The sequence below is a fragment of the Streptomyces sp. NPDC031554 genome (assembly GCF_055580685.1).
Genome location: NZ_JBVIKX010000006.1, coordinates 315922 through 371665, shown reverse-complemented (window position 1 = coordinate 371665; position 55744 = coordinate 315922). Strand labels below are relative to the sequence as shown.

The following is a 55744-nucleotide window of genomic DNA, read 5'->3' as shown; positions in this document are numbered from 1 at the left end:
CCCGCGTCAGCTCCGACCCCGCTCCGCGGCCCCGGCGGCCGGGGTGCACGTACACGTTGAGGGAGCCCTGGCCGGGTTCCGGGCTGTCGTGGGCCAGGCCCACCTGGGCGGTGCCGACGATCTCGCCGCCCGACTCGGCGACGAGCCGGCGGACACGGGCCTCGGGAGGGGTGCGGGTGAGGTCGTGGATCACGGAGTCCGGGGTGGACACCATGAACGGCAGGGCGGCCCGCCGCACCCGGACGAAGCCCTCCACGTCCGCCGGCACCCCGGGACGCAGATCGCGCACGATGACGGTCATGCGCCGCACGCTATGCGTCCGGCCTGCCGGGATGCCTCCCATTTTCCGGCGGGTGCGGGACAATCGAGCCGTGACCTTGAAGATCGACATCGTGGAAGGCGTCGCGCCCTACGAACAGGTGAGGGCGCAGATCGCCGAGCAGGCCCGGTCGGGGGCGCTGCCCGTGGGCCATCGGCTGCCCACCGTGCGGGGCCTGGCCGAGTCGCTGGGCCTGGCGGCGAACACGGTCGCCAAGGCCTACCGGGCGCTGGAGACGGACGGCGTGATCGAGACCCGCGGGCGCAACGGCACGTTCGTCGCCGCCGTGGGCCCGGCGGCGGAGCGGGAACTCGCCGCGGCCGCGCGGATCTACGCGGAGCGGGCGCGCCGGCTGGGCCTGGGTGAGGAGGAGGCCCTGGCGGCGGTCCGGGACGCGCTGCGAGCCGTCGACGGCTGAGAGGCGCGGGGGCGGACCTCACGGGTCGCCGCCCCGGACGCCGTCCGTTCGCGCTCCCTCGCGCTCCCTCGCTCTTCCTCCCTCGCTCTCCCGCTCTTCCCCGCTCTCCGGCTCTTCCCCGCTCTCCCTCCGCCCGTCCTCCCGACCCGGTCGGCAGGGCGGGCGGCCGCGTGTGTCCCGGCCGGCCGGGCAGGGAACGTCCTCCCCGTCCTCCCCGTCCTTGTGCCGTCGGCCCGGCGCGCCGGCGAACGGGGGCACGCGGCCGTCGGAGCACTACAGGTACAGCCCGGCGTCGGCCCCGCCGCGGGGCTCCGGCAGCGACGTCGGGGAGATGCCCCGGCGCAGCGCGTACAACTCGGCGAGGGTGGCGCCCTCGCGGCCGACGCCCTCCTCGGTGCCGAGCCAGTCCACCGCCTCCCGGCGGGTCAGCGGCCCGACCTCGATCCGGGCCAGGCAGCGGCCCGGCCGCACGACCGCCGGGTGCAGCCGCTCCAGGTCCTCGTTGGTGGTCACCCCGACCAGGACGTTGCGTCCCTGGCCGAGCAGGCCGTCGGTGAGGTTGAGCAGCCGGGAGAGGGCCTGGCCCGCGGTGTGCTTGGCCTCGCCGCGGATCAGCTCGTCGCAGTCCTCCAGCAGGAGCAGCCGCCAGCGGCCCTTGCCGGGGCCGTCCTCCTCGCCGATCGCGATGTCCATCAGGTAGCCGACGTCGGAGAACAGGCGCTCGGGGTCCAGGACGCAGTCGACCTGGCACCAGTCCCGCCAGGAACGGGCGAGGGTGCGCAGCGCGGAGGTCTTGCCGGTGCCGGGCGGGCCGTGCAGCAGGAGCAGCCGGCCGGCGATGTCGTCGGGGGTCGTCCCCATCAGGCGGTCCATCGCCCCGGCGACGGGGGCCGTGTAGTTGGGGCGGATCTCGTCCCAGGTGCCCGCGGCGATCTGGCGGGTGGTGCGGTGCGGGCCGCGCCGCGGGGAGACGTACCAGAAGCCCATGGTGACGTTCTCCGGCTGGGGTTCGGGCTCGTCCGCCGCGCCGTCGGTCGCCTCGTCGAGCACCTTCGCGGCGAGTTCGGCGCTGGTGGCGGTGACGGTGACGTCCGCGCCGCGGTTCCAGCGGGACACCAGCAGCGTCCAGCCGTCGCCCTCGGCGAGCGTGGCGCTGCGGTCGTCGTCGCGGGCGACGCGCAGCACGCGCGCGTGGGGCGGGACCAGGGTGGCGCCGGAGCGGACGCGGTCGATGTTCACCGCGTGGGAGTACGGCTGCTCGCCCGTCGCGAAGCGGCCGAGGAACAGCGCGTCGACGACGTCGGACGGGGAGTCGGAGTCGTCGACGTTGAGCCGCATCGGCAGGGCGTCGTGTGGGTGCGCGGACATGCTCGCCATGATCCGGCACCGGCGGTCCGTGTGCACCCGGTTTCCCTACTGCGCGCCGATGTGTCGGATCTGTCCGGTGCGCGGCACGACTTCGTCCGTCGCGCCGTCGCGCGACGGGCCGGCCGTGCCGGGACGGACCTTGGTGATCAGGTACCTGACACAAATGTTCCCCGGAGGCGGGGTGCGCCTCCGGGGAACGGAGAGGGGGCCGGTCGCCGTCTCAGCGGCGCCGGATCACGGGACGATCTTCAGCAGGCGGTTCGGCGAGCCGGTGCCCGCGCTGGTGACCTTGCCGGTGGTCGCGCCGTTGATCAGCGCCGTGGCGACCTGGGCCGGGGTGGCCGAGGTGTGGCCCGCCAGGTAGACCGCCGCCGCGCCCGCGACGTGCGGGGTCGCCATCGACGTGCCGGAGATGGTGTTCGTGGCGGTGTCGCTGGTGTACCAGCCCGCCGTGATGGAGGAGCCGGGGGCGAAGATGTCCAGGGCCGAGCCGTAGTTGGAGTAGCTGGCCTTGGCGTCGGTGCTGGTGGTGGCGCCGACCGTGATGGCCTCGCTCACCCGGGCCGGGGACGACGAGGAGGCGGTGGTGCTGCTGTTGCCCGCCGCGACGGCGTAGGTGACGCCGCTGGCTATGGAGCGGCGCACGGCCGCGTCCAGGGTGGTGGAGACGCCGCCGCCCAGGGACATGTTGGCGACCGAGGGACCGGAGTGGTTCGCGGTCACCCAGTCGATGCCCGCGATCACACCGGCCGTGGTGCCGGAGCCGGAGTTGTTCAGCACCCGGACGGCCACGATCTTCGCCTTCTTGGCGACGCCGTAGGTGGTGCCCGCGATCGTGGTGGCGACGTGGGTGCCGTGGCCGTTGCCGTCCTGGGCGACGTTGTCGCCGTCGACGGCGTCGTAGCCGTTCACGGCCCGGCCGCTGATCTGCGAGTGCGTGATGCGTACGCCGGTGTCGATGACGTAGGCCGTCACGCCGCCGCCGGCGGAGTCCGGGTAGGTGTAGGTGCCGGACAGCGGGAGCGAGGTCTGGTCGATGCGGTCCAGGCCCCAGGGGGCGCTGGACTGCGTGGCGTCCACGTGGACGGTCTGGTCCTGCTCCACGGCGGCGACCGCGGGGTCGGCGGCCAGTCTTCTCGCCTCGGCGGCGGAGAGGGTCGCGGTGTAGCCGTTCAGCGCGGCGCCGAATGTCCTCTTCACCGAGCCGCCGTAGCTCTTGACGAGGTCCTTGCCGGTCGCCGAGGACGCCTTGAAGCCGGCGTCCTGCTTGAGGGTGACGATGTAGCTGTCCTTGACGGCGGTGGGGGATCCCGCCGCGAGGACCCTGCCCTCGGCCGGGGCGGCCTGTGCGGGGAGCGCGGTCAGTCCGCCGACGAGGGCGGCGGCTGCCACGGTGGCGGCGGCGGAGACGCGGACCTTGTTGCTGCGAAGGTGTGCCATTACGAGGGAGTCCTCCTCTAGGCGGCGCGCGCCGGGGTGGGGAGCGCGTCTGTGGGGGGTGCGCGCGGAGTTCGCGCACACGACCTCGAGCGTCGCGGCGTGCCGCTCTCGGCCGGGGTAAAGACTCCGTCATCTACCGCCGTAGAACAAGGGTGTTGAAAGACAGTCAACAAATTTGACGTGCACGCGTAACAAATGAAGGGCGCTCGACCGCTTCCCGGCCGAGAAGTTTTGGCATGAACACTTCCTGTCAACGCGCGTAGCTGGTACCAAGGTTGCGGCAGAGATCCTGCTAAGGGAGGTTCCATGAGACGTTCCCGGATTGCCGTACTCGTCAGCTCGCTCCTCCTCGCCGCCGGCGCCGCCCTCACCGGGGCCGCGTCGGCACAGGGAGCCCAACTCGCCGCGACCGGGGGCTATGTGGCCCTCGGTGACTCCTACTCCTCAGGTGTCGGAGCCGGCAGCTACATCAGCTCCAGCGGCGACTGCAAGCGCAGCACGAAGGCGTTCCCGTACCTGTGGAACGCCGCGCACGCCCCCGCCTCGTTCTCGTTCACCGCCTGCTCGGGTGCTCGAACGGGTGATGTCCTCTCCGGACAGCTCGGCCCGCTCAACTCCTCGACCGGTCTCGTCTCCATCAGCATCGGAGGCAACGACGCCGGCTTCGCCGACGTCATGACCACCTGTGTCACCAGCTCCGACAGCACCTGCATCAACCGCATCAACACCGCGCGCGTCTACGTCGGTTCCACGCTCCCCGGCCAGCTCGACAACGTCTACTCGGCGATCCGCTCCAAGGCGCCCGCCGCCCGCGTCGTCGTCATCGGCTACCCCCGCTTCTACCAGCTCGGCACGACCTGCCTGGGCCTGTCCGAGACCAAGCGCAGCGCCATCAACAACGCCTCCGACCTCCTCAACAGCGTCACCGCCCAGCGCGCCGCCGCCCACGGCTTCGTCTTCGGAGACGTCCGCACCACCTTCACCGGCCACGAGATCTGCTCCGGCAGCTCCTGGCTGCACAGCGTCAACTGGCTCAACATCGGTGAGTCCTACCACCCGACCGCGTCCGGTCAGTCGGGTGGCTATCTGCCGGTCCTCGACAACGCCGCCTGAGCCGTCGGCGCCGCCCGAGCCGTCATCCCGAGGGTGACGCGGAGGGGGAGGCCCCGCCCGACGGGGTCTCCGCCTCGCACGTGACCGAGAACGGCACCGGGTCCGAGGTGACGCGATCCGGCTCGCGCACCTCGACACCGATCGCGTTGCGGTACGTCCCGCTCTCGGCGTGCGTGGTCACGACCACCTTGTCCTGCCCCGACCTCCCGCCGCCCGCCGGAAGGTCCAGGGTCCGCCAGCCCGCGTCCACGAGTTCGCCCTCCCGCGACACCCACCGGTAGGACACCTGCGCGGGCAGCCGGCCCACCGTGATGGTCACCGTGAACGTGGGCGCCTGCGCGTCCGGCGGCGGGCAGGGCCCCGAGTAGTCCGTGTGCGAGCCGGTGACCGTGACCGCCACGGACTGCGGCGGAGCCTCGCTCGTGGCGCTCCCGCTCCCGCTCGCGCTCGTGCTCGCCTCCGGCGAGGACCCCCCGCCGTCCGAGGTGTCGCTCTCCCGCGGCGCCGCGGACGGACTCACGCCCTGCGAACGGCTGTTGGCGACGTCCCCGCCGCCCCCGTTCCCGCCGCCCCCGTCCTCCCGGCTCAGCAGCGCGTACGTCAGTCCGCCGACCGCGAGGGCCAGCGCCGCCACCCCGGCGATCAGTACCCCCGCGGTACGCCGGTCACGGCCGGGCCCGGTCCGGGTGGGGTCCCCCTCCGCGTCGGTCCACGGCGACGACGGTGCCGGCGGCGTCGGCGGCGGCTCGGTGCGCGACGTCGCCGAGGGCCCGGCGGACGTCGGCGGGTACGGCGTCGTCGCCCCGAACGTGCCGGGCCGGGCGGTGCCGCCCGCGGCGACGACCCGCAGATCGGCCTCGGCCACGTCGGCCGGCACCCGCTCGGCCGGGTCCTTGCGCAACAGCCCCTCGATGACGGGGGCCAGCGCGCCCGCCCGGCGCGGCCGCGGCAGCTCCTCGTCGACGATCGCGCGCAGGGTGCTCAACGGCGTGTCGTGCCGGAAGGGGGAGTGGCCCTCGACCGCCGCGTACAGCAGCACGCCCAGCGACCACAGGTCCGACCCGGGGCCGGGTGTGCGGCCCAGCGCCCGCTCCGGCGCGAGGAACTCGGGCGAGCCGATGACCTCGCCCGTCATGGTGAGCGCCGAGGTCCCCTCGACGGAGGCGATGCCGAAGTCGGTGAGCACCACCCGGCCGTCGTTGGACATCAGCACGTTGGCGGGTTTCACGTCCCGGTGCAGTACGCCCGCCTCGTGCGCCGCCCGCAGCGCGGCCAGCACCTCGGCCCCGATGCGCGCGGCCCGCACGGGCTCCAACGGGCCCTCCGCGTCCAGCAGTTCGGCGAGGGAGATGCCGCGCACCAGCTCCATGACGATCCACGGCCGGCCGTCCTGCAGGGCCACGTCGTACACGGTCACCACGTTGCGGTTCGCCACCCGGGCGGCGGCCCAGGCCTCACGCTCCAGCCGGGCGTACAGCCGTTCGACGTCCGAGGCCGGCAGTCCGGCCGGGGCACGGACCTCCTTGACGGCGACCTCACGGTGCAGCACCTCGTCCCGGGCCCGCCACACCGTGCCCATGCCGCCCTCGCCGAGCGGGGACAACAGACGGTAGCGGCCCGCGATCAGACGCTCACTGCCGGGCTCCTCGGTCACCGCGCACCCCATTCCCCCTTCGCATCCTGGTGAATACCTCCCCAACGTAGCTCAGACCAGTACGGATGCGACCCCTTTGAGCACCAGCCCGGCCCCGAGGGCCACGACCACCAGCGCCGACCACAGGGGGAGGTTCCGGCGCACCAGCGCCACGGCCGGGTGACCGGTCCGGCGCGGGCCGCGGTCCAGCAGCCGGGCCGCCCCCGCGCCCAGCCGGACGACGGCGAACCCGGCGGCCGTCAGGGTCAGGGCCAGCCCGGCCCCGTACGCGACGACGAGCAGCAGCCCGAACCAGGCGTGGCCCAGCGCCGCGGCGCCGACCAGCACGACGACGGCGGAGGGACTGGGGACCAGCCCTCCGGCGAAGCCGAGCAGGATCGTGCCGCGCAGGGTCGGGGCGGTGGGGTGGCTGTGGGTCACACCGCCGTGGGTGTGGGTGTGGGTGTGCCCGTCATGGTGCTCGTGCTCGCCGTCGTGACGGTGCTCGCCGTCGTGCTCGTGCCCGCCGTCGTGGTGGTGATGACGGTCGTGGTCGTGGTGGTGATGACGGTCGTGATCGTGGTCGTGGGTGTGGCCGTGATGCGTGGGGCCGTGGTGGGGGTGAGGTTGGCCGTGGTCGTGTCCGAGGTCGCGCGGGTGCTCGTGGGCGGTCATCCGGCCGGGGTGTCCCGCGGACGCGCCGACGAGTGCCGGCCGGCGGGCGGGCGGCTTCGCCGGCCGGTGCGGACGCGGGTGCGGCCGGGGATGCCGGTGTCCGGCGCCGTGCCCCCGGTGGCGCCAGGCCCGGCGGACGAGGGTCGCGCCCGCCGCCAGGACGAGGCCGCCGCTGGCCAGGCCCAGCCAGGCGACCACCGAGGGCGCGGCGGCCGAGCCGGCGGTGACCAGGAGCCCGAGGGCGACCACGCCGAGGGTGTGGGTGACGGTGACGGACGCGGCCAGGGGCAGGACGTCCTTGAAGCGGGCCCGGTCGCCGCGGGCGGCCGCCGTCGCGGCCATGAGCGTCTTGCCGTGCCCCGGCGCGAGGGCGTGCATCGCACCGAGGACGACCGCGAGGACCAACGCCAGCGCGGCGAAGCCGAGGGTGAGGTGCTGTCGGGCGACCAGGCCGTCCAGGGCCCGCGTCCAGCGGTCCGCGCCCCGGGGCAGCACGGACGCGGCGGGCGCGTCGTCCGCCTCCTCGGCGAGAGCCGCGCCGCCGGGCCGCACCCGCAGGGAAGCGGTCGCGGTGTCGGCCGGCGAGGACAGCAACTCGTCCGGATAGCGCGTCAGTTCCTCCGACACCGACTCCCAGGGTACGTCCGTTCCGGTGAGCGTCATCCGGTCGCCGCGCGCGGTGATCTCGCGCCAGCCGGGCCCGGAGGAGGCGCCCGCGCTCCGGAAGACCAGGGACACCGACGCGGCCTCGGGCAGCGGAGCGGTCAGTCGGCACCGCACGCGCAGGGTGCCGAGCCCGGCCTGTCCCGGCCGCGGCTCCGCCTTCGCGGCGCCGGCCGTGAGGGCGACCGTACGGCCGTCGACGGTGAGGCGGCTGTCCGCGGCCGCGGTGGCGCACCGCTGCCGGGCCCACGCGGCCGTACCGAGCCGTTCGACGTCCGGCTTGGCCTGGGTCGCCGGGATCTCCGCGAGGTCCTCCACGTGGTCGACGCGCAGCTGACCGGGGGCGGCCACGAGGCCGTCGTAACGGTTGACGGTGAAGTTGCCCAGGGGGTGCGCGCTCGCACCGGCGGAAGGGAGCAGGGCGAGCGCGCACCCGGCCGTCAGGACGGCCGCGCAGGAGGCGAACGTGCGACGGGGCGTCACTCGGCCGCCTCCAGCGCCTTCAGGGCGGCACGGGCCTCGCGGGCCCCGAGGGCCGAGAAGCCCGGGTTCAGCTCCAGGGCCGCGGCGAGGTGGGCGCGGGCGTCGGCCGGGTGGCCCGTGGCCCGTTCGATCACGCCCCGGTGGTAGAGGAAGGCGGCGTCGCGGTAACCGGTGGCCGTGGCCCGCCGGGCGTAGGGGAGCGCCTCGGCGTCCTCGCCGTTGACGTGCAGGGCCCAGGCGAGGGCGTCCGCGGTGTGCACGGTCCGGCGGCGGTCCCATTCGGCGCGGGCCGCGCGCAGCGCCGCCGCCCGATCGCCGTGGTCGGCGGCGGCGAGCGCGGTGTCCAGGTCGGCGTTGACGCCGCCCGCGCGGGCGAGCGCCGTCCAGGCGTCGACGAGCCGGTACCGGTCCCGCGCCTTGGCCGCGTCGCCCTCGCCGCCGCGCACCTCGTACAGCTCGCCCAACTCGATCAGCGGGCCGGGGAGCGGGAAGCGCGCGACCACGTCCTCCAGCCCCTCGATCGCCTCCGCCGGCCGGCCGCTCGCCGCCTGGGCGCGGGCACGGCCCTCCAGCGCCGGGAGGTATTCCTCGTCGGCGGCGAGGGCGCGGGCGTAGTGGGTGAGGGCGGTGGCGTCGTCGCCCTGGCTCCAGGCGAGCCGGCCGAGCTGGGTGGCCACGTAGGCGATGTCGCCCGGCGTGGTCGAGGCGGCGAGCGCCCGGTCCAGGACCCGGCGGGCGGTGGCGGTGTCGCCGCGCAGCTCCTGGACGTACGCGTAGCGGGTGAACACCGGTACGCCGGGCCGCCGTTCGTCGGCAGTGCGGGCCGCCCGCGCCGCCTCGTCGTACCGGCCCAGCTCGACGAGCGCGTCGATGCGGGAGCACAGGGCGCGTTCGTTGTAGGGGTTCAGCTCCAGGGCCCGGTCGGCGTGGGTGAGCGCGTCGGCGAACTCGTGGCGGGCCGCGGCCAGCGCGGCCCGGCCGGCCAGGGCCTGGTCGTTGTCCGGCCGCAGGGCGAGGGAGCGCTTCAGCGCCTGCTCGGCCTGCGGGTAGCGGGAGGGGTCGCCCTGGGTGCGGGCCTGTTCGACGTAGGCGAGGCCGAGGGTGGCCCAGCCGCCGAAGTCCCGCGGCTGGTCGCGGAGATGGGCCTGGAGCGAGGCGATGTCGGTGCCGAGGTCGGCGGCCGCGAGGAGACCGGGGGAGACCGCGGCGGCCGTCGTCACCGGCACGTCCCCGCCGTCCCGTGCCGCACCGAACGCGATCGCCCCCGTGGTGAGGCCGACGGCCAGCATGGCGGCGCAGGCCCCGAGCTGCACGGACCGCCAACGGCGCCCCGCGGCGGCGACCCGCCGGACGGCGGCGACCCGTTCGTCGGCGGGCCGGGCCGCTTCGGGCCCCTCGGCGGGAGGGGCGGCCTCGGCGACTCCCGTGGTCCCGGTCGCTTCGGGCGTCCCGCGAGCCGGGGCGGCCTCGGCGGGAGGGGCGGTCCCGAGGGTCTCGGCGGGTCCGGCGGGGCCGGCGGGTCGGGCGGGTCCGGCGGGGCCGACGGGGTCGGAAGCCGGGGCGGTCCGGGTGCCGCGGGTCTCCACGGTCTCGCGGGGCGCGCCGGTGCTCTCAGCCGCCCGGAGTCCACCGGTCGGCCCGGCCGCACCGGGGCTCTCCGTGGTCTCCGGCCGTGCCGTCGGCGTGCCCGCCGCTCGCCCGGACACCGTCTCCCCGGACACTGCCTTCTCGGACACCGCCTTCTCGGACGCCGTCTCCTCCACCGGGGCGGTGGCACCGGGCCCGGGGGCCGGCCGCTCGCGCTCCGGTCCGCCGTCGTTCGTACGCGGGGGCATGCCCTCTCCTCGGTCGCCTGGGGTGAATCGTCCTGCGCAAGTGCGTGGGGGTGGCGCGGCCCGCGCCGTGGGGGATGAGTACGCGGGCCGCGCCCGTCGGTGGGGCGGGCCGGGGGAGTGCAGGATTCTCCCCCGGCCCGCCCGGACGAGGGGTCCGCTCACGGACCCGTGGGGTGGGGCGTTCAGCCCCGGTACGCCCGTCGGCCGTGGCCGCCGCTCGTGCGGCGCCACCACATCAGCCCGCCGCCGATGAGCAGGATCCCGGCCGCGCCGGCGCCGGCCGAGGCGGCGATGACGGCGGTGTCCGTCCCGGACGTGGTGCCCGCGGGCCGCAGCGCGTCGCCGAGCTGGTTGCGGACGTCGTTGCCCGTGCTGACACCCTTGGCGACCGGGCCGCGTGAGCCCTCGGTCGGCAGCGCGACGTAGGGGAAGGCCTTCTCGAAGTGCTTGTCGTTCTTGTCGACCGCGTCACCGAGGTCGTTCTTGGCGCCCAGCAGTTCGCCCTCGACGACCTGGAGCGCGGCGTCGATCACGTCGTCGGTGAGCCGGCGCCCGTTCGGGAAGCCCGCGTTGTCGCCGTCCAGCACACCGAGCCGCTTGGGGGAGGCGGTCGGCTTGATGGAGGTGTTCAGACGCAGCTGCTCCGAAGGCGTCACGTGCGGCGGCTGGTTGAGCCCCTTCACGCCCTTGAGGAACACGTCCACCAGGTCGTTGCGCGGCTCGGCGGGGGCCTTGATCTTGTAGATCGCCTCGATGAGCTTCGGCAGCTCGGGGTTGGTGACGTTCTTCAGGAACCTGCCGTCGTCCTTCGGCTCGGACGCGTTGAACACGTCCTTGTCCTTGATGGGGTTGACGACCTCGTTGACCAGCGGGTTGCCCAGCCGGGACACCTGGGACCAGTAACCCTGCGCGTTACGGCGCTGGGTGGTCGACCAGATGCCCACGACCGGCTGGTGCTCGGACTCGGCGATCAGGTCCGTCGGCACCTGGAGGGCGATCGAGTTGACGTTGTAGCCCTTGAGCGTGTCGTTGCCGACCTCGGAGAGGTTCCCGCCGTACAGCAGGTCGAAGACGCGCAGGTCGAGGAAGAACGGGTCGTCGGCCTGGCCGGCGAAGGTCTGCGCGCCGTTGGAGAGTTTGTAGACCGCCTGACCGCGCAGCTTGGCGTAGTCCGGCATCGAGGCCTTGCCGACGTTCGAGGGTGCCACCGGCACGTCGTCCGCGAGCTTCGTCGTGTGGACGGCCTTCCCCTTCCTCAGCTTGACCAGTTCGAGGTCGTACGTCTGCGTCACGTTCAGGTCGGGGTCGTCCAGGCTCTCGACCGCCCCGGTGTTGTACAGGAACGTCTTCTTGTTCTTGACGTGCGTCCTGAAGGTGTAGCGGAAGAGCAGATCGCCCTGCGCGTCACCGTTGTTGTCGACGTGGAGGTCGTACTGGGCGTCCTCCGCGAACGGGAAGAAGTTCGGGCCGCCGGCCGGCTCCTCGAACGGGATCCAGTTCGCGACGATCGTCGTGGTGTCCGGCTTGTCCGGGCTGACGAAGGCGTACACGTCGGTGTTGTCGTACTGCGGGGTGCCCGAGATGAGCGGGGCCTCCCGGTGGCTGGAGGCGGCCGCCTCCCCGGGTTCGAGCGTGGCGACGCCGGCGGCCGCGAGCCCCCCGGCGGCCAGTGCCCCGCATATGAGGGTCACGACGCCCCTGCGTCCGGATCCGCTCCTGGAGATAGCTGTCATGCCGTCCGTCCTCAGTCCCAACTTGCCTGACGGACAGTGATACGGACCGGGGGCGGCGGCCGGATTGGTCGGAACCCGAAAACTTTTTCTTTCCTGCTCACCCGCGTTTTCGCCCTTTCGATCCGTACCACTGCCGGAGGTGTGTGCGTTGCGAACGCCTGGTATGACGGGACGGCCGGGGTGCGGCCGCGGGGAGGGGGACCGGATGGAGGCGGACGAGCTGCTGGTGCTCGTCGCGGGAGGCGACCAGAACGCATTCGAACGGCTCTACGCGATCGTGTCCGGGCCGGTGTTCGGGCTCGTGCGGCGCGTGGTGCGGGACCCGGCGCAGTCGGAGGAGGTCTCCCAGGAGGTGCTGCTCGAACTCTGGCGCTCCGCCGCCAGGTTCGACCCCCGGCGCGGCAGCGCGCTGTCGTGGATCCTCACCCTCGCCCACCGCCGCGCCGTCGACCGGGTGCGCAGCGCCCGCGCGGCCGGGGAGCGCGAGCAGCGCGAGGCCCAGCGCGCCCACCACCCCGCCTTCGACCAGGTGACGGAGGAGGTGGAGGCCGGCCTGGAGCGCGAGTGGGTGCGCCGCTGCCTGGACCGGCTGACGGTCCTGCAGCGCCAGTCCGTCACCCTCGCCTACTACGACGGCTACACCTACCGCGAAGTCGCCGAGCGGCTCTCGCTGCCGCTGGGCACGGTCAAGACCCGGATGCGCGACGGACTCACCCGGCTGCGCCACTGCCTGGGAGGTGCCGCGTGAACGTCCTCGGACTCCTCCGCCGCGAGGACCCGCACTCGCTGGCGGCGCCCTACGCCCTCGACGCCCTCGAACCCGGCGAGCGGCGCCGCTTCGAGAAACACCTGGACGGCTGCGACCGCTGCACCGCCGAGGTGCGCGCCCTGTCCGAGGACGCCGTCCGGCTGGCCTGGTCGACGGCCGCGCCGCCCCCGGCCGCGATGCGGGACCGGGTCCTGGCCGCCGTACGGACGACGCCGCAGGAGCCCGCGCGTGAACCGGTGGGGGAGCGCGCACCCCAACTGCCGCCGCACGTCCGGGGCGTGCGGCCGCCGCCCGGACGCTCCCGTACGCCCCGGGCGCGCCGCCCGCTGTTCGTGCCGTTCGCCACGGCGACGGCCGCCGCCGCGCTCGTCGTGGCCTCGCTCTTCGCGGTCCAGGCCGGCCGCACCCAGGACCGGCTCGACGCCGAGCAGGCCCGGGCACGTGAGATCGCCCACGTTCTCGCGGCTCCGGACGCCCGCGCGAGCACCGCGAAGGACGCGGGGGGCGGCACGATCGGAGTGATCGCCTCCGCTTCGGTGGGGGAGGCGGTCGTCACGTGGGGCGGGCGGGAGGAGCCGCCCGGCGGGCGGGTGCACCAGCTCTGGGTCATGCGCCCCGGCGCGCAACCGCGCTCCCTCGGCCTCTTCGAGGGTGACGCGCCCTTGGTCGCCACCGGACTCGAGCCCTCGTCGACGTCACTCGCCGTGACCGTCGAGCCCGACGGGGGATCACCGCAGCCCACTGCCGAGCCGGTTGTCCAACTCACCCTGAAATCGGTCGGATTCGGAGAGTGATGGCGCAGGGGTCGTCAACCCCCTTACGGGGAAGGTGATTCCTGTGACCGCGATACACGTGTGCCTCGCCGGGGCGATAGGGTTACCCTGCCCGGGCCGGGTGGACTCGTACGGGTGGGGAGTGACATGGAACAGATAACGATGCGCAGCAGGGCGAGGGTCCCTGCCATCACGTGCGGGAGCAGCGCGACCAGTTCGCGTCTCGACCGCCACCTCTCGGTACTGGGGGGCCCCGCCATACCGCAGCGGGAGACGGTCGAGGCGACCTCGCTGATGCGCGAACTGACGTCGCGCGCGCCCGCTCACCGCAGTCCGCGGGGCGCCCGGGTCAGCCGGGTCTCGCTGTTCGCGCCACTGCGCCGACTGCGCCGTTCGCTGTTCGGCAACAGCAAGCACTGAGGCCCGCGCTCAGGAGGCCACACCGTCCCGGCGCAGCGCTGCGATCTCCTCGTCCGTCATCCTCACGGCACGCAGCAAGGCTTCGGTGTGCTCCCCGAGCGCGGGCACGGCTCCCCTCCGCGCCTCCGCCCCGCCCGGCAGTGTGATCGGAGGCAGCGGCGCCCGCAACGGCCCGACCGGCGAGTCCACCTCCCGCCACCGTCACCCCCGGCCGCCGGTCGCCGACGCCCGGCCACCTCGTGCAGGTCCCACGGCCCCGCACACGCGACGCCCGCGGCCTCCTCGGGAGCCAGGTCGCCACCGGGGCCTGTCCGCGGATGGTCGCGGCCTTCTCCGAGGACCCCGGGCCGATCGACCTGGAGGCCGTCTTCGGGTTCGCGATGGAGCGGGTGCTGGACGCCTTCGCGCCCGGGCGGTGAAGCCCCGGCCCGGGCCGTGGAGTCCCCGGTCCGGGGCGTGGAGCGTCCGGTCCGGGCCGTGAGGCGTCCTAGAGGAGTGCCAGCTGGCCCTCCGGGCCCTCCTCGTCCAGGGTCAGGACCGAGGCGGGGCGCCGGGCCCGGTGCGGTACCGGCAGTACGCCCGCCGCGCGCAGGTCCGACGTCGTGACGCCGTCCGTCACCTGCAACTCCGCACGCTGGGGCAGGAGTTCCGTCAGCAGGGTCAACACCGTGATGAGTTCCAGCAGTTCCGAGGTCCAGGACGGGAGCCAGGTGCGCGGACGGAGGGCGGAGAGGGTGCCGGCCTCGCCGGGTGCCGTGCGCACCGCGAACCACCGCTCCAGGACCCGGACGCCACCCGCCTCGAACTCCCAGGCCCGCGGAGCGACCGGGGAGACGCGTCCCCCGTCGAGGTGGAGGGCCTCCTCGGCGGGGTCGTGGCGGACGGTCACCGGCAGGGCGGGCAGCGGGGCGCGGACGTAGGGCCGGCGGCCTCCGGGCAGCCTGGGGCGCTCGCCGTCGCGGCGCAGCAGCCGCAGCAGGCGGTGGCCCAGCGCGACGCCGCGGGACCACAGCCCGGGGTCCCGGGGGAGCGGGACCGTGAGGTCGGGACGGACGGCGGCGAGGGTCCAGGCGAGGAAGTCCAGCGGGTCGAGGGAGTGGCCGAGGTGCTCCAGCAGGCCGGGCGCGAGGTTGGGTTCCCCACCGCCGGGGCGGCGGTACAGCGGGCGGATCCTCCCGGCGCGGAGCGTCGGGAGGAGGGAGGTCGCCAGCAGGTGCGGGGCCTCGGCCGACTCCACCACGAAGACCTGGTGCGCGTCCGCCACCCGCCACAGCTCGGGGCGGGCCGCGTCGATCAGCCGGTGGTCGGGGATGAGCCACCGCTCGTCGAAGGGGGCGGCCAGTACCCGGACCGGCTCGGGGCAGGGGCCGGTGGCGCGGGCCAGTCTCCCGGTGCCGGCGGGGCTGCCGGGCAGCCGCGCGACCGCGGTGTGCGCGGTGCGCGAGCGGGTCGGCTGGAGGAGTGCCTCGCGGTCGGCTCCCTCCGCCTTCAGGAGACGGTCCCAACGGGCCCGCAGGGAAGCTGGATCGGGGGCCGTCGGCCACTCCCGGCCGAGCCGCGGCGGTGCGACCGACCACGGCATGAGGTCCGCCAGCGCCGGAGCTTCGTCGCGCGTCACGCGGGGCATCCTACGACGTGCTCAGTGCGCGTCGAGGGTGACCGTGAAGGAGAAGCGGTCGCCGCGGTAGTGGATGACGGCCACGTCCAGCGGGCGGCCGCCGGTGTCGTAGGTGACGCCCGTGTAGTGCAGGATCGGGCTGAGCAGCGGCACCCGGAGCAGCCGGGCGGTCTCCGGGTCGGCCAGGCGGGCCTCGACCGTGTCGGTGATCCGGCCGATGTCCGCGCCCACCACGTCCCGCAGCACCTTCGTCATCGGCCAGCGCACCAGGTCCTGCGGGTCGATCACCGCGGCCAGTTCCGGACGGACGTAGTTGCGTGCGTGGTTGGTCGGCTCGCCCGTCTTCTCGTCGCCGCGCAACCGGTGGTACGCCGCCGCCTCCGCCAGGTCCGGGAAGTACTCGGCGACGTCCGCCGGGACCGGCGCCGGGCCGTGCGAGAGCAGTTCCGTCACCATGCCCGACTGCTGGGCCACGATCGCGTCGACCGAGCCCAGCAGCCGCACCGGGGCGCTCCGCCGGGCCGTCGGCTCGATGAACGTGCCGCGGCGGCGGTGCCGGGTGATCAGCCCCTCCTCCTCCAGCTCCTTGAGCGCCTGCCGCATGGTCAGCACGCTCACCCCGTAGTGCCCGGCCAACTGCTCCTCGGTGGGCAGCCGCAGGGGGTCCGCGGCCGAGCGGCCGAGTATCGAGGCGCGCAGCGACTGCGACACCTGGTACCAGAGCGGCAGCTTGCGGTTCAGGACGATCGAGTCCGGCGCGAAGGAGGTCACGGGGCCATCCGTACCTGGCGGGAATCCTCAGTGCAAGGGGCGGAAGTGGCGCTCGAGACCCGACCACACGTCGTCGTAGCCCCGCTGCAGGTGGTCCGCGCCGGCCGCCTGCGGGGTGAGGGCGAGCGGCCACCGCGTCTCGAACATGAACGCCAGACCGTCGTCGACCCGGTGCGGCACCAGGTCGGCCGTACTGGCCCGGTCGAACGTCTCCCGGTCCGGGCCGTGCGCCGACATCATGTTGTGCAGCGAGCCGCCGCCCGGCACGAAGCCCCCCGGACCCGCGGTCTTGGCGTCGTAGGCCCCCTCGATCAGCCCCATGTACTCGCTCATCACGTTCCGGTGGAAGTACGGCGGCCTGAAGGTGTCCTCGCCCACCAGCCAGCGCGGCGCGAAGACCACGAAGTCCACGCCCGCCAGACCGGGGGTGTCGGACGGGGACGTCAGCACCGTGAAGACCGACGGGTCCGGATGGTCGTACGAGATCGTGCCGATGACGTTGAAGCGGCGCAGGTCGTAGACGTACGGAACGTGGGTGCCGTGCCAGGCGACGACGTCGAGGGGCGAGTGGTCGTAGGTGGCCGTCCAGAGGTTGCCGCAGTACTTGTTGACGACCTCCACCGGACCCTCGACGTCCTCGTACGCGGCGACGGGCGCGCGGAAGTCGCGCGGGTTCGCCAGGCCGTTGGCGCCGATGGGGCCGAGGTCGGGCAGGCGGAAGGGGGCGCCATAGTTCTCGCACACGTAACCGCGGGCCGTCCCGTCGAGCGGTTCCACCCGGAAGCGGACCCCGCGCGGGATCAGCGCCACGTGCCCCGGCTCGGCGTGCAGCAGGCCGAACTCGGTGCGCAGCAGCAGGCCGCCGCGCTCCGGCACGATCAGCAGCTCGCCGTCGGCGTCGCTGAACACCCGCTCCATCGCGGTGTCGGCGTGGTAGAGGTGCACGGCCATGCCGGCGCGCTGCGCGGCGTCGCCGTTGCCGCCCAGGGTCCACAGGCCCGCGAGGAAGTCCGTTCCCGGCGCGGGGTCGGGCAGGGGGTTCCAGCGCAGCCGGTTCGGGTCCGGGACGGTGTCCGTGAAGGGGGCGGTGCGCAGAGCGCCGTTGTCCGCGCGGGTGAACGCCGGGTGCGCGGCCGAGGGGCGGATCCGGTACAGCCACGAGCGGCGGTTGTCGGCGCGCGGTTCGGTGAAGGCGGAGCCGCTGAGCTGTTCCGCGTACAGGCCCAGGGGCGCGCGCTGCGGCGAGTTGCGGCCCTCGGGCAGGGCGCCGGGCACGGCCTCGGAGGCGTGCTCGTTGCCGAATCCCGTCAGGTACGTCAGTCCCTCTGCCGTTTTGCGTGCGTCCCTGCTGTTCATGCGTGCTCCCTCGACCGCCGATTCCTCTGCATCACCGTAGGATTGCGGTTTCCCGGACGCAAGAGGTGCGCGGGTCCTCCTCCCGCAGGACGATCACGGATGGCGAGAACCAGACCCCTGGGGGATCCCCGTGTCGCACCCGTGTTCTACGCTCCCGGGCATGTCGTGGACGCGTGGAACCCTGCCCGCGCTCGCGGTCTGTGTCCTGATGGTGACCGGATCGGCGGGCTGCGGCACCAGTGGCGCGCCCGCGCCGTCCGGCCGGGAGAGCACGCTCTCGCCCTCGCCCGTCGGCAAGGTGCTCGACGACACCGACGACGACGGGCGGCACTACCGCGAGATCGGCGGAAAGGGCGCCCCCCGGGTCGGTCTCGAGGTGGAGCCCGACGCCGGGGGCGGCTGGGACGTACGCCTGAACCTGCGCGGCTTCCGCCTCTCGCCGTCCGGCGCGCAGGAGGCGGTCTCCGGCCGCGGCATCGCCCGGCTCTTCGTGGACGGCCAGCCCTTCGCCGACCTGCGCGACCCCTCCTACCGCATCCCCGAGGGCTACCTCGCGCACGGCACCCACCAGGTCACCGCACGGCTGTACGCCGACGACGGCACGGTGTGGGCGGTCGACGGGAAGCCGGTGGAGAGCACGGCGGACATCACGGCCTCGGAGCCGGAGCCGGAGCCGGAGCGGGAGTCGGAGTCGGAGCCGGAGCGGGCGCCGGAGACACGGCCGGACGCGGAGCCGGGGACGAAGGCCCCGACGGGCTCCCCGGGCGGCGGGGGCACGTCGTCCCCCGCCGCGTTGAGTGCACCGGGCACCTTTCTCCGTACCCAGGGGCGAGGTTCACCCGACCACGGCGGAAAGGCATCATGAAGCCCGTGCCCCACGCGACATCGCTCCGTCGCGCGCCCGTGCAGCGGCGCAGCGCCGAACGGCTGACCAGAATCCTCGACGCCTGCGCCGACCTCCTGGACGAGGTCGGCTACGACGCGCTGAGCACCCGGGCCGTCGCCCAGCGGGCCGGCGTCCCCATCGGGTCGGTCTACCGCTTCTTCGGCAACAAGAAGCAGATGGCCGACGCGCTCGCCCAGCGCAACCTGGAGCGGTACGCCGAGCGCGTCACCGAGCGGCTGCGGGGCGCCCGGCGGGGGGACTGGCGGGCCGCGACGGACGCCGTCCTCGACGAGTACCTGGCCATGAAGCGCACCGCCCCGGGCTTCTCGCTCGTGGACTTCGGCAACCAGATCCCCGTCGGCTCGCGCGCCGAGCCCAACCACCGCGTCGCCGACCGCCTCATCGACCTGCTCGCCGAGTACCTCGGCCGCACCCCCGACGAGGACCTGCGCCGCACCTTCCTGATCGCCGTGGAGACCGCCGACACCCTCGTGCACCTGGCCTTCCGGGTGGCGCCCGAGGGCGACCCGAAGGTCATCGAGGAGACGCGGGAACTGCTGCGGGCGTACCTGGGGCGCGTGCTGGACTGACGCGTCCGCCGGATCCCGTGGACCGGCCCCTCCCCAGCATGCATACCGGTCGATATGCTCGGCGGACGAGAGCGCCACAGCCGCCGCCTTCCCGGGAGGACCCGTGTCCCGCACCGCCCTGCGAATCTGTCCCCTGTGCGAGGCCACCTGCGGGCTGACCCTGACCGTCGAGGGGACCCGGGTGACCGGCGCCCGCGGCGACCGCGACGACGTCTTCAGCCACGGGTTCGTCTGTCCCAAGGGCGCCTCCTTCGGCGCCGTCGACGGCGACCCCGACCGGCTGCGCACGCCCCTCGTCCGCCGGGACGGCGAACTGCGCGAGGCCACCTGGGCGGAGGCCTTCGACGCCGTCGCCGCCGGCATCCGCCCGGTCGTCGAGCGCCACGGCCCGCACGCGGTCGGCGTCGTCCTCGGCAACCCCAACGTGCACACCGTGGCCGGCGCGCTCTACCCCTCCGTGCTGCTCTCCGGACTGGGCACCCGCAGCCTCTTCACCGCCTCCACGGTCGACCAGATGCCCAAGCACGTCTCCAGCGGGCTCCTCTTCGGCGACGCGGGCGCCATCCCGGTGCCCGACCTGGACCACACCGACCACCTGCTCCTGATCGGGGCCAACCCCCTGGAGTCCAACGGGAGTCTGTGCACCGCCCCCGACTTCCCCGGCAAGCTCAAGGCGCTCAGGGCCCGCGGCGGCACCCTCACCGTCGTCGACCCCCGCCGCACCCGCACCGCGCGGCTCGCCGACCGGCACGTCGCGATCCGGCCCGGCGCCGACGCCCTGCTGCTCGCGGCGATGGCGCACGTGCTGTTCGAGGAAGGCCTCGTGCGACTGGGCGGGTTGAGCGCGTACGTGCAGGGCGTCGACGAACTCCGTGAAGCCGTGGGCGACTTCACCCCGGAGGCGGTGGCGGCCGCCTGCGACGTGGACGCCGCGCTCGTGCGTACCCTCGCCCGCGAACTCGCCGCCGCCCCCACCGCCGCCGTCTACGGCCGCATCGGCAGCTGCACCGTCCCGTACGGCACCCTCGCGAGCTGGCTCGTCGACATCCTCAACATCCTCACCGGCAACCTCGACCGGCCCGGCGGCGCCCTCTTCCCGCAGGCCGCCACGGACCGCACCCCCCGGCCCGCCGGCCCCGGCCGGGGCTTCGCGCTCGGACGCTGGCACTCCCGCGTGAGCCGGCACCCCGAGGCCAAGGGCGAACTGCCGCTCTCCGCGCTCGCCGAGGAGATCGACACCGCGACGGACGAGGGCACCCCGGTGCGGGCGCTGATCGCGGTGGCCGCCAACCCGGTGCTCTCCGCGCCCGACGGCGACCGGCTCGACAAGGCGCTGGACTCGCTCGACTTCATGGTCAGCGTGGACCCGTACCTCAACGAGACCTCGCGCCACGCCGACGTGGTCCTGCCGCCGCCCCCGCCGTCCCAGAGCCCCCACCACGACTTCGCCTTCAACGCCCTCGCCGTCCGCAACCAGGTCCGCTACACCCGCCCCGCCGTCCCGCTGGAGCCGGGCAGGATGGCCGAGGCCGAGATCCTCGCCCGGCTGACCCTGGCCGTCACCGGGATGCACGGCGCCGACCCCCGCGCCGTCGACGACCTGGTCATCGGCCGGACCCTGGGCAAGGCGGTCGAGGACCCCCACTCGCCCGTGCACGGCCGCGACCCCGAGGACCTCGCGGCACTCCTCGCCGGCGACGACGGCCCCGAACGCCGGCTCGACATGATGCTGCGCCTCGGCCCCTACGGCGACGGCTTCGGTGCCCGTCCCGACGGGCTGGGCCTGGAACGGCTGCTCGCGCATCCGCACGGCATCGACCTCGGGCCGCTGCGGCCGCGGCTGCCGCAGCCGTTGAAGACCCGCAGCGGGAGGATCGAGCTGCTGCCCGGGCCGATCGCCGGCGATCTCCCGCGGCTGCGGCGGGCGGCGGACGAGCGGCCCGCCGGCCTCGTCCTCGTCGGACGCCGCCACCTGAGGTCCAACAACAGCTGGATGCACAACGTCCCCGCCCTCACCGGCGGCAGCAACCGCTGCACCGTCCAGGTCCATCCCGAGGACGCCGAGCGGCTCGGGCTGCGCGACGGGGAGCCGGTGCGGGTCAAGGGCGCCGGGGGAGAGGTGACCGTGCCGGCCGAGGTGACCGACGGGGTGCGCCGGGGCGTCGTCAGCATCCCGCACGGCTGGGGCCACGACCGTCCGGGCACCCGGCTCGGCCACGCCTCCGCCGACCCCGGGGTCAACGTCAACCAGCTCCTCGACGGCAGCCTGCTCGACCCGCTGTCCGGCAACGCCGTCCTCAACGGCGTGCCCGTCGACCTCGCCCCCATCGGCTGACCTGGAGTTCTGCGCTTATTGCTCGCACGTCAACGTCTTGTTAACACCGTTTGAACGGTCCTAACGTCGACGCACCGCCGACCCCCAGGTGGGATGTTCAAGGGCGAACGTTAGGTATCCATTCATGCTGACCATCCTCGGCTTCGCCATGATCGCGACCTTCCTGGTCCTGATCATGCTGAAGAAGATGTCGCCGATCGCGGCGCTCGTCTTGATCCCGGCACTGTTCTGCGTCTTCGTCGGGAAGGGCGCCGAACTCGGTGACTACGTCATCGAGGGCGTCTCCAGCCTCGCCCCCACCGCGGCGATGCTCATGTTCGCGATCGTCTACTTCGGTGTGATGATCGACGTCGGTCTCTTCGACCCGATCGTGCGGGCCATCCTGAAGTTCTGCAAGGCCGACCCGCTGCGCATCGTCGTCGGCACGGCGGTCCTCGCCGCCATCGTCTCGCTCGACGGCGACGGCTCCACCACCTTCATGATCACCGTCTCGGCGATGTACCCGCTGTACAAGCGGCTGAAGATGAGCCTGGTCGTGATGACCGGTGTCGCCGCGATGGCCAACGGCGTGATGAACACGCTGCCCTGGGGCGGCCCGACCGCCCGCGCCGCCACCGCCCTCAAGCTCGACGCCAGCGACATCTTCGTCCCGATGATCCCGGCCCTGGCCGTCGGCCTGCTGGGCGTCGTCGTCCTCGCGTACGTCCTCGGCCACCGCGAGCGCAAGCGGCTCGGCGTGCTGACGCTGGACGACGTCCTGGTGGAGGAGACCGAGACCGAGACGGTGCTCGTGGGCGCCGGGACCGGCGCCGGCGCCGAAAGCGCCAGGAAGGCCGTCCCCGCGGGCGGTTCGGGGGCGGGCGCCGATGCCGGCTCCGGCACGGCTGCCGGAGCCGACGCGGGTGCCGGAACCGACGCGGGTGCCGGAACCGACGCGGGTGCCGACGAGCCCGAGGAGGACGGGCGTCTCGCCGGCCTCGACCCGGACCGCGCCACCCTGCGACCCAAGCTGTACTGGTTCAACGCGCTCCTGACGGTCACGCTGCTCACCGCCATGATCATGGAGTGGCTGCCGATCCCGGTGCTGTTCCTGCTCGGCGCCGCGCTCGCGCTCACCGTCAACTTCCCGCACATGCCCGACCAGAAGGCCCGCCTCGGCGCACACGCCGAGAACGTCCTCAACGTCGCCGGCATGGTCTTCGCCGCCGCCGTCTTCACCGGTGTCCTCACCGGCACCGGCATGGTCGACCACATGGCCACCTGGCTGGTGGACAACATCCCCGACGGCATGGGCCCGCACATGGCCTTCGTCACCGGCGTCCTGAGCATCCCGCTCACCTACTTCATGTCGAACGACGGCTTCTACTTCGGTGTCCTGCCCGTCCTCGCCGAGGCCGGCCAGGCCCACGGGGTCTCCTCGCTGGAGATCGCCCGCGCCTCCCTGGTGGGCCAGCCCCTGCACATGTCGAGCCCGCTCGTCCCGGCCGTCTACGTCCTCGTCGGCATGGCCAAGGTCGAGTTCGGCGACCACACGCGGTTCGTCGTGAAGTGGGCGGCCCTGACCAGCCTGGTGATCCTCGCGGCGGCAATGCTGTTCGGGATCGTCTGACCCGCTGACCCGCTGACCCGCTGACCCGCTGACCCGCTGACCCGCTGACCCGGGGCGTCCGGGGCGCCCGGGGCGCCCGGTCCGATCCCCCCGGGTCCCGCCGTTCCGATCCGCTCTGTTCCGGTCCGTCGCGTTCCGCGCCCGTTCCGACTCCGCTTCGACCTCGACTCCGACCGTCAGTGAGGAAACGACCATGGGGCCCGGTGGGAACCGCGGCTGGCTGCTCCGCCTCGTCATCGCCTTCGGCTTCGCGCAGGGGGCGGTGTCGATGGCCCGGCCCGCCGTCTCCTACCGGGCCCTCGCGCTGGGCGCGGACGAACGGGCGGTCGGCGTCATCGCCGGGGTGTACGCCCTGCTTCCGCTCTTCGCCGCCGTCCCGCTGGGGCGCCGTACCGACCACGGCCGGTGCGCGCCCCTGCTGCCCCTCGGCGTGGTGCTGATAGCCGGCGGCTGCGCCTTGAGCGGTGCCGCCGGCTCCCTGGGGGCGATGGCCCTGTGGAGCGGCGTCATGGGACTCGGCCACCTCTGCTTCGTCATCGGCGCCCAGTCGCTCGTCGCCCGTCAGTCCGCGCCGCACGAACAGGACCGCAACTTCGGCCACTTCACGATCGGCGCCTCGCTCGGCCAGCTGGTCGGCCCGATCGCCGCGGGCGCCCTGATCGGCGGCTCCGACATGGCCGGCACCAGTGCGCTGGCCCTCCTCGTCGCCGGGGCCGGTGCCGCGGTCGCGTTCACCTCGCTGTGGCGCATCGAACACCCGGACACCTCCGCCGCGTCGCGCGCGCCGAAGGGCGACCGTGCCCCCGTCGTACCCGTGGTCCGCATCCTGCGCACCCGGGGCGTGCCCGCGGGCATCCTCGTCAGCCTCTCGGTGCTGTCCGCGACCGACATCCTCACCGCCTACCTGCCGGTGGTCGGCGAACACCGGGGCATCGCACCGTCGGTGATCGGCCTGCTGCTCAGCCTGCGGGCCGCCGCCACCATCGCCTGCCGCCTGGTGCTCACGCCCCTGCTGCGGCTGCTGGGGCGGACCGCGCTGCTCACCGTCACCTGCCTGCTGGCGGCCCTGTTGTGCGCCGGGACCGCGCTGCCGGTGCCGGTGTGGGCGCTGGCCGTGATGCTCGCGGCCCTCGGCTTCTGCCTCGGGGTCGGGCAGCCCCTGTCCATGACGACCGTCGTCCAGGCCGCGCCCGACGGAGCCCGCTCCACTGCCCTCGCGCTCCGGCTGACCGGCAACCGCCTCGGCCAGGTCGCCGCGCCCGCCACCGCGGGTCTGATCGCCGGAGTCGCGGGCGCGGCCGCGCCGTTCGTGATGCTCGGCGGGCTGTTGCTGCTGTCGTCGGGGGTGGCGGCACGGTCCCCGGGGGGTCCGCGCGGGGACGCGGGAACGGGGACCGCCGCGCCCCGGCGCCGGACCGGGGCGGGGTTGCGCCGGTCGAGCGATGCCTGACGGTGCGTCGGGCGGAGCTCCCACAGTTGCGGGCGCCGATGTGAAAGAGAGTCAGGTGCGAGAACGATTTGTATGAAAATCGTCCCGACTCGGAGGAACGTTCATGTCCAGTTCGACGCTCCCGCCCGCCCTCGGCTCCCGCCTCGGCGCCACGGCCCTCGCGGTGCTCGCCGCGGCCGGGTTCACCTGCCTCTCGGCGCCGTCCGCCACGGCCGTGGGGGAGGCCGGCGACATCAGGATCCACCGCGAGCAGGTGCCCCCGGGCGTCTCCAAGGACGACCCGGTGGCCTGCCGGTTCTACCTCGACGCCGTCAACTTCGGTGAACTGCCCACCGTCGCCTACACCATCAGGGCGCGGCCCCCGGCCCCCGACACCGCCACCGTCACCGGCAACATCACCCTGACCGGTGGTGCCGGGCACACCGACACCCTGGGGCTGGCCGAGGGTTCGTACACGCTGGAGTGGACCATCGCCGCCACGGGCGTCCCCGCGGTCCCCTCGCCCAGGGTGAAGGTCTTCAAGATCAACTGCCGTGAGGGCCGGCTGGACGGGAACGAGGGACCGAACCGGCCGATCACGGACGACGGCCGTGAGTCCGCGGCGTCGAACGGCCAGGGCGGCAACGGCCAGGGCGGCAGCGGTCAGGGCGGTTCCACCTGGAGCGGCGAGAAGGGCAGCCCGGAGGGCGGCGTGCACGCGGGCGGCGGCGGCCTCGTCGACACCTCGCAGGCCTTCACCCCGCTGGCCGGAGCCGCGGCCGTCGGACTGGCGGCGGTCGGTGGACTCGCCTACTTCCGACTGGTCCGCCGGCGCGCCCATGGTGCCGCGTAGGCGCGTACGCAGGCCCTGGCACCGGACCCGCGCCTACCGCCTCACCAGGACGACCGTGCTCGCGGTCGTCCTGGTGGCGGCCGGAGCCCGGTGCGGAGGGCACGACGGGCCGGCCGCGGCGGCCCGGACCGGGGCGGCGCACGGCGGGGCGGAAGGGGAGAAGGCGTCCGCGAGCCCTCAGCCCCCTCCCCGCCCGCTGCCCCGGTCCCCGGCGACCGTCCTGCGCGTGCCCTCGCTGGGCATCGACGCGAGGATCGTTCCGCTCCGGCTCGGCCCGGACCGGCGCCTCGGGACACCCCCGCTCGACCGGCCCGGGCTGGTCGGCTGGTACGCGGGCGGCCCCACCCCGGGAGAGCGCGGCACGGCCGTCGCGGTCGGCCACCGCGACACCAGGACCGGCCCGGCGGTCTTCGCCGGTCTCGCGCAGGTGGCCGAGGGCGCCCGGATCGAGGCCCGGCGGGCCGACGGCCGCACCGCCGTCTACACCGTGGACCGGGTGCGCGTCTTCGACAAGGACACCTTCCCCGACAAGGAGGTGTACGGCCCGTCCCGCCGCCCCGAACTGCGCGTCCTCACCTGCGGAGGCCTCTTCCGGCACGCGACGGGATACACCAGCAACGTCGTCGTCTTCGCCCATCTGACGGCGACCCGCTGACCCGCCGCCGGTTCCCCGTCCGCCGGGGCAGCGTCCGCCGGGGCCGCGTCCGCAGGTCGTGCGTCCGCCGGGGCCGCGCCTTTCGGTTCCCCGTCCGCCGGTTCCCGTCCGCCCTCCACGGCCCCGCGGCGACACCCGCTGAACCGGGCGGTCCGGTTTCTCGCCCGTCGGACGGGGGCGTCCGATCCTGTCCCGTCCCTTCCCCGCGCGGGCACGTTCCGTCGGCTTCCGTGACCCACGGCCTCGTCCGGCCTTCCGGAGGCCGCCGAGCACACGTGCCCGGGGCCCGCCCGGCCTCCGCCCCGGCGACCTGGTCGTGCGCACCACGCCCGGCCTCGGCCTGCGGTACGGCATGCGGGTCCCGCTCCTCGTCGACCTCGCCCACCTGTTCGTCTTCGACCGGCACGGCGAGCGGATCTGCCCGGCCCCGGACCGGCTGCCGGACCTCGACGAGCGACGCCCCCGGCGGCCCTCCTCCCCGTGCGGGGCACCGTACGGCGGACGCCCCTGGTGCCGGAAAACTATCGGCGCTAGTTTAGGGCGCGGACGACGAAGACCGCCCGGAGGGAACGCGATGAAGGCACACGACGGCATCTACCTCGACGGCGCCTGGCGCCCCGCCGTCGGGCAGGACGTGATCGAGGTCGTCAACCCGGTGGACGAGCAGGTCATCGGCCGGGTCCCGGCCGCCGGGCCCGAGGACGTCGACGCGGCCGTACGGGCGGCCCGTGCCGCCCTCCCCGCCTGGGCGGCGACGGCGCCCGCCGAGCGGGCCGCGCGCCTGGGCGCCCTCCGGGACGCGCTGGCGGCCCGCAAGGACGAGATCGCCGAGACCGTCACCGCCGAACTCGGCTCCCCGCCGGCCTTCTCCCAGGCGGTCCACGCCGCCGTCCCGATCGCGGTCGCCGGCTCCTACGCCGAACTGGCCGCCACCCACTCCTTCGAGGAGAGGGTCGGCAACTCGACCGTGTACCAGGAGCCGGTCGGCGTGGTCGGCGCCGTCACACCCTGGAACTACCCGCTCCACCAGATCGTCGCCAAGGTCGCCCCGGCCCTCGCCGCCGGCTGCACGGTCGTCCTGAAGCCCGCCGAGGACACCCCGCTCGTCGCGCAGCTCTTCGCCGAGGCGGTCCACGAGGCCGGAGTGCCGGCCGGTGTCTTCAACCTCGTCACGGGCCTCGGCCCGGTCGCCGGGCAGGCCCTCGTCGGACACCCCGGTGTCGACCTCGTCTCCTTCACCGGTTCCACCGCCGTGGGCAGGCTGATCGCCGCGACGGCCGGTGCCGCGATCAAGAAGGTGGCCCTCGAACTCGGCGGCAAGTCCGCCAACGTCATCCTCCCTGGCGCCGACCTCGCCCGCGCCGTCAACGTCGGCGTCGCCAACGTGATGTCCAACTCAGGTCAGACGTGCAGCGCCTGGACCCGGATGCTGGTCCACCGCGACCACTACGACGAGGCCGTCGAACTGGCCGCGACCGCCGCCGCGAAGTACGGCGACCGCATCGGCCCCCTCGTCAGCGCCGAACAGCGGGCCAGGGTGCGCGGTTACATCGACAAGGGCGTCGCCGAGGGCGCGCGCCTGGTCGCGGGAGGCGCCGAAACCCCCCGCGAGCGCGGCTGGTTCGTCAGCCCCACCGTGTTCGCCGACGTCACCCCCGAGATGACGATCGCCCAGGAGGAGATCTTCGGCCCCGTCCTGTCGATCCTGCGCTACGAGGACGAGGAGGACGCCCTGCGGATCGCCAACGGCACGGTTTACGGCCTGGCCGGCGCCGTCTGGGCCGGCGAGGAGGCGGAGGCGGTCGCCTTCGCCCGCCGGATGGACACCGGGCAGGTCGACATCAACGGCGGCCGCTTCAACCCGCTCGCCCCCTTCGGCGGCTACAAGCAGTCGGGCGTCGGCCGGGAACTCGGCGCGCACGGCCTCACCGAGTACCTCCAGACCAAGTCCCTCCAGTTCTGAGGAGTCCCCCGTGGTTCGTGCCGCCGTCCTTCCCGCCGTGGGCGCCCCGCTGGAGATCACCGGGATCGAGCTGCCCGAGCCCGGACCGGGCCAGGTCCGCGTCCGGCTCGCCGCCGCCGGCGTCTGCCACTCCGACCTGTCCCTGTCCGACGGGACCATGCGGGTGCCGGTCCCGGCCGTCCTCGGACACGAGGGCGCGGGCACGGTCGTCTCCGTCGGCGAGGGCGTCACCGGCCTCGTCCCCGGCGACGGCGTGGTCCTCAACTGGGCCCCGTCCTGCGGAAACTGCCACGCCTGCTCGCTCGGCGAGGTCTGGCTGTGCGCCGACGCGCTCAGCGGCTCCGCCACCGTGTACGCCAGAACCGCCGACGGCACCGACCTCCACCCCGGTCTGAACGTCGCCGCGTTCGCCGAGGAGACCGTCGTCCCCGTCTCCTGCGTCCTGCCCCTGCCCGACGGCATCCCGCTCACCGACGCGGCCCTCCTCGGCTGCGCGGTCCTCACCGGCTACGGCGCCGTCCACCACTGCGCCCAGGTCCGTCCCGGCGAGACGGTGGCCGTGTTCGGCGTCGGCGGGGTCGGCCTCGCGGCCCTGCAGGCGGCCCGGATCGCGGGCGCCCCGACGATCGTCGCCGTCGACGTCTCCCCGGAGAAGGAGGAGCTGGCCCGCGCGGCGGGTGCCACCGAGTACGTCGTCGCCTCCGACGCCACCGCCCGGGAGATCCGCGCCCTCACCGGGAAGCAGGGCGTCGACGTCGCCGTGGAGTGCGTCGGCCGCGCGGTCACCATCCGCACGGCCTGGGAGTCCACCCGCCGCGGCGGCCGCACCGTGGTCGTCGGCATCGGCGGCAAGGACCAGCAGGTCACCTTCAACGCCCTGGAACTCTTCCACTGGGGCCGCACCCTCACCGGCTGCGTCTACGGCAACTCCGACCCGGCCCGCGACCTGCCGGTCCTGGCCGGACACGTCCGCGCAGGCCGTCTGGACCTCGGCTCCCTCGTCACCGAACGCATCGCCCTGGAGGGCATCCCGGGAGCCTTCGAGAACATGCTCGCGGGCAAGGGCGGCAGGGCCCTGATCGTCTTCTGACACCCGCCGAGGCACCCCGCGACCCGGACGGCACCCCGACGCGACCGTGACCACGACCGCCACCGTGACCGCCACCGCGACGACACGGCCGTCCCGGGCCACGACGCCGTCATTCCGGCCGGCCCGGGGCCGCGTGCCGGTCCCCGCGGAGGCCGCGGCGCGGTGTTCCGGCCTCCTGGGCTGCGCCCCCTGCCGCCCGGTAGCGCGCGGCACCCGCGACCCGGACGGCACCCCGACGCGACCGCGACGGCACGGCCCTCCCGGCCACGACGCCGTCACCGCGGCCCCGGCCCGGCCCGGGGCCGCGGTCGCGTGCCGGTACCCCAGGAGGCCGCGGTCCGGCGTCCTGGCCTCCTGGGAGTTGCGGCCCTGTCGGCCCGGTCGCGCTCCAGCCCGGTCGGGCCGTCACTCCGGCGTGCCGCCCCGGCGGCCGGGTGGCGCCGGGGCGGCCGGTGGAGCGGGCGGTGGCCCCCACAGTGCCGGGGCCGCACGTCCGCCTCGTCGCGGCCGTGGATCCGGTCCCGTCCCTTCGGCCTCGCCGGACGCGGGCGGCGTCGTCCCGGGGCGGCCTGCCGGATCCCGGCGCCCTCGTCCCGGGCCGGCACACCCGGTCCCGGAGCCGTCGGCCCGCAGCCGTCAGCTCGGCGCCTCGACCTCGGCCTCGCCGGGCCGCGCCTGCGGCCGCGGCTGCGGTCGGACCCGGGGCGCCGCGGCCGGTCCGGTCGGCCCTCCCGACCGGGACACCGCCACCCCCGCCAGGCACAGCGCCCCGCCCGCCAGGGTGAGGAGCCCCGGCACCTCGCCCAGGAACAGCCACGACATCAGCACCACCAGCGAGGGCACGGCGTACGTCGTCGCGCCCATCCGCCCGGCCGTGGTGCGGGCCAGCGCGTACGCCCAGGTGGTGAAGGCGAGCGCGGTCGGGAACACGCCCAGGTAGACCATGTTGAGCGTGGCCGACAGCGGCGCGTCGGCGACCTCACCGGCCAGCTGCCCGGCGAAGGGCAGGCAGGTCACCGCACCCGTCAGGCACCCGAACGTCGTCACCTGCAGGGCGCCGGCCCGCCCCAGCGCCGGCTTCTGCGCCACGACCCCGCCGGCGTACGCGACGGCGGCCAGCAGGCACAGCACCACCCCGAACAGCGAGGAACCGCCCCCGCCCGACATCGACAGCCCGACCGTCACCGCGCCCGCGAACGACACCGCCATCCCGGCCAGCAGCCGCGGCGGCAGCCGGTCGCCGAGGAACCGCGCGCCGAGCAGGGCGATGAGCAGCGGGCCGATGTTCACGACCAGGGCCGCCGTCCCCGCGTCCACCTCCTGCTCGCCCCAGTTCAGCGCCACCATGTAGAAGCCGAACCACAGCACCCCCGACACCGCGATCCCGCGCCAGGCGGACCGCGGCGGCAGCCCCACCCGTCGTACGAGACAGATCGCGCCCAGGGTCAGGGCGCCGGCCAGCAGGCGGCCGAGGGCCAGCGCGCCGGGGGAGTAGGCGGTTCCGGCGCTGCGGATCGACACGAAGGCGGAGGCCCACAGCACGACGGTGACCGAGGCCGCGCCCGCGGCGAGCAGCCGGGTGCGGCGTTGCGGGTGGTGGACGGTGTTCATCGTGCTCCTGAAGGTGGAGGGCCCGGGAACGCCCGGGCTCGCGGACATCGGAGGGGGAACGGACGGCGGGGCCCCGGTCACCGCAGTGCCGCCCCGTCGACGCCGAGCAGCTCGCCCAGCGCCCGCCGGCCGGCGGCGGTGACGCGCACCGCCCGCCCGGAGCCGACGCGCTCGCACCAGCCCGTGTCGAGGACGTGCCGGCACAGGGCCGCGCCCGCGACCCCGGCGAGGTGCGGCCGGCGCTCGGTCCAGTCGAGGCAGGCGCGCGCCAGCGGGCGGCGGCCCCCGCGCTCCAGGGCGATGCCGGTGTCCGCGAACCACCCGAGCCCGGCGTCCGTCAGCGCGAAGCCGGTGTCCTGGACGAGGAGCCCGCGCGCGGTCAGGGCGTCGGTGACGGCGATGCCGAGCCGCCCGGCGAGATGGTCGTAGCAGGTCCGGCCGCGTGCCATGGCCGCCCCCGCGCTCGACTCGCGCAGCGTCCGGGGCCCCGCGGTGTCGGCGGGGGCGATCCGGGCGGCCAGGTCCTCCACGAGCTGGGCGACGCGCGCGTCGGCGAGCCGGACGTACCGGTGGCGGCCCTGCCGTTCCTCGCCGAGCATCCCCCCGGCGACGAGCTTGCCGAGGTGCTCGCTCAGGGTCGAGGGGGCGACGCCCGCGTGCCGGGCCAGCTCGCCCGCGGTCCACGCCCGGCCGTCGAGCAGCGCCAGCAGGCACGCGGCACGCGTCTCGTCGGCGATCAGGCCGGCCAGTCGGGCCAGCGACGGTGCACGGGGATCCCTGGTGGTCATGGCTCCCAGCATGGGACACGGACGGTTCGGCGGACGCCGAAGTACCGGCGCCCCGGGATCACGCGGGGCGCCGCTGCCGCTCGTACTGCTGCGCCAGTCCCTCCAGCAACGCCGCGAGGCCCGTCTCGAAGGCGCGCTCGTCGACCTTCTCCTGCTGCTCGGCCAGCAGGTGGGCCTGACCGAGGTGCGGGTAGTCGGCCGGGTCGTAGGCGCTGGCGTCGTCCACGAAGCCGCCGGCGAAGGAGCCGAGCGCGGACCCCATGATGAAGTACCGCATCAGCGCGCCGATCGAGGTGGCCTGCGCGGGCGGCCAGCCCGCCTCGACCATCGCGCCGTAGACCGCGTCCGCGAGCCGCAGTCCGGCCGGCCGGCGGCCGGGGCCGCGGGCGAGGACCGGGACGATGTTCGGATGGTCGCGCAGGGCGGCCCGGTAGGAGACCGCCCAGTCGTGCAGCGCGGTCCGCCACGGCCGGCCGTCCTCGAACATCGACAGGTCGACCTGGGCGCTGACCGAGTCGGCGACCGCCTCGAGGATCTCGTCCTTCGTCCGGAAGTGGTTGTAGAGCGAGGGACCGCTCACCCCGAGTTCGGCGGCGAGCCGACGGGTGGAGAGCGCCGCGAGGCCCTCCGCGTCCACGAGCGCGCGGGCCGTCTCGACGATGCGGTCGGTGCTCAGCAAGGGCTTGCGCGGTCGGGCCATGGCGCACATAGTAGGGCTGCGGCCAAGAAACTAGCACTGCTAATTTAATGGTCCCGCGGACCGGGGCCCGGCCCTCGGCCCGCCCGTTTTGCCGTCCGTCGGTTCTCTGTGGGGTGACGCGTCATGCATCTGGGGCTCAGCGAGGAGCAGGAGGCCGTACGGCGGCTCGCCCGGGACTTCGTGGAGCGCGAGGTCACTCCGCACGCCGTGGCCTGGGACCGCGCCGAGGAGATCGACCGTTCCCTCGTGAAGAAGCTCGGCGAGGTCGGCTTCCTGGGCCTGACGATCGACGAGGAGTACGGCGGCTCCGGCGGCGACCACCTCGCGTACTGCCTGGTCACCGAGGAGCTGGGGCGCGGCGACTCCTCCGTGCGCGGCATCGTCTCCGTCTCCCTCGGCCTGGTCGCCAAGACCGTCGCGGCCTGGGGGGACGAGGAGCAGAAGCGACGCTGGCTGCCGGGGCTGACCTCCGGCGCGTACGTCGGCTGCTTCGGCCTCACCGAACCCGGCACCGGCTCCGACGCCGGGAACCTCACCACCCGCGCGGTCCGCGACGGCGGGGACTACGTCATCAACGGCACCAAGATGTTCATCACCAACGGCACCTGGGCCGACGTCGTGCTCCTCTTCGCCCGCTCCACGGACGCCCCCGGCCACCGGGGTGTCTCCGCCTTCCTGGTCCCCGCGGACACCCCGGGACTGACCCGCCGCGCCCTGCACGGCAAACTCGGCCTGCGCGGCCAGGCCACCGCGGAACTGGTCCTCGAGGACGTGCGGGTGCCCGCGTCCGCGCTGCTCGGCGCGGAGGGCAAGGGGTTCTCCGTCGCGATGTCGGCCCTGGCCAAGGGCCGGATGTCGGTCGCGGCGGGCTGCGTCGGCATAGCCCAGGCCGCGCTGGACGCGGCCGTGCGGTACGCGGGGGAGCGCGAGCAGTTCGGCAGGACCATCGCCCACCACCAGCTCGTCCAGGAACTGATCAGCGACATCGCGGTCGACGTGGACGCCGCCCGCCTGCTGACCTGGCGGGTCGCGGACCTCGTCGACCGCGGGCTGCCCTTCGCCGTCGAGTCCTCCAAGGCCAAGCTCTTCGCCTCGGAGGCGGCCGTCCGCGCCGCCAACAACGCCCTCCAGGTCTACGGCGGCTACGGCTACATCGACGAGTACCCGGCGGGCAAGCTGCTGCGCGACGCCCGCGTCATGACCCTCTACGAGGGCACGAGCCAGATCCAGAAACTGGTCATCGGGCGGGCGCTGACGGGGGTCTCGGCGTTCTGAGTACCTTGTCTGAGTAGTCCGGCCGATGTGCTGCGGGCCTCGCCCGCCGATGCTCGTCCCATGAGTGACACACCCGTCAAGCAGCAGAGCACGGCCGCCTTCTACGGCCAGGCCGTCGCCTCGTTCGCGGTCGCCATGGCGGCCACGGCCACCGGCATCCTCCGGCTGGACGCCGACGCCTGGGTCCGCGGTTTCCTCGGCATCGCCGTCCTCTACCTGGTCACGTCCGCCTTCACGCTCGCCAAGGTGATCCGGGACCGTCAGGAGGCCGGGCAGATCGTCAGCCGGGTCGACCAGGCCCGCCTGGAGAAGCTGCTCGCCGAGCACGACCCCTTCGAGAAGATCTGAGCCCGCCACCCGCACCGGCAGCCGCGCTAAGCGGGCGCTCACCTTCGGCGGTATGGTGGAGCTCCGGTACCGAGAGGGGCGAACGAGCGATGAGTACGGCGGAGGAGACGACCGGCGGCGAGGTCGAGCCGTGGGAAGAGGTCACCCCTGACGCGGCCCGGCGACTGCTCGTCGCCGCCGTGGAGGCCTTCGCCGAGCGCGGCTACCACGCGACGACGACCCGTGACATCGCGAGCCGCGCCGGAATGAGCCCGGCCGCGCTCTACATCCACTACAAGACCAAGGAGGAGCTGCTCCACCGCATCAGCCGGATCGGCCACGACCGCGCGCTCGACATCCTGCGCACGGCCTCGCGCGGCGAGGGCAGTGCGACGGACCGGCTCGCGGAGGCCGTCAGCTCCTTCGTCCGCTGGCACGCGGGCCGGCGCACCACCGCCCGGGTCGTGCAGTACGAACTGGACGCCCTCGGCCCGGACGCCCGCGCCGAGATCCTCGCGCTGCGCCGGCAGGTCGACGGCGAGGTGCGCCGGATCATCGAGGAGGGCGTGGCGAGCGGCGAGTTCGACGTCATCGACCTGCACGGGACCACCCTCGCGGTGCTGTCCCTGTGCATCGACGTGGCCCGCTGGTTCAAGGTGGGCGGCCCGCGCACCCCCGACGAGGTCGGCGCGCTGTACGCGGACCTCGTGCTGCGGATGGTGGGGGCGGCGAAGTAGCGGCGGGGGCGGGCCGCCGCGCGGCGGCCCGCCGCCCGGGGAGGACGGCCCGCCGCCCGCGTGGACGGGATCAGAGGTAGTAGCGCGACACCGACTCGGCCACGCACACCGGCTTGTCGCCGCCCTCGCGCTCCACCGTGAAGGCGACGGTGACCTGGACGCCGCCGGTGACGTCGTCGACGGCGGAGATCGTCGCGGTGGCGCGCAGGCGCGAGCCCACCGGGACGGGCGCGGGGAAACGGACCTTGTTCGTCCCGTAGTTGACCCCCATCTTCACGCCCTCGACCGCGATCAGCTGGGGGCCGAACAGCGGCAGCAGGGACAGGGTCAGGTACCCGTGCGCGATGGTGGTCCCGAACGGGCCCGAGGCCGCGCGCTCGGGGTCGACGTGGATCCACTGGTGGTCACCGGTGGCCTCCGCGAACAGGTCGATCCGCTTCTGGTCGACCTCCAGCCAGTCGGTGTACCCCAGCTGCTCGCCCACCGCCGCCCTCAGCTCGTCGGGGGACGTGAAGATCCTCGGCTCTGCCATGTCTGCGGCCTCTCTCGCACTCACGGAATGTCTAAGCAACTGCTTAGCATGGTGGCCGTGGGGGGTCATGTCAACGGACCGGGCGTCCGGCGGGATGAGTAGGCTCCGAGGGGTGCCGAAGATTCCAGAGACGATCCACGAACTCACGGTCGGCCAGGTCGCCGCCCGCAGCGGCGCCGCCGTCTCCGCCCTGCACTTCTACGAGTCCAAGGGGCTGATCAGCAGTCGGCGCACCCCCGGCAACCAGCGCCGCTACACCCGTGACACGCTCCGCCGGGTCGCCTTCGTCCGCGCCGCCCAGCGCGTCGGCATCCCGCTCGCCACGATCCGGGACGCCCTCGCCGAACTCCCCGAGGAACGCACCCCCACCCGCGAGGACTGGGCCCGCCTCTCGCGGAACTGGCGGGCCGAACTCGACGAACGCATCAGGCAGCTCAACCGCCTGCGCGACCACCTCACCGACTGCATCGGCTGCGGCTGTCTCTCGCTCGACTCCTGCGTCCTGTCCAACCCCGACGACGCCTTCGGCGACCGCGGCGCGGGCTCCCGCCTCCTCCCCGAACGCGAGGCCCCGGCTCCCGGAGCTCCCCGGGCCACCCCGTCCCGGGGCGAGGACCGCTGCGCCTGACGGCGCGCCGGCCCCGCCCCACCGCCCGCACGGAGGCCCCCGTCTGCCGTCCGGTCCGCGGTCGCCGTTCCCGGGTTCACCGCCGTGCGCGGGCCCGTGCTTCCTGCCCGGTCCGCGGTCGCCCGCCGCGGGTTCGCCGCCGTGTGCGGACCCGCGCCTGCCGCCTGGTCCGCGGTCGCCGTTCCCGGGTTCACTGCTGTGTGCGGGCCCGGAGGCGTCGGCCGCTCACTCGTACTCCGTCCCTCCCTTCCGCGTCAGGTACGCCGCGCTCACCGCCTTGGCGATGGCCCGGCCCCCGGTCACCGGGCTGTACCGCTCCACGGCCGGCCGTATCACCACGCCCTCCCGCAGGTGCAGTTCCCGCCCCGAGACCGTCTCCCGCCCGCCGGCCAGCCCCAGCACCCGCGCGCTGTCGTAAGGGCCCTCGAACAGCCTCGGCACCAGGGGCAGTTCACCCTCCAGGAGGGCCGCCGCGTCCAGCCACCGCACCGTTCCGTCGATCTCCGCCGACACGTCGAACACCGCGTACCCGAGCGTGTCCCGCCGCCCGTCGGCGCCGTACGCCAGGTCCTGCACGCCCGCACCGTAGACCTCGCCGAAGACGCCGACCCGGCGTGCGCCCAGCCGCTCGGCGAGCCGGGCCGCCGCCTCGGCGACCCCGTGGCCGCGCACGGCCCGCCAGTACAGGTTCCGCGGATCCTCCCTCAGCGCCAGCGACCTGGCCCCGAAACCCTTCGAGGAGACGTACACCCGGCCCTCGTCGGCGACGTACGTCAGCAGGCACGCCGACCCGTGCAGCTTCTCGGTGAGGACCACCCGCTCGCCGGCCGTGAAGATGTCCGGACACCGCTGGATGTTCTCGATGTCCACCCAGGGCAGCAGCTCCGGCGCCGGCTCCACCTCCCCGTCCATCGTGGGAGGGACCGGCGGCACCCACTTGACGATGCCGAGCCGTTCCGCGAAGTCGGTGCCCTCCTCGGCCGCCCGCGCGAGGTCGACGTCCGCCAGCGCGTCCGGCCGGCACACGATCCCCTGCGACAGTTCGCCCCGCAGCCGTACCGCCCTGACCCGGTCCGCCCCGCTTCCCGCCAGCCGCCCGGTGAGCCCCAGTTCCTCGATCAGCCCGGCCGGGAGCACCGACTGCTCGGGGATGTACACGGCCGTGTCCCCCGTCCGGTAGGCGCCCTTGGCGACGACGGCCCGGTACAGGCCGACCTGGGCCAGTTCGAGGGCGTCGGCGTTCGGGTGCTCGTGGACGGTCAGGACTTCGGCGGTGACGCGCAGCGTCGACATGCGGGGCTCCTCCAGGACGTCAGGGGTGTCTCATCACCCCCCACTCTCCCCACGGCAAAGAGGTGGAGCGACCCGATTAACCGCTGGTACCGTCACCCTCCCCGCCCGGCGTCCTCGGATGCACGTGGACATCCGTGGTCCCGGCCGCGACCGCTTCCGCGGCGGACCCGGCCGGCGCCTCGGGGGACAGCGGCACCGCCGCACCGTCGGCGGCACCCCGCGTTCCGTTCGGACAGACCTGCACCGTGCCTCGAGGGTGTCACCCGCCCCTGACATCGGCCCTGTTGCAGGGCAGCGGAAGAGCGGGCGGGAGGACGGGGGGTGCGGCATCCCCGGCGCACCCGCGCCGTCCTCCCCGTCTCCCGGCGGCCCGCCGGCGGCCTCCCGGGACCTCACGTCCCGGAGCGCGAGGTCAGGCCGACATGAGTAGCCGCCGTCCGCGCCTGGCGTACGCCAGGGCCTCGGGCGTGAGCACGGGGCGCGGGACGAGTATCCCGCAGTCCGCGCAGACCGGACCGGACGACGGTTCGTGGTCCAGGTCGTACCTCCACACGAGCTGCTCGCCGCCGCACACCGGGCAGTCGGAGCCGGGCTCGCGCTCCAGCGCGGCGATCAGCCGGCGCAGCACCTCGGCCAGCGGTTCACGGGGGTGGACCCGCGGGTCGTCGCACCAGGCCACACCGAAGCCGCCCCAGGTCATCCGGTGCCAGTCGTCCACACTGCCGGGCCGGCGCAGCCCGTCGTGCTTCTCCTTCCTGCGGCGGTCGGCGAACTCGGCCTCGTAGGCCAGCCACACCGCGCGTGCCTCCTCCAGCTCGTCCAGCGCGGCCACGAGCCGCACCGGATCGGGGGAACGGTCCTCGGGACCGAACCCGGCACGCGAGCACAGATGGTCCCAGGTGGCCCTGTGCCCGTAAGGGGCGAACCGCTCAAGGCACTTGCGGAGCGAGTAGCGCCGCAGTGCCAGATCGCACCGCGGGTCGCGCACCTGTCTCGCCAGACTCCGGAAACCGGCCATCGCCTTGCACCTCCGTCACATTCGCACCTGCACTTCGGTCACTTCGGCGTCGTCGCACGGACGTCGCCGAATAGACGTGTCGCCACCCGGTTCGGCTCCCTTCCCGTCCGTCCTTTTTCCGATGCCCTCCACGAGCCGGATGAGGCGACTCCAAAAAGTGACGCATGTTCATCTTCAACTCCGGGGATACCGGCGGTAACTTCTCCGCCACCCCCGTCGCTAGGAGTTGCCGATGCCCCGGCGAACCTCCCGCACCGCACTGGACAGACTGAGAACTCCCGGCAGAATCCCCGGGTTCCTGAAGACCGCATCCGTATGCGCCCTGATTGCCGGACTTTTGTCGCCTCTTTCCCAGGCGGCGGCAGCGGCCGAGGTCACGGCGGCGAACGATCACTGCGGAAACCAGTGTTCCGACATCCTGCCGCCCGGCCAGAACGGCAACGCCACGCTGGCCCAGATCCTGCTCAACCAGGCCTTCGGCATCCAGCCCGCGCACGCCGAGGACCAGCTCGGCCCCTACGCCAACCTCGCCAAGGGTCATCCGACGCTCACCAACTCCACGATCAACACGTTCTTCAACGACGCGTCCTTCGGTGTCCCCGCCGATCAAGTCGCCTCCACCGTCAAGCCCGCGGGCCGCGGCGACGTCACGATCGTCCGCGACAAGAAGACGGGCGTACCGCACATCACCGGCACCACCAGATACGGCACCGAGTTCGGCGCCGGTTACGCGGCCGCGGAGGACCGGCTGTGGCTCATGGACGTCTTCCGGCACGTCGGCCGGGGCCGGCTCACCTCCTTCGCGGGCGGAGATCCCTCCAACCAGGGACTGGAACAGCAGTTCTGGCGGCACGCCCCCTATTCCGAGGCGGACCTCCAGGCCCAGATCGACAACGCGGTCGCCACCAACGGCACCCGCGGCCGGCAGGCCCTGGACGACGCCAACGCCTACCTCGCCGGCATCAACGCCTACATCGACGCCTCCGACAGCGGCCGTTACTTCCCCGGTGAATACGTCCTGACGGGCCACAAGGACTCAATCACCAACGCGGGCACCATCGAACACTTCAAGATCACCGACCTGGTGGCGCTCGCCTCGGTCATCGGCGCCCTCTTCGGCTCCGGGGGCGGCGGCGAGGTCGACAACGCGATCTCGCTGCTCGCCGCCCAGGAGAGGTACGGCGTCGAACAGGGCACCGCGGTCTGGGAGTCCTTCCGCGAGCGCAACGACCCCGAGGCCGTCATGACCCTGCACGACGGCAAGAGCTTCCCCTACGCCGTCCGGCCCGAGGACCCGCAGGGCGAGGCCCTGCCCGACCCCGGCTCGGTGGTCGAGGAACCGCTGGTGTACGACCGCACGGGCAGCGCGTCCGGCACCGCCGCCGCCGAGGCCTCCGGCACGGCCGCCGCGGCCGCCACCGCCTCCGCCCGGCGCGGCATGTCCAACGCCCTCGTGGTCAGCGGCGACCACACCGCGAGCGGCCACCCGGTCGCCGTCTTCGGCCCGCAGACCGGCTACTTCGCCCCGCAGCTCCTGCTGCTCCAGGAGATCCAGGGTCCCGGCATCAGCGCCCGCGGCGCCTCCTTCGCGGGCCTGAGCATGTACGTCGAGCTGGGCCGCGGCCAGGACTACGCCTGGAGCGCCACCACCTCCGGCCAGGACATCATCGACACCTACGCCGTCGAGCTGTGCCAGGACGACCACCACTACCTGTACCGCGGCACCTGCACGGCGATGGAGAAGATCGAGCAGAAGAACGCCTGGAAGCCGACCACCGCCGACGGCACCGCGGCCGGTTCGTACACGATGCGCGTCTGGCGCACCGCCTACGGTCCCGTCGAGCACCGGGCGACCGTCGGCGGCAAGAAGGTCGCCTACACCACCCTGCGCTCGTCGTTCCTGCACGAGGTCGACTCCATCATCGGCTTCCAGATGCTGAACGACCCGTCCCACGTCACCGGACCGCAGTCCTTCCAGAGCGCGGTGCAGCACATCAACTTCACCTTCAACTGGTTCTACGCCGACTCCGAGCACACCGCCTACTACAACAGCGGCGACAACCCGGTCCGGGCGGGCGGCGTCGACGCCGAGTTCCCGGTCTGGGCGCGGCCGGCGTACGAGTGGCGCGACTGGCAGCCGACGGCCAACACGGCGGCGTACACCCCCGCGTCGGCGCACCCCAACTCCGTCGACCAGGACTACTACATCTCCTGGAACAACAAGCAGGCGAAGGACTACGCGACCGCGCCCTGGGGCAACGGCTCGGTGCACCGCGGCAACCTGCTGGAGGACCGGGTGAAGAAGCTGGTGCGGGCCGGCGGCGTCACGCGGGCGTCGCTGACGAAGGCGATGGCGGACGCGGCACTGGCCGATCTGCGCGCCGAGGACGTGCTGCCCGACCTGCTGAAGGTGATCGACACCTCCCCGGTCACCGACACCACGGCCTCGGCCGCGGTCGCCAGACTCCGGACCTGGCTGGCGGCCGGGGGCCGGCGCACGGAGACCACGGCCGGTTCGAGGACGTACGCCGACGCGGACGCCGTCCGCATCCTCGACGCCTGGTGGCCGCTGCTGGTGAAGGCCGAGTTCGAACCCGGCCTCGGCACCGCGCTCTACACCGCCATGACGGACAACCTGCCCGTCGACGAGAGCCCCTCGGCCGCCCACGGCCCGACCGGCGCGCACGCCGGCAGCGCCTTCCAGTACGGCTGGTGGAGCTATGTCGACAAGGACATCCGGGCGGTGCTCGGTGAGCCGGTGCAGGGCGCGCTCGGCCGCGCCTACTGCGGCGGCGGCGACCTCGGCGCCTGCCGCGACGTCCTGCTCTCCACCCTGAAACAGGCGGCCGGCCGCACCGCGGCCCAGGTCTACCCCGGCGACACGCTGTGCGCCGCGGGCAACCAGTGGTGCGCCGACTCGATCGTCCAGCGCACCCTCGGCGGCATCAAGCACGGCAACATCAGCTGGCAGAACCGTCCCACCTACCAGCAGGTCGTGGAGTTCACCTCCCACCGCTGACCACCCCGGCCGGTCCGGGGCGCACGACGTCGCCGTGCGCCCCGCCCACCGGTACGGCAGCTGCTCCCGGCGCATCCGCCGGAAGGCGGCCGGCCCCTCCCGCCGGGCCGCCGCCGCCTCGTCCGGCCCCGGCTGCCCGTCTCGATCGCCGTGCGCACCCGCGCGGAGCCCGTGAGCTCGTCGATCCGCCCGCCGTCGCGCCGGGCGAAGCCGCTCCAGGCCCTCTTCGCGATCACGAGCGGGGTGCTGCCGGTGCGGGCCGGGCCGAGGACGTCCCGCTCGTGCACGGGGTCCGCACTCCGCCCGCCGTCCTCCCCGGAACGCGGGGAGGCGGGCGCGAAGCACGCCTCCCCGCGCCGCGGAGCCGGGCGGTGGCCGCGCCCCCACGCCCCTCACCCGTGCTGCGCCGACCCTTTCCCGAAACATACCGACCGGTTAGTCTGGCGGCCGGAAGTCAGGCCGGAGCCGGGTCGAAGGAGATCGATGGTGGAAGCCGTTCGAGGTGCTGGAGTCGTCGTCACCGGGGCGGGAGGCGGCATCGGGGCCGCGCTCGCCCGGCGTTTCGCCGCCGAGGGGGCGCGGGTCGTCGTCAACGACCTCGACGCGGACCGGGCGAAGGCCGTGGCCGAGGAGATCGGCGGCACCGCCGTGCCGGGCGACGCCTCCGCGATCCTCACCGACGCCCGCGAGGCGCTCGGCGGCACCGTCGACGTCTACTGCGCCAACGCCGGTGTCGGCTCGGGCGGCTCCGAGGCGGCCGACGAGTCGGTGTGGGCGCTGGCCTGGGACGTCAACGTGATGGCCCACGTCCGCGCGGCACACGCCCTGATCCCCGACTGGCTGGAGCGCGGCTCGGGCCGGTTCGTCTCCACCGTCTCCGCCGCCGGACTGCTCACGATGATCGGCGCCGCGCCCTACAGCGTGACCAAGCACGGCGCGTACGCCTTCGCCGAGTGGCTGTCGCTGACCTACCGCCACCGCGGCATCAAGGTCCACGCCATCTGTCCCCAGGGCGTGCGCACCGACATGCTCGACGCCACCGGCAGCGCGGGCGACCTGGTGCTCCGGCCGACCGCGATCGAGCCGCGGGACGTCGCCGACGCCCTCTTCGCGGGGATGGCCGAGGACCGCTTCCTGATCCTGCCGCACCCCGAGGTCGCCGGGTACTACCGGGCGCGGGCCGGTGACCCCGACCGCTGGCTGGCCACCATGAACCACATCCAGCAGAAGTGGGAGGCCGCCGGATGACCGCCTCCCGGTACGCCGCCAAGCCCTGGCTGGACCTCCTCGACGAGGCCCAGCGCGGCCCCGTCGACCCGGCCGACTCCCTGGTGCACGCCCTGCGCCGGGCCGCCGCCGAGGCGCCGGAACGCCCCTTCCTCACCTACTTCGACGGCCGTCTCACCTATCGCGAGGCGGACGAGCTGAGCGACTCCGTCGCCGGACACCTGGCGGCCCGCGGCCTGGAGCGGGGCGACCGGGTCGCCGTCCTGCTCCAGAACTCCCCGCACTTCGTGCTCGCCGTGCTGGGCGCGTGGAAGGCCGGCGCGATCGTCGTCCCCGTCAACCCCATGTACAAGTCGGGCGAGGTCGCCCACGTCCTGCGGGACGCCGAGGCGGCCGCGCTGATCTGCGCCGACCGCGCCTGGGAGGCGTACCTGCGCGAGACCGCCGCCGGCTCGTCGGTGCGGATCGTGCTGACGGCCTGCGAACTGGACTTCCAGACCCGCGGCGACACGCGCGTGCTCGGCTTCGAACGGCTGCCGCGGGCCGCTGACGCCGACGACCTCACCGCCGTCGCCCGCGCCGGACACCCGGCGCCCGCCGACCGCGACCCGGCCGCCGCCGACACCGCCCTGATCAGCTACACCTCGGGCACCAGCGGCGCACCGAAGGGCGCCACCAACACGCACGCCAACATCATGTACAACGCCGAACGGCAGCGCACCGGCCTGCACCTGCCCGAGGCGCCCGTCTACCACGCGCTCGCGCCCCTGTTCCACATCACCGGCATGGTCTGCCAGCTCGGCGCCTGCCTCGACAGCGCCGGCACGCTCGTCCTGACGTACCGGTTCGAGGCGGGCGTCGTCCTGGAGGCGTTCGCCGAGCACCGCCCGCACTACACGGTCGGCCCGTCCACCGCCTTCATGGCGCTGGCCGCCCACCCGGCCGTCACGCGCGACCACTTCGCCTCCTTCGTGAACATCTCCTCCGGCGGCGCCCCGCTGCCGCCGGCCCTGGTGGAGAAGTTCCGGGCGGGCTTCGGGCCGTACATCCGCAACGGCTACGGCCTCACCGAGTGCACCGCCCCCTGCGCCTCCGTCCCGCCCCACCGGGAGGCGCCCGTCGACCCGGCCTCCGGAACCCTCGCGGTCGGCGTGCCGGGCCCCGACACGGTCGTGCGGATCGTCGACGACCGGGGCGAGGAGGTGCCCTTCGGCGAACAGGGCGAGATCGTCGTGCGCGGTCCCCAGGTGGTTCCCGGCTACTGGCGCCGCCCCGACGCCACCGCCGAGACCTTCCCCGGCGGCGAGCTGCGCACCGGCGACATCGGCTTCATGGACGAACAGGGCTGGCTGTACGTCGTCGACCGCAAGAAGGACATGATCAACGCGTCCGGCTTCAAGGTCTGGCCGCGCGAGGTCGAGGACGTGCTGTACACCCACCCGGCGGTGCGCGAGGCGGCCGTCGTCGGGGTGCCCGACGGGTACCGCGGGGAGACCGTGAAGGCCTACATCAGCCTGCGTCCCGGCGCCGGCACGGACCCCGGGGAGCTCGCCGCGTACTGCGAGGAGAGACTGGCCGCCTACAAGTACCCGCGGCAGGTGGAGATCCTGCCCGACCTGCCGAAGACGGCGAGTGGGAAGATCCTCCGGCGGGAACTGCGCTCCCGCCCGCAGAGCGGTCGGTAAGGCGAACGGAAGGCAGGTGGCGGCAGTGCCCAGGACGACGGACGGCGACGGGACCCCCGTGCCGCAGCGGCTGCTCGCCGCCGCCACCCGGCTCTTCGCGGAGCGGGGCTACGACCGCACCTCGGTCCAGGAGATCGTCGAGGCGGCGGGCGTCACCAAGGGGGCGCTCTACCACTACTTCGGCTCCAAGGACGACCTCCTGCACGAGGTGTACGCGCGCGTGCTGCGCGTCCAGCAGGAACGCCTGGACGCCTTCGCGAACGCCGACGAGCCGATCGAGAAGCGGCTGCGGGGTGCCGCGGCCGACGTGGTCGTCACGACGATCGAGAACCTCGACGACGCGTCGATCTTCTTCCGCTCGATGCACCACCTCGGTCCCGAGAAGAACAAGCAGGTCCGCGCCGAGCGCCGCCGCTACCACGAGCGGTTCCGCGCCCTCATCGAGGAGGGCCAGCGCAGCGGTGTCTTCTCGACGGCGACTCCGGCCGACCTGATCGTGGACTACCACTTCGGGTCCGTGCACCACCTGTCGACCTGGTACCGGCCGGACGGCCCCCTGAGCCCCCAGGAGGTCGCCGACCACCTGGCCGACCTGCTGCTGCGGGCGCTGCGCCCCTAGGGCCTCTCGTTTGGATCAGGCCGGGCTCGCGGGCCCCGGTGCCGCACCTCGCCGCGTTGTCGTCGGTCGCCAGGGCTCCGCCCTGACTCCCTCCTCCGCCTTGCGAGCCACGGCACCGGACCCCGCTCCCTGATCCGGCCTGATCCAAACGAAAGACCCTGGCCAGGTGGGGGGCGGCCGCTCACGGCGGCCGCCCCCCACCCGTCGCCTCACCGGTACTTCTTCAGCTCCCGCCGCGCCAGCGACCGCTGGTGCACCTCGTCCGGGCCGTCGGCGATCATCAGCGTCCGCGCCCCGGCGTACAGCTCGGCCAGCGGGAAGTCCTGGCTGACGCCGCCCGCGCCGTGCAGCTGGATCGCCCGGTCGATGATGTCCACGACCGCCCGCGGCGTCGCGATCTTGATCGCCTGGATCTCCGTGTGCGCCCCCCGGTTGCCCACCGTGTCCATCATCCAGGCCGTCTTGAGGACCAGCAGCCGCAGCTGTTCGACGGTCACGCGCGCGTCGGCGATCCAGTTGTGCACCACGCCCTGCTGTCCCAGCGCCTTGCCGAACGCCTCGCGCGAGACGGCCCGGCGGCACATCAGCTCGATCGCCCGCTCCGCCATGCCGATCAGCCGCATGCAGTGGTGGATCCGGCCCGGACCGAGCCGCGCCTGGGCGATGGCGAAACCGCCGCCCTCCTCCCCGATCAGGTTCGTCACCGGCACGCGCGCGTGGTCGAAGACCACCTCGGCGTGACCGCCGTGGTAGTGGTCCTCGTAACCGAAGACCTTCATCGCGCGCTCGACGGTCACCCCCGGGGTGTCGCGGGGCACCAGCACCATGGACTGCTGGCGGCGGATGTCGGGACCGTCGGGGTCCGTCTTTCCCATCACGATGAAGATCTTGCAGTCCGGGTTCATCGCCCCGGAGATGTACCACTTGCGGCCGGTGACGACGTACTCGTCGCCCTCCCGCTCGATGAGCGTGGTGATGTTCGTGGCGTCTGAGGAGGCCACCTCCGGCTCGGTCATCGCGAACGCCGAGCGGATCTCACCCGCCAGCAGCGGCTCCAGCCACTGCTTGCGCTGCCGCTCGTCGCCGAACTGCGAGAGCACCTCCATGTTGCCGGTGTCCGGCGCGGCGCAGTTCAGCGCGGTCGGCGCCAGCTGCGGGGAGCGGCCGGTGATCTCGGCCAGCGGCGCGTACTGGAGGTTCGTGAGGCCGGCGCCGTACTCGGTGTCCGGCAGGAAGAGGTTCCACAGCCCCTGGCGGCGGGCCTCGGCCTTCAGCTCCTCCACCACCGCCGGGGTCTCCCACGGCGAGGCGAGCAGGGCCCGCTGCTCCTCGGCGACCGCCTCGGCCGGGTACACGTGCTCGTCCATGAAGGCGAGCAGCTTGGCGCGCAGTTCCTCGGTGCGCGCGTCGAACGCGAAGTCCATGGCGTCAGCCTTCCTGGAGGGTGGTCAGACCGTGGTGGATGAAGACGGGGACCAGCTCGCCGATGCGGTCGAAGCCGCGGCCCACCGTCCGGCCCAGCGTGTAGCGGTAGTGGATGCCCTCCAGGATCACGGCGAGCTTGAACCAGGCGAACGCCGTGTACCAGGAGACGGCCGACACGTCGCGCCCCGAGCGCGCGGCGTACCGCTCGATCAGCTCGGCCGGGGACGGGTGCCCGGGGGCCGAGGCGGTGGTGGAGACGGGGGAGTGCGGGACCTCCAGCGGCACGCTGTACATCACCAGCAGGCCCAGGTCGGTCAGCGGGTCGCCGAGCGTCGACATCTCCCAGTCGAGGATCGCCCGGATCGTGTCGTCCTCGCCGATCAGGACGTTGTCGAGCCGGTAGTCGCCGTGCACGACCGCGGGGGCGGGGGAGGAGGGCAGCGACCGGCCGAGCGCGGCGTGCAGCTCGTCGATGCCGGCCAGGTCGCGGCTGCGGGAGGCGTCCAGCTGCTTGCCCCAGCGGCGCAGCTGCCGGTCGAGGAAGCCCTCGGGGCGGCCGAAGTCGGCGAGGCCCACCGCGGCCGGGTCCACCGCGTGCAGTGCCACCAGGGTGTCCACGAGCGACAGCACCGCGCCGCGGGTGCGCTCCGGGCCGAGCGGGAGCAGCTGGTCGGCCGTGCGGTACGGGGTGCCCTCGACGAACTCCATCACGTAGAAGGGAGCTCCCAGCACCTCCTCGTCCTCGCACAGCAGCACCGGACGCGGCACCGGCACGCTGGTCGGGTGCAGGGCTGCGATCACCCGGTGCTCGCGCCGCATGTCGTGCGCGGTGGCCAGCACGTGGCCGAGCGGGGGCCGCCGGACGACCCACCGGGAACCGCCGTCGGTGACCGCGTAGGTCAGGTTCGACCGTCCGCCCTCGATCAGCCGGCCGGTGAGGGGCCCGTCGACCAGGCCGGGACGCTCACGGTCGAGCAGGACGCGCAGCCGGTCGAGGTCGAGTCCGGGCGGGTGGTCGGAGGTCATACATCGCTCCTACGGGCGGGGGACGGGAACCCGCCCCATGATGCCGACCGGTCGGTATGTACGTCCAGAGGGAGCACCCGAAGTGATCGGGGCCACGACAGGGCGACAGCCCTCCCCGGCGGCCCCCGGGGAGCCCCCGGGGAGCCCCCGGGGAGCCCCCGGGGAGCCCCCGGGGAACGGTCGCCGGACCGGGCGGAGACCGCCGGCCGGGGGAGGACGCCGTCGGGACGCGCGGGTGGCCGACGTGGTCGCAGCGACGCACGCCCGGACACCCGGCTTGCGCGGCGTGCGGACACCCCGGAGGGTCGGTGCCATGAAGGGCATCAGCTACAGCCGGTACGGCGGTCCCGAGGTCCTCGAGTACGGGGAGGTCCGCGACCCCAAGGTCGGCCCCGACACCGTGCTGGTCAAGGTGCGGGCGGCCGCCGTCAACCCCGTCGACTGGAAGTGCCGGGAGGGCCACCTCGACGGCGTCCTGGACGCGGTCTTCCCCGTGATCCCCGGATGGGACGTCTCCGGCGTCGTCGTCCGGCCGGGCGCGGCGGTCACCGAGTTCTCGGTCGGCGACGAGGTGATCGGCTACGTCCGCGAGGACTTCCTCTCCCGCGGCACCTTCGCCGAGTACGTCGCCGCCCCGGTACGCACCCTCGCCCGCAAGCCGCGCAACCTCACCTGGGAGGAAGCCGCGGGCCTGCCGCTGGCCGGCCTCACCGCCTACCAGGTCCTGCACAAGGCCCTGCGGGTCAGGCGCGGCGAGACCGTCCTGATCCACGCGGCGGCCGGCGGTGTCGGCTCCGTCGCCGTGCAGCTCGCCCGCCATCTGGGCGCCCGCGCGATCGGCACGGCGAGCGAGGCCAACCACGACCACGTGCGCTCCCTGGGCGGTGAGCCCGTGGCCTACGGCGAGGGCCTGGCCGAACGGGTGCGGGGCCTCGCCCCGGAGGGCGTGGACGCGGTCTTCGACACGGTCGGCGGGGACACCCTGAAGACCTCCGCGAACCTGCTGGCCCCCGAGGGCCGGCTGGTGTCGATCGCCGACGGCGACGTCGTCGAGTACGGCGGCCGCTACTCCTTCGTGCGCCCCGACGCCGAGGACCTCACCCGTCTGGCGGAACTGGCCGAACAGGGCGTGGTGTCGGTCCACGTGTCGGAGACGTTCCCCCTGGAACGGGCGGCGGAGGCCTACCGCCGCAACGAGGAGGGCCGCACCCGCGGAAAGATCGCGGTGACGGTGCCATGGCCGGACGAGACGCAGGACTGAGCCCCGGCCCAGGGCGTGTTGCGAAGGTCCCTCCCCCGGAGGGGGCGCCCCCGGTCCGGCGACGCCACTTTCGAAACACGCCCCCGAGGTCCTCGCCCCGCGGTTTCGGCTGCGCGGCCCCGGCCGCCCCGCGGCTCACACCACCAGTGCCACCGCGCACACCGCCAGCGCCACCGTGCACAGCGCCGCCGCGGCGGCGTGCCGGGGGTCAAGGGCCGGGGGCGCCGCCGCCGACGCGAGCACGCGGATGCGGCGGTGGGCCAGGACGAGGAGAACCAGCCAGAGCAGGCAGCACGCCGCGCACCCGGCGACCGCGGGCACCGACGCGCCGCCCTGCAGCGCCACCTTCGCCCCGAGCACGGCGGCCACGGTGACCGACAGCGTCGTACGCCGCCAGGCGAGCCGGGTCCGCTCCGGCTGGAGCCCCGGATCGCGGTCGCCGGTCACCCCTCCCACCCGGTCATCCCTCCCACCCGAGCAGCACGACGACGACCATCGCCACGGCCACCACGGCGACGACGACGCCGAGCAGCGCGGGGAAGCGCGACACCGGCAGGTCCTCGCCCCGCCGCATGGCCCGCTCACAGCGCACCCAGTGGTTCACCGCCCGCAGGGCGCACAGCACGCCCGCCGCCAGCAGCGCCAGGGCCAGCCCCACCCGCCAGCCCCAGCGCAGGTCCGGCAGGAACTGGTCCACCGCGAACCCGCCGCCGATCAGCGCCAGCGCGGTCCGCAGCCAGGCCAGGAAGGTGCGCTCGTTGGCCAGCGAGAACCGGTAGTCGGGCGTCACCCCCTCCTGCCGGACCCCTTCGGGCGCGAACCACAGCCGGACGTTCCGCACGAACTCGCTCACCCGGCGGACCCTACCCGGCGTCCGTCCGCGTGCCCGCCGCGCCTCGGTCCGCCGCCCGCGACGCCCTGAGCCGTTCGTACGCGGCGAGACCGTCCGGCACCCACTCCCAGTCGCGCAGCCGGCGCTCGACCTCCTCCTCGGTGAGGAAGGCGTGCCAGGCGACCTCCTCCGCCTGGGGGTTCACCGGCAGGTCGCAGCGCACCTCGTACACGGCCGACCACCAGCTCCCGCGGGCGCCGCCGTCGTAGAGGAACTTGAAGAGGAACTCCGGACGCGGCAGGCCGTTCACGCCGAGTTCCTCCTCGGCCTCGCGCAGGGCCGCGTCGTCGTAGCTCTCGCCCGCGCCGACCACCCCGCCGACGAACATGTCGTGGAGCGAGGGGAAGACCAGCTTGGTGGGGGTGCGGCGGTGGACGAAGAGGCGGCCCTCGGCGTCCCGGGCCCGGACGAAGACGCACCGGTGGCGCAGGCCCCGGGCGTACACCTGCCCGCGCGGCAGGCGGTCCACCACCCGGTCGTGCTCGTCGACGACGTCGAGGATCTCGTCAGAAGCGCTCATCCGCCCATCCAAGCAGGGACGGGCGCGAAGGCGGGCGGGTGGACCGGCCGCAAGAGCGGACGGCGGTCCGGCCGGCGAGGCGGAGCCGCCGGAGGCCGGAACCGCCAGGGAGCGCAGCGGCCGGGGGCCGCAGCGGCTGGAGGGCGGAGCAGCCGGGGGTCAGAGCGGCTGGAGGTCGGGCACCCGCTCGCGCGGGGCCGCGCCCTGCGGCATCGCCGGGTGCAGCCCGAGCAGCATGATGCCGACGACGACCGCCGCGAGCCCCGCCGCCTCCCAGGCCAGCGCACCCGCGTCGGTGCGCAGCCGGTCCCCGAGGAAACCCACCCCGCAGATGATCCCGGCCAGCGGCTGGGCGGCGGTCAGCGCGGGCAGCGACATCCGCAGCGGCGCCGCCTCGAACGCGCTCTGCACCAGCACCAGCCCGGTCACCCCGAGCGCCAGCACGGCGTACGGCTCCCAGCCGGTGAGCAGTCCGACGAGGCCGCCCTCGGAGAAGCGTTCCCCGCTGATGCGGGTCAGGGCGTCCTGGACGCCGTAGAGCAGTCCGGCCGCGAGGGCCAGCAGCACCGGGGCGGCGGACAGCCGGGAGCGCTTGGCGCAGGCGGTGAGCGTCAGGGCCAGTCCGGCCATCACGCCGATGATCAGCCATTGCCGCAGCGGGTCGGAGAGTGCCGTGCCGCCGCGCGGTTCGCCCGCCACGATGAACGCGCTCACCCCGCCCGCGAGCAGCAGCAGGCCCGCCCAGCCCTGTCGGCCCAGCGGCTGTCTGGTCTGGTGGCGGGACAGGGCCAGGGCGAACAGCAGGTTCGTCGCGAGGAGCGGCTCGACCAGGGACAGCTCGCCCTGCCCGAGGGCGGCGGCGCCGAGCGCCATGCCGGCCACCATCAGCCCGATGCCGCCGAGCCAGCGCGGCACGCGCATCAGGTCGAGCAGCAGCCGGGGCGAGAGGAAGTCGCCGAGGGGCGCCTCCCGGGCCACGTTCTGCTGGAGGACGAATCCGAAGCCCAGGCAGCAGGCGGCGCTCACGGCGAGAACCAGAACCAGAACCGACACGCTGTGTACCTCGATCATCGGGTCGGGCCACGGGGTGTGTAGTGACCGACTGTAGCCTCCTGGCGCTCCCGGCGCCCCGGAGTGCCCGGGAATGTGTACCTCGGCGAGTGCCCGCTCACGGGGCGCCCCACGCGGTCGCGGCACCGGGGGCGGCGCGGAGCGACCGTACCGCCATGCTGCGGGACCGGAGCGGGCCGCGCCATGGCGTACGCCACATCCGTCGCCGCGGCCCCGCCGTGACCAGCCGCGAGACCGGCCAAGTTCCCTGTCGGTGACAGGAGTTGACGTCCGTCATGTGACTGCGGCGCTTGACGGTGGGCGCCGACCGGGGGTTTGCTGTGGGTGATCGGTCGATTGCGGGCCGATGACGGGCCCGCCGCCCCCGGACGTGTGCGGCCGCCTGCCCGGCCCGTCACCGAGGAGGATGAGGAAGTCCCGCGGTGCCCCGACCCCCGTTGTCCCCGGCCCGGAGCCGGCAGCGTCCGGCCACGACCGCCGGCGCGGCGCTCGACGACGCCGCGACGGCCCGCGCCGCGTTCGGCGCCGCCGCGCTCGACGAGGCCGCGTTCGACCGTGTCGAGCCCGGTCACGCCAAGCCCGGTCACGCGGCGCCCGGTCACGCGGCGCCCGGTCACGCCGAGCCCGGTCACGCGGCGCTCGACGACGCCGAGCTGGCCTCCGCCCGCGCCGTGCCGGCCCGGGGCCGCCGGCAGGCCGTCCGCTCGCTGCTCGCCCGCACCGGCGACGACTGGGACCGGCGCGGACACCGCGTCACCGTCCTCGCCCTCGAACCGCACGCCGCCGCCTCGGCCCAGGAGTGGCTGGCGGCCGAGCCCGGCTCCGCCGACGCCTCGGTGCTGCTCGCCCTGGCCCTGGTCGCGCGCGCCCTGCGCGGCGGGGAGACCCCGGCCGCCGCCCGCGCGGCCTGCCGGGCCGCCGCCGCGGCGGCGCCCGCCGACCCCACGCCCTGGCTCGGCCTGCTGATGCTGGAACGCGAGGGCACCGCTGACGCCGTCCGGTTCTTCGAGGAGATCCGGGCCCGTCACCGCGACCACCACCACGCCCACCACCTGATGGTCGCCCTGCTGGCCGAGCGTCGCGCCGACGCGGGCCCGGACCCGCTGCACGAGGTGTACGACTTCGCCGCCTGGGCGGCCGAGCAGGCACCCGCCGACTCCCCGCTGGCCATCCTCCCGATCGTCGCGCACGCCGAGCGCTACCGGGCCCTGGCCGTCCGCGGCCACGCCCCCGCCGACCCGACGACCGCCCTGCACTGGCGCGACCACCGGGCCGCCGACGTGATGAAGGCGGCTTTCGACTGGTGGCTGGAGTGGGAGCACGACGACCACCCCCGCCGTCTGGTCGACCTGAACTTCCTCGCCCACGCCAAGTTCTGCGAGGGCCTGCCCGCCGAGGCCGCCGCCCTCTTCCGCCGTATCGGCGACCACGTCACCCCCGCCCCCTGGTCCTACCCCGACCGCGACCCGTACGCCGCCTTCCGCGCGGCCCGGACGGCGGCGCTGGGCCAGGAACGGCCGCGAAGATGACATGAGGTGAGGAAGCGGGACGCCCCCGGCACGCCGGAAACCCGGGAACCCGGAAACCCGGAAACCCCGAGAACGATGACGGAATCCTGACGGCCGACCCGCCTCCCTGGCCCCGCCCGGCCCCCAGGTGCTCGAATGGAGGAGTGAATTCCGAACCGCCCGAGGAGCGCGGCACCCCCGTCGGCCGCCGCGTCTTCCTCGGCATGCTCGGCCTGGGCGCCCTCGGCGTCGTCGCCGCCCCCGACCTCCAGCGCGGCCTGGAGGACTTCCTGGGCCGCGCCGCCGACAAGGACCCCACCGGCCTCACCGACCTGCTCCCCAACGGGGGCGGCTTCCGCTACTACTCGGTGGCCTCCTCCGTACCGCACCGGAACGCCGGGAACTACCGCCTGACCGTCGACGGCCTGGTCGACCGGCCCGCCGTCCACACCCTGGCCGGCCTGAGGGCGCTGCCGCAGACCCGCGTGGTCAGGGACGTCCAGTGCGTCACCGGCTGGCGGGTGCCCGAGACGCCCTTCGAGGGCGTACGGCTGTCGGTCCTGCTCGACGCGGCCGGAGTGCGCGCACGCGCCGGCGCCGTCCGCTTCACCTGCTTCGACGGCACCTACACCGAGAGCCTCACCCTCGCCCAGGCCCGCCGCCCCGACGTCCTGGTCGCCCTGCGCATGCGGGACGAGGACCTCGGCCACGAGCACGGCGGCCCGGTCCGCCTGTACGTGGCACCCATGTACTTCTACAAGTCCGCCAAGTGGCTCTCGGGCATCACCGTCACCGAGAAGGTGGAGACCGGCTACTGGGAGAGGCGCGGCTACGACGTCGACGCCTGGGTGGGCCGTTCGAACGGGCGGGACGATGAGCCCACGAACTGACGCGCCGCCCGCCCCGGCCCGGATCCGCCGCTTCAGCCCGGCCGAACGCCTCGTGCACCGCGCGACCGCCCTGCTCATGGCCGTGTGCGTGCTGACGGCGGCCTTCCTCTACGTCCCCCAGCTCGCGCAGCTCGTCGGGCGCCGCGAGCTGGTCGTCCGGGTCCACGAGTGGACCGGCCTCGCCCTGCCCGCCCCCGTCCTGGCCGGCCTCGTCTCCCGCGCGTTCCGCGCCGACCTCGGCCGCCTCAACCGCTTCGGCCCGCACGACCGCCGCTGGCTGCGCGCGGCCCTGCGCCGCGACCGGCGGCGGGAGTCCAGGCCGGCGGGCAAGTTCAACGCGGGCCAGAAGGTCTACGCCGCGTGGATCGCCGGGGCCGCGGTGGTGATGCTCGGCACCGGGCTGCTCATGTGGTTCACCCACCTGACCCCGCTCGTGTGGCGGACCAGTGCGACCTTCGTGCACGACTGGCTGGCCCTGGCCGTCGGCGTCGTCCTGGCCGGCCACATCGGCATGGCCCTCGGCGATCCGGAGGCCCGCCGCGGCATGCGCACCGGATCGGTGAACCCGGACTGGGCCGAGCGGGAGCACCCGCTGTGGCACCGCTGACCGACTACGAACCGCACGGTCGCCGCCGCCGAGGCCGAGGCCGACAGCGGGTGAACCGGTCCCGCGGGCCCGCAGGACCCCGGTCCCGCGGCCCTGTACGACCTCGGTCCCGCGGCCCTGGGGACCGCGGGACCGGGCGGCCGTGTGACCGCGGGACCGTACGACCGGTCTATATGACCAGGGAGAGCAGCAGGACCAGGCCGCCGGCGACCACCGAGATGATGGTCTCCATGATCGACCAGGTCTTGATGTTCTGGCCGACGCTCAGGCCGAAGTACTCCTTCACCAGCCAGAAGCCGGCGTCGTTGACGTGGCTGAAGAACAGCGAGCCGGCGCCGATCGCCAGGACCAGCAGGGCGGTGTGCGCGGTCGACATGTCGGCGGCGAGCGGCGCGACCAGGCCGGCCGCCGAGATCGTCGCCACGGTCGCCGAGCCGGTCGCCAGTCGGATCGCCACCGCGATCAGCCAGGCCAGCAGCAGGGCCGGGATCGACCAGTCCTCGGAGATCTCCAGGACCATCCGGCCCACGCCGGAGTCGATCAGCGTCTGCTTGAAGCCACCGCCCGCGCCGACGATCAGCAGGACGCCGGCGATGGGCGCGAGGGACTTCTCGACCGTGGAGGAGATCCGGTCCTTGGTGAAGCCGGCCGCCCGGCCGAGGGTGAACATGCCGACGACGACGGCGGTGAGCAGGGCGATCAGCGGGGAGCCGACCACGTCGAACACGCGCTGCACGGTGTTCCCGGGGTCGTCCACGACGATGTCGACGAGCGCCTTGGCCAGCATCATCACGACCGGCAGCAGGATCGTCACCAGGGTGATCCCGAAGCCCGGACGCTTCTCCAGGTCCTCCGAGGGCCGCTGCGGGATCATCCGGTCCGGGGCCTGGACGTCCACCCAGCGGGCGGCGTACCGGGAGAACACCGGACCGGCGATGATCACCGTCGGGACGGCGACCAGCACGCCCAGCGCGAGCGTCACGCCCAGGTTGGCGTCCACGGCGTCGATCGCGACCAGCGGGCCGGGGTGCGGCGGGACCAGGCCGTGCATCACGGACAGACCGGCCAGCGCCGGGATGCCGATGCGCATCAGCGAGTAGTTGCCGCGCTTGGCGACCATCAGCACGACGGGGATCAGCAGGACGACGCCGACCTCGAAGAACAGGGGCAGCCCGATCACCGAGGCGATCAGCACCATCGCCCACGGCATCGACCGGCCGCCCGCCTTGGCGAGGATCGTGTCGACGATTCTGTCGGCGCCCCCGGAGTCGGCGAGCAGCCGGCCGAGGATCGCGCCGAGCGCGATGAGCACGCCCACACCGGCGACCGTGGCGCCGAGACCGGTGGTGAAACTGGCGATCGCCTTGTCGAGCGGCGCCCCGGCGAACGCGCCGAGCGCGAGCGAGCCGATGGTCAGCGCCAGGAAGGCGTGCAGCTTGAACTTGGTGATGAGCAGGACGATGACGGCGATGCCCGCCAGCACGGCGATGCCCAGCTGGGCATGACCGGCCGAGGTGATCGGCTCGACACTGTCCGCCGCCAGCATCTCGACGCTGAGTCTGGTCACGGGGGGTCCCTTACGCGTTACGGGGATTACGGGGATGGGAGAGAGGGGTGTTGCGGGTACTGCTGCCGCGGTGGCCGCCCGGGGGAGCGGGCCGGCTACCGCCGGGTGCCGGGAAGCCCGTCGAGCGCCCGGGCGGCGCGTTCGGTGATCTCCTCGGGCGTCCCGGTCACATCGACCGCGACCCCCGCCTCGTCCGCTTCGAGCGGCTGGAGCGTGGCGAACTGGGAGTCCAGCAGCGCGGTCGGCATGAAGTGTCCCTGCCGGTGCGCCATCCGGTCCTCGATCAGCGCCCGGTCACCGGCGAGGTGCACGAACACGATCCCGGGGGCTGCGGTCCTGAGCCGGTCGCGGTACGACCGCTTCAGCGCCGAGCAGCTGACGACCCCGCCCAGCCCGGCCCGCCCGTGCGCCCAGTCGCCGATGGCGTCGAGCCACGGACCCCGGTCGTCGTCGTCGAGCGGGGTGCCGGCCGACATCTTGGCGATGTTGGCCGGCGGGTGGAAGTCGTCGCCCTCGGCGTAGGGAACGCCCAGCCGGGCGGCGAGCAGCGGACCGATGGTGGTCTTGCCCGTGCCGGCGACGCCCATCACCACGACGACGTGGGGGGTACGCATCTCTGCCTCGCTGTCTTCCTCGACACCTGATGTCGACGACACTGAAACCCATTAGGTACGACGAATTCAAGAGCCTGTGACAAATAAGTCTGACTTTTCGACTCCGT

Annotated in this window: 50 protein-coding genes and 3 pseudogenes (1 of these 53 cut by a window edge); 27 read left to right on the top strand and 26 right to left on the bottom strand. The window is 74.0% G+C overall.

Features of this window, described 5'->3' with window-relative positions; translation table 11 throughout:
* A protein-coding gene (locus ACZ5FU_RS19000; protein WP_469045563.1) for a GNAT family N-acetyltransferase crosses the window boundary here: on the bottom strand, positions 1–301 show its 5' end (the start). 629 nt of this gene lie to the left of the window's left edge; the window shows 301 of its 930 coding nt (coding positions 1–301); the start codon lies at positions 299–301; the stop codon falls past the left edge of the window.
* 70 nt (positions 302–371) lie between these two features.
* On the opposite strand from ACZ5FU_RS19000, the gene ACZ5FU_RS18995 reads away from it, so the two are divergent.
* A complete protein-coding gene (locus ACZ5FU_RS18995; protein ID WP_469045562.1) occupies positions 372–737 on the top strand; it encodes a GntR family transcriptional regulator in 366 nt (121 codons plus the stop codon).
* A gap of 273 nt (positions 738–1010) precedes the next feature.
* Here the strand turns inward: ACZ5FU_RS18995 and ACZ5FU_RS18990 are convergent, their stop codons facing one another.
* Positions 1011–2105 (bottom strand): DUF5925 domain-containing protein, encoded by a 1095-nt coding sequence (locus ACZ5FU_RS18990; RefSeq protein ID WP_451529136.1) that lies wholly within the window; start codon positions 2103–2105, stop codon positions 1011–1013.
* Positions 2106–2339: 234 nt separating this feature from the next.
* Positions 2340–3545, bottom strand: a complete 1206-nt coding sequence (locus ACZ5FU_RS18985; protein WP_451529137.1) for a S8 family peptidase — start codon at positions 3543–3545, stop codon at positions 2340–2342.
* A 306-nt stretch (positions 3546–3851) separates the two neighbouring features.
* Between ACZ5FU_RS18985 and ACZ5FU_RS18980 the strand changes: the two genes are divergently transcribed.
* On the top strand, positions 3852–4658 hold the full coding sequence (locus ACZ5FU_RS18980) for an SGNH/GDSL hydrolase family protein (protein ID WP_469045561.1): 807 nt from the start codon (positions 3852–3854) through the stop codon (positions 4656–4658).
* Positions 4659–4680: 22 nt separating this feature from the next.
* On the opposite strand, the gene ACZ5FU_RS18975 is transcribed toward ACZ5FU_RS18980, so the two are convergent.
* The 4 genes from ACZ5FU_RS18975 to ACZ5FU_RS18960 form a co-directional block, all read right to left on the bottom strand.
* Positions 4681–6324, bottom strand: a complete 1644-nt coding sequence (locus ACZ5FU_RS18975) for a serine/threonine-protein kinase (RefSeq protein WP_469045560.1) — start codon at positions 6322–6324, stop codon at positions 4681–4683.
* 39 nt (positions 6325–6363) lie between these two features.
* Positions 6364–8112 carry a nickel transporter gene (locus ACZ5FU_RS18970; RefSeq protein WP_469045559.1) on the bottom strand — a complete coding sequence of 583 codons (1749 nt, stop codon included), beginning with the start codon at positions 8110–8112 and terminating at the stop codon, positions 6364–6366.
* On the bottom strand, positions 8109–9947 hold the full coding sequence (locus tag ACZ5FU_RS18965; RefSeq protein ID WP_469045558.1) for a tetratricopeptide repeat protein: 1839 nt from the start codon (positions 9945–9947) through the stop codon (positions 8109–8111). The genes ACZ5FU_RS18970 and ACZ5FU_RS18965 overlap by 4 nt, the downstream gene beginning before the upstream one ends.
* Positions 9948–10129: 182 nt before the next feature.
* Positions 10130–11680 carry a DUF4331 domain-containing protein gene (locus tag ACZ5FU_RS18960; RefSeq protein ID WP_468645836.1) on the bottom strand — a complete coding sequence of 517 codons (1551 nt, stop codon included), beginning with the start codon at positions 11678–11680 and terminating at the stop codon, positions 10130–10132.
* Between the two features lie 205 nt (positions 11681–11885).
* Between ACZ5FU_RS18960 and ACZ5FU_RS18955 the strand changes: the two genes are divergently transcribed.
* The 3 genes from ACZ5FU_RS18955 to ACZ5FU_RS18945 all read left to right on the top strand — a co-directional run bounded on the left by ACZ5FU_RS18955 (position 11886) and on the right by ACZ5FU_RS18945 (position 13642).
* A complete protein-coding gene (locus tag ACZ5FU_RS18955; protein ID WP_451529143.1) occupies positions 11886–12428 on the top strand; it encodes a sigma-70 family RNA polymerase sigma factor in 543 nt (180 codons plus the stop codon).
* The gene (locus tag ACZ5FU_RS18950; RefSeq protein WP_451779634.1) at positions 12425–13243 is read left to right on the top strand and encodes an anti-sigma factor; all 819 of its coding nucleotides are present in this window, start codon (positions 12425–12427) and stop codon (positions 13241–13243) included. The genes ACZ5FU_RS18955 and ACZ5FU_RS18950 overlap by 4 nt, the downstream gene beginning before the upstream one ends.
* A 126-nt stretch (positions 13244–13369) precedes the next feature.
* A complete protein-coding gene (locus ACZ5FU_RS18945; RefSeq protein ID WP_451529145.1) occupies positions 13370–13642 on the top strand; it encodes a hypothetical protein in 273 nt (90 codons plus the stop codon).
* Positions 13643–13651: 9 nt separating this feature from the next.
* On the opposite strand, the pseudogene ACZ5FU_RS18940 reads toward ACZ5FU_RS18945, so the two are convergent.
* Positions 13652–13923: pseudogene (locus ACZ5FU_RS18940) on the bottom strand (CoA transferase); the annotation flags it as partial.
* On the opposite strand from ACZ5FU_RS18940, the pseudogene ACZ5FU_RS18935 reads away from it, so the two are divergent.
* A pseudogene (locus ACZ5FU_RS18935) lies at positions 13924–14061 on the top strand (TetR/AcrR family transcriptional regulator); the annotation flags it as partial.
* 68 nt (positions 14062–14129) lie between these two features.
* Here ACZ5FU_RS18935 and ACZ5FU_RS18930 read toward each other — a convergent pair.
* The 3 genes from ACZ5FU_RS18930 to hmgA are packed head-to-tail and all read right to left on the bottom strand — an operon-like array spanning position 14130 to position 17387.
* Positions 14130–15269, bottom strand: a complete 1140-nt coding sequence (locus ACZ5FU_RS18930; RefSeq protein ID WP_468645842.1) for a type ISP restriction/modification enzyme — start codon at positions 15267–15269, stop codon at positions 14130–14132.
* 12 nt (positions 15270–15281) lie between these two features.
* Positions 15282–16031 carry a GntR family transcriptional regulator gene (locus tag ACZ5FU_RS18925; RefSeq protein ID WP_451529150.1) on the bottom strand — a complete coding sequence of 250 codons (750 nt, stop codon included), beginning with the start codon at positions 16029–16031 and terminating at the stop codon, positions 15282–15284.
* Positions 16032–16058: 27 nt separating this feature from the next.
* A complete protein-coding gene (gene hmgA / locus ACZ5FU_RS18920; protein WP_468645845.1) occupies positions 16059–17387 on the bottom strand; it encodes a homogentisate 1,2-dioxygenase in 1329 nt (442 codons plus the stop codon).
* 160 nt (positions 17388–17547) lie between these two features.
* On the opposite strand from hmgA, the gene ACZ5FU_RS18915 reads away from it, so the two are divergent.
* The 9 genes from ACZ5FU_RS18915 (at position 17548) to ACZ5FU_RS18875 (ending at position 28797) form a co-directional block, all read left to right on the top strand.
* Positions 17548–18252, top strand: coding sequence for a nuclear transport factor 2 family protein (locus tag ACZ5FU_RS18915; protein ID WP_451779639.1), 705 nt, complete (start codon positions 17548–17550; stop codon positions 18250–18252).
* Positions 18249–18863 carry a TetR/AcrR family transcriptional regulator gene (locus tag ACZ5FU_RS18910; protein ID WP_468645849.1) on the top strand — a complete coding sequence of 205 codons (615 nt, stop codon included), beginning with the start codon at positions 18249–18251 and terminating at the stop codon, positions 18861–18863. The genes ACZ5FU_RS18915 and ACZ5FU_RS18910 overlap by 4 nt, the downstream gene beginning before the upstream one ends.
* A gap of 103 nt (positions 18864–18966) precedes the next feature.
* Entirely contained in the window at positions 18967–21198 is a 2232-nt protein-coding gene (locus tag ACZ5FU_RS18905; protein WP_468645851.1) for a molybdopterin oxidoreductase family protein, read from the top strand.
* Positions 21199–21322: 124 nt separating this feature from the next.
* Positions 21323–22807 carry a CitMHS family transporter gene (locus ACZ5FU_RS18900; RefSeq protein ID WP_469045557.1) on the top strand — a complete coding sequence of 495 codons (1485 nt, stop codon included), beginning with the start codon at positions 21323–21325 and terminating at the stop codon, positions 22805–22807.
* 193 nt (positions 22808–23000) lie between these two features.
* Positions 23001–24257, top strand: coding sequence for an MFS transporter (locus tag ACZ5FU_RS18895; RefSeq protein WP_469045556.1), 1257 nt, complete (start codon positions 23001–23003; stop codon positions 24255–24257).
* Between the two features lie 103 nt (positions 24258–24360).
* A complete protein-coding gene (locus tag ACZ5FU_RS18890) occupies positions 24361–25089 on the top strand; it encodes a hypothetical protein (RefSeq protein WP_451779647.1) in 729 nt (242 codons plus the stop codon).
* Positions 25076–25744, top strand: coding sequence for a class F sortase (locus tag ACZ5FU_RS18885; protein WP_451529158.1), 669 nt, complete (start codon positions 25076–25078; stop codon positions 25742–25744). The genes ACZ5FU_RS18890 and ACZ5FU_RS18885 overlap by 14 nt, the downstream gene beginning before the upstream one ends.
* 574 nt (positions 25745–26318) lie before the next feature.
* Positions 26319–27707 carry an aldehyde dehydrogenase family protein gene (locus ACZ5FU_RS18880; RefSeq protein WP_451529159.1) on the top strand — a complete coding sequence of 463 codons (1389 nt, stop codon included), beginning with the start codon at positions 26319–26321 and terminating at the stop codon, positions 27705–27707.
* A 10-nt stretch (positions 27708–27717) separates the two neighbouring features.
* Positions 27718–28797 carry a Zn-dependent alcohol dehydrogenase gene (locus ACZ5FU_RS18875; protein WP_451529160.1) on the top strand — a complete coding sequence of 360 codons (1080 nt, stop codon included), beginning with the start codon at positions 27718–27720 and terminating at the stop codon, positions 28795–28797.
* A 636-nt stretch (positions 28798–29433) separates the two neighbouring features.
* On the opposite strand, the gene ACZ5FU_RS18870 is transcribed toward ACZ5FU_RS18875, so the two are convergent.
* From ACZ5FU_RS18870 to ACZ5FU_RS18860, 3 genes are all read right to left on the bottom strand, one after another.
* Positions 29434–30408 (bottom strand): DMT family transporter, encoded by a 975-nt coding sequence (locus ACZ5FU_RS18870; protein ID WP_469045555.1) that lies wholly within the window; start codon positions 30406–30408, stop codon positions 29434–29436.
* Positions 30409–30485: 77 nt separating this feature from the next.
* Positions 30486–31196 carry an ArsR/SmtB family transcription factor gene (locus tag ACZ5FU_RS18865; RefSeq protein ID WP_468645857.1) on the bottom strand — a complete coding sequence of 237 codons (711 nt, stop codon included), beginning with the start codon at positions 31194–31196 and terminating at the stop codon, positions 30486–30488.
* Between the two features lie 58 nt (positions 31197–31254).
* The gene (locus ACZ5FU_RS18860; RefSeq protein WP_451529163.1) at positions 31255–31896 is read right to left on the bottom strand and encodes a TetR/AcrR family transcriptional regulator; all 642 of its coding nucleotides are present in this window, start codon (positions 31894–31896) and stop codon (positions 31255–31257) included.
* A gap of 123 nt (positions 31897–32019) precedes the next feature.
* Between ACZ5FU_RS18860 and ACZ5FU_RS18855 the strand changes: the two genes are divergently transcribed.
* The 3 genes from ACZ5FU_RS18855 (at position 32020) to ACZ5FU_RS18845 (ending at position 34235) form a co-directional block, all read left to right on the top strand.
* A complete protein-coding gene (locus ACZ5FU_RS18855; protein ID WP_451529164.1) occupies positions 32020–33171 on the top strand; it encodes an acyl-CoA dehydrogenase family protein in 1152 nt (383 codons plus the stop codon).
* Between the two features lie 60 nt (positions 33172–33231).
* The gene (locus ACZ5FU_RS18850; protein WP_451529165.1) at positions 33232–33519 is read left to right on the top strand and encodes a YiaA/YiaB family inner membrane protein; all 288 of its coding nucleotides are present in this window, start codon (positions 33232–33234) and stop codon (positions 33517–33519) included.
* Positions 33520–33608: 89 nt separating this feature from the next.
* A complete protein-coding gene (locus ACZ5FU_RS18845) occupies positions 33609–34235 on the top strand; it encodes a TetR/AcrR family transcriptional regulator (RefSeq protein WP_451529166.1) in 627 nt (208 codons plus the stop codon).
* Between the two features lie 70 nt (positions 34236–34305).
* On the opposite strand, the gene ACZ5FU_RS18840 is transcribed toward ACZ5FU_RS18845, so the two are convergent.
* Entirely contained in the window at positions 34306–34767 is a 462-nt protein-coding gene (locus ACZ5FU_RS18840; RefSeq protein WP_363089285.1) for a MaoC family dehydratase, read from the bottom strand.
* A gap of 112 nt (positions 34768–34879) precedes the next feature.
* Between ACZ5FU_RS18840 and soxR the strand changes: the two genes are divergently transcribed.
* Entirely contained in the window at positions 34880–35395 is a 516-nt protein-coding gene (soxR, locus tag ACZ5FU_RS18835; RefSeq protein ID WP_451531374.1) for a redox-sensitive transcriptional activator SoxR, read from the top strand.
* Positions 35396–35620: 225 nt separating this feature from the next.
* Here soxR and ACZ5FU_RS18830 read toward each other — a convergent pair whose 3' ends face one another.
* From ACZ5FU_RS18830 to ACZ5FU_RS18820, 3 genes and pseudogenes are all read right to left on the bottom strand, one after another.
* Entirely contained in the window at positions 35621–36688 is a 1068-nt protein-coding gene (locus ACZ5FU_RS18830) for an RNA ligase (ATP) (protein ID WP_468839444.1), read from the bottom strand.
* Between the two features lie 97 nt (positions 36689–36785).
* A pseudogene (locus ACZ5FU_RS18825) lies at positions 36786–36932 on the bottom strand (3-keto-5-aminohexanoate cleavage protein); the annotation flags it as partial.
* A gap of 168 nt (positions 36933–37100) precedes the next feature.
* A complete protein-coding gene (locus ACZ5FU_RS18820; RefSeq protein WP_451531376.1) occupies positions 37101–37706 on the bottom strand; it encodes a hypothetical protein in 606 nt (201 codons plus the stop codon).
* A gap of 232 nt (positions 37707–37938) precedes the next feature.
* On the opposite strand from ACZ5FU_RS18820, the gene ACZ5FU_RS18815 reads away from it, so the two are divergent.
* The 4 genes from ACZ5FU_RS18815 to ACZ5FU_RS18800 all read left to right on the top strand — a co-directional run bounded on the left by ACZ5FU_RS18815 (position 37939) and on the right by ACZ5FU_RS18800 (position 44256).
* Positions 37939–40725: a penicillin acylase family protein gene (locus ACZ5FU_RS18815; protein WP_451531377.1), complete on the top strand. Its 2787-nt coding sequence runs from the start codon at positions 37939–37941 to the stop codon at positions 40723–40725.
* A 483-nt stretch (positions 40726–41208) separates the two neighbouring features.
* Positions 41209–41973, top strand: a complete 765-nt coding sequence (locus ACZ5FU_RS18810; RefSeq protein ID WP_451531379.1) for an SDR family oxidoreductase — start codon at positions 41209–41211, stop codon at positions 41971–41973.
* Positions 41970–43637 (top strand): class I adenylate-forming enzyme family protein, encoded by a 1668-nt coding sequence (locus ACZ5FU_RS18805; RefSeq protein ID WP_469045554.1) that lies wholly within the window; start codon positions 41970–41972, stop codon positions 43635–43637. The genes ACZ5FU_RS18810 and ACZ5FU_RS18805 overlap by 4 nt, the downstream gene beginning before the upstream one ends.
* Positions 43638–43662: 25 nt before the next feature.
* On the top strand, positions 43663–44256 hold the full coding sequence (locus ACZ5FU_RS18800) for a TetR/AcrR family transcriptional regulator (protein WP_451531381.1): 594 nt from the start codon (positions 43663–43665) through the stop codon (positions 44254–44256).
* Positions 44257–44465: 209 nt separating this feature from the next.
* Here ACZ5FU_RS18800 and ACZ5FU_RS18795 read toward each other — a convergent pair whose 3' ends face one another.
* Both ACZ5FU_RS18795 and ACZ5FU_RS18790 read right to left on the bottom strand, forming a co-directional pair.
* Complete coding sequence (locus ACZ5FU_RS18795; RefSeq protein ID WP_451779659.1) at positions 44466–45680, bottom strand: acyl-CoA dehydrogenase family protein; 1215 nt, start codon at positions 45678–45680, stop codon at positions 44466–44468.
* A gap of 4 nt (positions 45681–45684) precedes the next feature.
* Complete coding sequence (locus ACZ5FU_RS18790; RefSeq protein WP_451527860.1) at positions 45685–46707, bottom strand: phosphotransferase family protein; 1023 nt, start codon at positions 46705–46707, stop codon at positions 45685–45687.
* Positions 46708–47020: 313 nt separating this feature from the next.
* On the opposite strand from ACZ5FU_RS18790, the gene ACZ5FU_RS18785 reads away from it, so the two are divergent.
* Complete coding sequence (locus ACZ5FU_RS18785) at positions 47021–47968, top strand: NADP-dependent oxidoreductase (protein ID WP_451527861.1); 948 nt, start codon at positions 47021–47023, stop codon at positions 47966–47968.
* A 135-nt stretch (positions 47969–48103) separates the two neighbouring features.
* Here ACZ5FU_RS18785 and ACZ5FU_RS18780 read toward each other — a convergent pair whose 3' ends face one another.
* The 4 genes from ACZ5FU_RS18780 to ACZ5FU_RS18765 form a co-directional block, all read right to left on the bottom strand.
* Positions 48104–48424 (bottom strand): DUF202 domain-containing protein, encoded by a 321-nt coding sequence (locus ACZ5FU_RS18780; RefSeq protein WP_451779665.1) that lies wholly within the window; start codon positions 48422–48424, stop codon positions 48104–48106.
* Between the two features lie 4 nt (positions 48425–48428).
* Positions 48429–48821, bottom strand: coding sequence for a YidH family protein (locus ACZ5FU_RS18775; protein ID WP_451527863.1), 393 nt, complete (start codon positions 48819–48821; stop codon positions 48429–48431).
* A gap of 10 nt (positions 48822–48831) precedes the next feature.
* Positions 48832–49380, bottom strand: coding sequence for an NUDIX hydrolase (locus tag ACZ5FU_RS18770; protein ID WP_451527864.1), 549 nt, complete (start codon positions 49378–49380; stop codon positions 48832–48834).
* A gap of 159 nt (positions 49381–49539) precedes the next feature.
* On the bottom strand, positions 49540–50433 hold the full coding sequence (locus tag ACZ5FU_RS18765; protein WP_469045553.1) for a DMT family transporter: 894 nt from the start codon (positions 50431–50433) through the stop codon (positions 49540–49542).
* Between the two features lie 440 nt (positions 50434–50873).
* Between ACZ5FU_RS18765 and ACZ5FU_RS18760 the strand changes: the two genes are divergently transcribed.
* From ACZ5FU_RS18760 to ACZ5FU_RS18750, 3 genes are all read left to right on the top strand, one after another.
* Positions 50874–51980, top strand: coding sequence for a hypothetical protein (locus ACZ5FU_RS18760; protein WP_451527866.1), 1107 nt, complete (start codon positions 50874–50876; stop codon positions 51978–51980).
* Between the two features lie 143 nt (positions 51981–52123).
* Positions 52124–52849, top strand: coding sequence for a molybdopterin-dependent oxidoreductase (locus ACZ5FU_RS18755; protein WP_451779670.1), 726 nt, complete (start codon positions 52124–52126; stop codon positions 52847–52849).
* Positions 52833–53456 carry a cytochrome b/b6 domain-containing protein gene (locus ACZ5FU_RS18750; RefSeq protein ID WP_451527868.1) on the top strand — a complete coding sequence of 208 codons (624 nt, stop codon included), beginning with the start codon at positions 52833–52835 and terminating at the stop codon, positions 53454–53456. Before ACZ5FU_RS18755 ends, ACZ5FU_RS18750 begins: the two co-directional genes overlap by 17 nt.
* Positions 53457–53625: 169 nt before the next feature.
* Here the strand turns inward: ACZ5FU_RS18750 and ACZ5FU_RS18745 are convergent, their stop codons facing one another.
* Both ACZ5FU_RS18745 and ACZ5FU_RS18740 read right to left on the bottom strand, forming a co-directional pair.
* Entirely contained in the window at positions 53626–55023 is a 1398-nt protein-coding gene (locus ACZ5FU_RS18745; protein WP_451527869.1) for a GntT/GntP/DsdX family permease, read from the bottom strand.
* 95 nt (positions 55024–55118) lie between these two features.
* The gene (locus ACZ5FU_RS18740; RefSeq protein ID WP_451527870.1) at positions 55119–55637 is read right to left on the bottom strand and encodes a gluconokinase; all 519 of its coding nucleotides are present in this window, start codon (positions 55635–55637) and stop codon (positions 55119–55121) included.
* Positions 55638–55744: the final 107 nt, after the last annotated feature.

Bases quoted from the DNA above. Each gene is read 5' to 3' on its own strand.
- ACZ5FU_RS18980 (WP_469045561.1), top strand. From the start codon at position 3,852: ATGAGACGTTCCCGGATTGCCGTACTCGTCAGCTCGCTCCTCCTCGCC.
- ACZ5FU_RS18880 (WP_451529159.1), top strand. From the start codon at position 26,319: ATGAAGGCACACGACGGCATCTACCTCGACGGCGCCTGGCGCCCCGCC.
- ACZ5FU_RS18790 (WP_451527860.1), bottom strand. From the start codon at position 46,707: ATGACCTCCGACCACCCGCCCGGACTCGACCTCGACCGGCTGCGCGTC.
- ACZ5FU_RS18860 (WP_451529163.1), bottom strand. From the start codon at position 31,896: ATGGCCCGACCGCGCAAGCCCTTGCTGAGCACCGACCGCATCGTCGAG.
- ACZ5FU_RS18750 (WP_451527868.1), top strand. From the start codon at position 52,833: ATGAGCCCACGAACTGACGCGCCGCCCGCCCCGGCCCGGATCCGCCGC.
- ACZ5FU_RS18820 (WP_451531376.1), bottom strand. From the start codon at position 37,706: ATGGCCGGTTTCCGGAGTCTGGCGAGACAGGTGCGCGACCCGCGGTGC.
- ACZ5FU_RS18870 (WP_469045555.1), bottom strand. From the start codon at position 30,408: ATGAACACCGTCCACCACCCGCAACGCCGCACCCGGCTGCTCGCCGCG.
- ACZ5FU_RS18795 (WP_451779659.1), bottom strand. From the start codon at position 45,680: ATGGACTTCGCGTTCGACGCGCGCACCGAGGAACTGCGCGCCAAGCTG.
- ACZ5FU_RS18945 (WP_451529145.1), top strand. From the start codon at position 13,370: ATGGAACAGATAACGATGCGCAGCAGGGCGAGGGTCCCTGCCATCACG.
- ACZ5FU_RS18955 (WP_451529143.1), top strand. From the start codon at position 11,886: ATGGAGGCGGACGAGCTGCTGGTGCTCGTCGCGGGAGGCGACCAGAAC.
- ACZ5FU_RS18815 (WP_451531377.1), top strand. From the start codon at position 37,939: ATGCCCCGGCGAACCTCCCGCACCGCACTGGACAGACTGAGAACTCCC.
- ACZ5FU_RS18845 (WP_451529166.1), top strand. From the start codon at position 33,609: ATGAGTACGGCGGAGGAGACGACCGGCGGCGAGGTCGAGCCGTGGGAA.
- ACZ5FU_RS18895 (WP_469045556.1), top strand. From the start codon at position 23,001: ATGGGGCCCGGTGGGAACCGCGGCTGGCTGCTCCGCCTCGTCATCGCC.
- ACZ5FU_RS18915 (WP_451779639.1), top strand. From the start codon at position 17,548: ATGTCGTGGACGCGTGGAACCCTGCCCGCGCTCGCGGTCTGTGTCCTG.
- ACZ5FU_RS18855 (WP_451529164.1), top strand. From the start codon at position 32,020: ATGCATCTGGGGCTCAGCGAGGAGCAGGAGGCCGTACGGCGGCTCGCC.
- ACZ5FU_RS18850 (WP_451529165.1), top strand. From the start codon at position 33,232: ATGAGTGACACACCCGTCAAGCAGCAGAGCACGGCCGCCTTCTACGGC.
- ACZ5FU_RS18965 (WP_469045558.1), bottom strand. From the start codon at position 9,947: ATGCCCCCGCGTACGAACGACGGCGGACCGGAGCGCGAGCGGCCGGCC.
- ACZ5FU_RS18930 (WP_468645842.1), bottom strand. From the start codon at position 15,269: ATGCCCCGCGTGACGCGCGACGAAGCTCCGGCGCTGGCGGACCTCATG.
- ACZ5FU_RS18960 (WP_468645836.1), bottom strand. From the start codon at position 11,680: ATGACAGCTATCTCCAGGAGCGGATCCGGACGCAGGGGCGTCGTGACC.
- ACZ5FU_RS18910 (WP_468645849.1), top strand. From the start codon at position 18,249: ATGAAGCCCGTGCCCCACGCGACATCGCTCCGTCGCGCGCCCGTGCAG.
- ACZ5FU_RS18990 (WP_451529136.1), bottom strand. From the start codon at position 2,105: ATGTCCGCGCACCCACACGACGCCCTGCCGATGCGGCTCAACGTCGAC.
- ACZ5FU_RS18975 (WP_469045560.1), bottom strand. From the start codon at position 6,324: ATGGGGTGCGCGGTGACCGAGGAGCCCGGCAGTGAGCGTCTGATCGCG.
- ACZ5FU_RS18785 (WP_451527861.1), top strand. From the start codon at position 47,021: ATGAAGGGCATCAGCTACAGCCGGTACGGCGGTCCCGAGGTCCTCGAG.
- ACZ5FU_RS18890 (WP_451779647.1), top strand. From the start codon at position 24,361: ATGTCCAGTTCGACGCTCCCGCCCGCCCTCGGCTCCCGCCTCGGCGCC.
- ACZ5FU_RS18740 (WP_451527870.1), bottom strand. From the start codon at position 55,637: ATGCGTACCCCCCACGTCGTCGTGGTGATGGGCGTCGCCGGCACGGGC.
- ACZ5FU_RS18770 (WP_451527864.1), bottom strand. From the start codon at position 49,380: ATGAGCGCTTCTGACGAGATCCTCGACGTCGTCGACGAGCACGACCGG.
- ACZ5FU_RS18840 (WP_363089285.1), bottom strand. From the start codon at position 34,767: ATGGCAGAGCCGAGGATCTTCACGTCCCCCGACGAGCTGAGGGCGGCG.
- hmgA (WP_468645845.1), bottom strand. From the start codon at position 17,387: ATGAACAGCAGGGACGCACGCAAAACGGCAGAGGGACTGACGTACCTG.
- ACZ5FU_RS18985 (WP_451529137.1), bottom strand. From the start codon at position 3,545: ATGGCACACCTTCGCAGCAACAAGGTCCGCGTCTCCGCCGCCGCCACC.
- ACZ5FU_RS18885 (WP_451529158.1), top strand. From the start codon at position 25,076: ATGGTGCCGCGTAGGCGCGTACGCAGGCCCTGGCACCGGACCCGCGCC.
- ACZ5FU_RS18805 (WP_469045554.1), top strand. From the start codon at position 41,970: ATGACCGCCTCCCGGTACGCCGCCAAGCCCTGGCTGGACCTCCTCGAC.
- ACZ5FU_RS18865 (WP_468645857.1), bottom strand. From the start codon at position 31,196: ATGACCACCAGGGATCCCCGTGCACCGTCGCTGGCCCGACTGGCCGGC.
- ACZ5FU_RS18900 (WP_469045557.1), top strand. From the start codon at position 21,323: ATGCTGACCATCCTCGGCTTCGCCATGATCGCGACCTTCCTGGTCCTG.
- ACZ5FU_RS18830 (WP_468839444.1), bottom strand. From the start codon at position 36,688: ATGTCGACGCTGCGCGTCACCGCCGAAGTCCTGACCGTCCACGAGCAC.
- ACZ5FU_RS18810 (WP_451531379.1), top strand. From the start codon at position 41,209: ATGGTGGAAGCCGTTCGAGGTGCTGGAGTCGTCGTCACCGGGGCGGGA.